At 74.5% G+C, this 54,242-nt stretch carries 58 protein-coding genes, 1 pseudogene and 1 riboswitch (2 of these 60 running past the window's edge); of the genes and pseudogenes, 27 read left to right on the top strand and 32 right to left on the bottom strand.

Going from position 1 to position 54,242, the window contains the following annotated elements; translation table 11 throughout:
- Positions 1–1,009: the 3' portion of a tRNA uracil 4-sulfurtransferase ThiI gene (thiI, locus tag Sdia_RS03055; RefSeq protein ID WP_100456316.1), read on the top strand. 260 nt of this gene lie to the left of the window's left edge; the window shows 1,009 of its 1,269 coding nt (coding positions 261–1,269); its start codon lies beyond the left edge, outside the window; the stop codon is at positions 1,007–1,009.
- Positions 1,010–1,498: 489 nt separating this feature from the next.
- On the opposite strand, the gene Sdia_RS03050 is transcribed toward thiI, so the two are convergent.
- Positions 1,499–2,629 (bottom strand): hypothetical protein, encoded by a 1,131-nt coding sequence (locus Sdia_RS03050; protein WP_229830961.1) that lies wholly within the window; start codon positions 2,627–2,629, stop codon positions 1,499–1,501.
- Between the two features lie 248 nt (positions 2,630–2,877).
- On the opposite strand from Sdia_RS03050, the gene Sdia_RS03045 reads away from it, so the two are divergent.
- Both Sdia_RS03045 and Sdia_RS03040 read left to right on the top strand, forming a co-directional pair.
- Positions 2,878–3,966, top strand: a complete 1,089-nt coding sequence (locus Sdia_RS03045) for an ABC transporter permease (protein WP_100456315.1) — start codon at positions 2,878–2,880, stop codon at positions 3,964–3,966.
- The gene (locus Sdia_RS03040; protein WP_100456314.1) at positions 3,963–4,658 is read left to right on the top strand and encodes an ABC transporter ATP-binding protein; all 696 of its coding nucleotides are present in this window, start codon (positions 3,963–3,965) and stop codon (positions 4,656–4,658) included. The genes Sdia_RS03045 and Sdia_RS03040 overlap by 4 nt, the downstream gene beginning before the upstream one ends.
- Here Sdia_RS03040 and Sdia_RS03035 read toward each other — a convergent pair.
- From Sdia_RS03035 to Sdia_RS03015, 5 genes and pseudogenes are all read right to left on the bottom strand, one after another.
- Positions 4,648–5,190: a cysteine hydrolase family protein gene (locus tag Sdia_RS03035; RefSeq protein WP_100456313.1), complete on the bottom strand. Its 543-nt coding sequence runs from the start codon at positions 5,188–5,190 to the stop codon at positions 4,648–4,650. The two genes, Sdia_RS03040 and Sdia_RS03035, sit on opposite strands and share 11 nt — an antisense overlap.
- A gap of 113 nt (positions 5,191–5,303) precedes the next feature.
- Positions 5,304–5,719, bottom strand: a pseudogene (locus Sdia_RS03030) (CBS domain-containing protein).
- 491 nt (positions 5,720–6,210) lie between these two features.
- On the bottom strand, positions 6,211–7,068 hold the full coding sequence (locus Sdia_RS03025; RefSeq protein WP_189400679.1) for a DUF4097 family beta strand repeat-containing protein: 858 nt from the start codon (positions 7,066–7,068) through the stop codon (positions 6,211–6,213).
- A 100-nt stretch (positions 7,069–7,168) separates the two neighbouring features.
- Complete coding sequence (locus Sdia_RS03020) at positions 7,169–7,696, bottom strand: toxin-antitoxin system HicB family antitoxin (protein ID WP_100456311.1); 528 nt, start codon at positions 7,694–7,696, stop codon at positions 7,169–7,171.
- Between the two features lie 223 nt (positions 7,697–7,919).
- A complete protein-coding gene (locus Sdia_RS03015; RefSeq protein WP_229830958.1) occupies positions 7,920–9,020 on the bottom strand; it encodes a hypothetical protein in 1,101 nt (366 codons plus the stop codon).
- A 211-nt stretch (positions 9,021–9,231) separates the two neighbouring features.
- Between Sdia_RS03015 and Sdia_RS03010 the strand changes: the two genes are divergently transcribed.
- Both Sdia_RS03010 and Sdia_RS03005 read left to right on the top strand, forming a co-directional pair.
- The gene (locus tag Sdia_RS03010) at positions 9,232–9,396 is read left to right on the top strand and encodes a hypothetical protein (RefSeq protein WP_164494964.1); all 165 of its coding nucleotides are present in this window, start codon (positions 9,232–9,234) and stop codon (positions 9,394–9,396) included.
- Position 9,397: 1 nt separating this feature from the next.
- Positions 9,398–9,673, top strand: a complete 276-nt coding sequence (locus tag Sdia_RS03005; protein ID WP_100456309.1) for a DUF4190 domain-containing protein — start codon at positions 9,398–9,400, stop codon at positions 9,671–9,673.
- Between the two features lie 107 nt (positions 9,674–9,780).
- Here the strand turns inward: Sdia_RS03005 and Sdia_RS03000 are convergent, their stop codons facing one another.
- Both Sdia_RS03000 and Sdia_RS02995 read right to left on the bottom strand, forming a co-directional pair.
- Positions 9,781–10,695 carry a CPBP family intramembrane glutamic endopeptidase gene (locus Sdia_RS03000; RefSeq protein ID WP_229830955.1) on the bottom strand — a complete coding sequence of 305 codons (915 nt, stop codon included), beginning with the start codon at positions 10,693–10,695 and terminating at the stop codon, positions 9,781–9,783.
- Positions 10,696–10,796: 101 nt separating this feature from the next.
- A complete protein-coding gene (locus Sdia_RS02995; protein WP_100456308.1) occupies positions 10,797–11,744 on the bottom strand; it encodes an alpha/beta hydrolase family protein in 948 nt (315 codons plus the stop codon).
- 75 nt (positions 11,745–11,819) lie between these two features.
- On the opposite strand from Sdia_RS02995, the gene Sdia_RS02990 reads away from it, so the two are divergent.
- Positions 11,820–12,380: a helix-turn-helix domain-containing protein gene (locus Sdia_RS02990; protein WP_100456307.1), complete on the top strand. Its 561-nt coding sequence runs from the start codon at positions 11,820–11,822 to the stop codon at positions 12,378–12,380.
- A 32-nt stretch (positions 12,381–12,412) separates the two neighbouring features.
- Here the strand turns inward: Sdia_RS02990 and Sdia_RS02985 are convergent, their stop codons facing one another.
- The 5 genes from Sdia_RS02985 to Sdia_RS02965 all read right to left on the bottom strand — a co-directional run bounded on the left by Sdia_RS02985 (position 12,413) and on the right by Sdia_RS02965 (position 16,462).
- Positions 12,413–12,697: an MGMT family protein gene (locus tag Sdia_RS02985; RefSeq protein WP_100456306.1), complete on the bottom strand. Its 285-nt coding sequence runs from the start codon at positions 12,695–12,697 to the stop codon at positions 12,413–12,415.
- Positions 12,694–13,239, bottom strand: coding sequence for a DUF488 domain-containing protein (locus Sdia_RS02980; protein WP_115067750.1), 546 nt, complete (start codon positions 13,237–13,239; stop codon positions 12,694–12,696). The genes Sdia_RS02985 and Sdia_RS02980 overlap by 4 nt, the downstream gene beginning before the upstream one ends.
- A gap of 28 nt (positions 13,240–13,267) precedes the next feature.
- Positions 13,268–13,480 carry a hypervirulence associated TUDOR domain-containing protein gene (locus Sdia_RS02975; RefSeq protein WP_185393281.1) on the bottom strand — a complete coding sequence of 71 codons (213 nt, stop codon included), beginning with the start codon at positions 13,478–13,480 and terminating at the stop codon, positions 13,268–13,270.
- Between the two features lie 216 nt (positions 13,481–13,696).
- Positions 13,697–14,911: a serine hydrolase domain-containing protein gene (locus tag Sdia_RS02970; RefSeq protein WP_185393282.1), complete on the bottom strand. Its 1,215-nt coding sequence runs from the start codon at positions 14,909–14,911 to the stop codon at positions 13,697–13,699.
- A gap of 153 nt (positions 14,912–15,064) precedes the next feature.
- Positions 15,065–16,462, bottom strand: a complete 1,398-nt coding sequence (locus Sdia_RS02965; protein ID WP_100456303.1) for an NAD(P)/FAD-dependent oxidoreductase — start codon at positions 16,460–16,462, stop codon at positions 15,065–15,067.
- Positions 16,463–16,669: 207 nt separating this feature from the next.
- On the opposite strand from Sdia_RS02965, the gene Sdia_RS02960 reads away from it, so the two are divergent.
- Positions 16,670–17,677, top strand: coding sequence for an aminoglycoside phosphotransferase family protein (locus tag Sdia_RS02960; protein ID WP_100456302.1), 1,008 nt, complete (start codon positions 16,670–16,672; stop codon positions 17,675–17,677).
- 333 nt (positions 17,678–18,010) lie between these two features.
- On the opposite strand, the gene Sdia_RS02955 is transcribed toward Sdia_RS02960, so the two are convergent.
- Both Sdia_RS02955 and Sdia_RS02950 read right to left on the bottom strand, forming a co-directional pair.
- The gene (locus tag Sdia_RS02955) at positions 18,011–18,397 is read right to left on the bottom strand and encodes a hypothetical protein (protein ID WP_100456301.1); all 387 of its coding nucleotides are present in this window, start codon (positions 18,395–18,397) and stop codon (positions 18,011–18,013) included.
- A gap of 82 nt (positions 18,398–18,479) precedes the next feature.
- Positions 18,480–18,989, bottom strand: coding sequence for a hypothetical protein (locus Sdia_RS02950; protein WP_100456300.1), 510 nt, complete (start codon positions 18,987–18,989; stop codon positions 18,480–18,482).
- 349 nt (positions 18,990–19,338) lie between these two features.
- Here Sdia_RS02950 and Sdia_RS02945 point away from each other — a divergent pair, with 349 nt between their 5' ends.
- On the top strand, positions 19,339–20,694 hold the full coding sequence (locus Sdia_RS02945; RefSeq protein ID WP_124287708.1) for a M1 family metallopeptidase: 1,356 nt from the start codon (positions 19,339–19,341) through the stop codon (positions 20,692–20,694).
- Between the two features lie 18 nt (positions 20,695–20,712).
- Here Sdia_RS02945 and Sdia_RS02940 read toward each other — a convergent pair whose 3' ends face one another.
- A complete protein-coding gene (locus Sdia_RS02940) occupies positions 20,713–21,420 on the bottom strand; it encodes a TetR/AcrR family transcriptional regulator (RefSeq protein WP_185393283.1) in 708 nt (235 codons plus the stop codon).
- A gap of 210 nt (positions 21,421–21,630) precedes the next feature.
- Between Sdia_RS02940 and Sdia_RS02935 the strand changes: the two genes are divergently transcribed.
- Positions 21,631–22,596, top strand: coding sequence for an NAD-dependent epimerase/dehydratase family protein (locus Sdia_RS02935; RefSeq protein WP_229830953.1), 966 nt, complete (start codon positions 21,631–21,633; stop codon positions 22,594–22,596).
- Between the two features lie 197 nt (positions 22,597–22,793).
- On the opposite strand, the gene Sdia_RS02930 is transcribed toward Sdia_RS02935, so the two are convergent.
- From Sdia_RS02930 to Sdia_RS02920, 3 genes are all read right to left on the bottom strand, one after another.
- Positions 22,794–23,102, bottom strand: coding sequence for an alcohol dehydrogenase catalytic domain-containing protein (locus tag Sdia_RS02930; protein WP_229830950.1), 309 nt, complete (start codon positions 23,100–23,102; stop codon positions 22,794–22,796).
- A complete protein-coding gene (locus tag Sdia_RS02925) occupies positions 23,102–23,671 on the bottom strand; it encodes a GNAT family N-acetyltransferase (protein ID WP_115067753.1) in 570 nt (189 codons plus the stop codon). Before Sdia_RS02925 ends, Sdia_RS02930 begins: the two co-directional genes overlap by 1 nt.
- A 201-nt stretch (positions 23,672–23,872) precedes the next feature.
- Positions 23,873–24,448, bottom strand: a complete 576-nt coding sequence (locus Sdia_RS02920; protein WP_030697175.1) for a TerD family protein — start codon at positions 24,446–24,448, stop codon at positions 23,873–23,875.
- A gap of 188 nt (positions 24,449–24,636) precedes the next feature.
- Here Sdia_RS02920 and arfB point away from each other — a divergent pair, with 188 nt between their 5' ends.
- Positions 24,637–25,104, top strand: a complete 468-nt coding sequence (gene arfB / locus Sdia_RS02915) for an alternative ribosome rescue aminoacyl-tRNA hydrolase ArfB (protein ID WP_189500128.1) — start codon at positions 24,637–24,639, stop codon at positions 25,102–25,104.
- 64 nt (positions 25,105–25,168) lie between these two features.
- Here arfB and Sdia_RS02910 read toward each other — a convergent pair whose 3' ends face one another.
- Positions 25,169–25,753: a flavin reductase family protein gene (locus Sdia_RS02910; protein ID WP_100456528.1), complete on the bottom strand. Its 585-nt coding sequence runs from the start codon at positions 25,751–25,753 to the stop codon at positions 25,169–25,171.
- A gap of 478 nt (positions 25,754–26,231) precedes the next feature.
- Between Sdia_RS02910 and cdgB the strand changes: the two genes are divergently transcribed.
- Together cdgB and Sdia_RS02900 are read left to right on the top strand one after the other, a co-directional pair.
- Positions 26,232–27,968, top strand: coding sequence for a diguanylate cyclase CdgB (cdgB, locus tag Sdia_RS02905; RefSeq protein WP_100456296.1), 1,737 nt, complete (start codon positions 26,232–26,234; stop codon positions 27,966–27,968).
- Positions 27,969–28,178: 210 nt separating this feature from the next.
- Positions 28,179–29,147: a carbohydrate-binding protein gene (locus Sdia_RS02900; protein WP_100456295.1), complete on the top strand. Its 969-nt coding sequence runs from the start codon at positions 28,179–28,181 to the stop codon at positions 29,145–29,147.
- A gap of 83 nt (positions 29,148–29,230) precedes the next feature.
- On the opposite strand, the gene Sdia_RS02895 is transcribed toward Sdia_RS02900, so the two are convergent.
- Positions 29,231–30,148 (bottom strand): LysR family transcriptional regulator, encoded by a 918-nt coding sequence (locus tag Sdia_RS02895; RefSeq protein ID WP_100456294.1) that lies wholly within the window; start codon positions 30,146–30,148, stop codon positions 29,231–29,233.
- A gap of 194 nt (positions 30,149–30,342) precedes the next feature.
- Between Sdia_RS02895 and Sdia_RS02890 the strand changes: the two genes are divergently transcribed.
- A complete protein-coding gene (locus Sdia_RS02890) occupies positions 30,343–30,894 on the top strand; it encodes a sugar O-acetyltransferase (protein ID WP_115067754.1) in 552 nt (183 codons plus the stop codon).
- A 17-nt stretch (positions 30,895–30,911) separates the two neighbouring features.
- Here the strand turns inward: Sdia_RS02890 and Sdia_RS02885 are convergent, their stop codons facing one another.
- The 5 genes from Sdia_RS02885 to Sdia_RS02865 all read right to left on the bottom strand — a co-directional run bounded on the left by Sdia_RS02885 (position 30,912) and on the right by Sdia_RS02865 (position 36,896).
- Positions 30,912–31,757, bottom strand: coding sequence for a class II fructose-bisphosphate aldolase (locus tag Sdia_RS02885; protein WP_100456292.1), 846 nt, complete (start codon positions 31,755–31,757; stop codon positions 30,912–30,914).
- Positions 31,758–31,826: 69 nt separating this feature from the next.
- Positions 31,827–32,756, bottom strand: coding sequence for a 1-phosphofructokinase family hexose kinase (locus Sdia_RS02880; protein ID WP_115067755.1), 930 nt, complete (start codon positions 32,754–32,756; stop codon positions 31,827–31,829).
- A 599-nt stretch (positions 32,757–33,355) separates the two neighbouring features.
- The gene (gene nagA / locus Sdia_RS02875) at positions 33,356–34,546 is read right to left on the bottom strand and encodes an N-acetylglucosamine-6-phosphate deacetylase (protein ID WP_100456290.1); all 1,191 of its coding nucleotides are present in this window, start codon (positions 34,544–34,546) and stop codon (positions 33,356–33,358) included.
- Positions 34,546–35,478, bottom strand: a complete 933-nt coding sequence (locus tag Sdia_RS02870) for an ROK family protein (RefSeq protein WP_100456289.1) — start codon at positions 35,476–35,478, stop codon at positions 34,546–34,548. The genes nagA and Sdia_RS02870 overlap by 1 nt, the downstream gene beginning before the upstream one ends.
- A 494-nt stretch (positions 35,479–35,972) precedes the next feature.
- Positions 35,973–36,896 (bottom strand): SIS domain-containing protein, encoded by a 924-nt coding sequence (locus Sdia_RS02865; protein ID WP_100456288.1) that lies wholly within the window; start codon positions 36,894–36,896, stop codon positions 35,973–35,975.
- A 436-nt stretch (positions 36,897–37,332) separates the two neighbouring features.
- On the opposite strand from Sdia_RS02865, the gene Sdia_RS02860 reads away from it, so the two are divergent.
- From Sdia_RS02860 to Sdia_RS02830, 7 genes are all read left to right on the top strand, one after another.
- On the top strand, positions 37,333–38,667 hold the full coding sequence (locus Sdia_RS02860) for an extracellular solute-binding protein (protein ID WP_100456287.1): 1,335 nt from the start codon (positions 37,333–37,335) through the stop codon (positions 38,665–38,667).
- A 187-nt stretch (positions 38,668–38,854) separates the two neighbouring features.
- The gene (locus Sdia_RS02855; RefSeq protein ID WP_100456286.1) at positions 38,855–39,163 is read left to right on the top strand and encodes a gas vesicle protein GvpO; all 309 of its coding nucleotides are present in this window, start codon (positions 38,855–38,857) and stop codon (positions 39,161–39,163) included.
- 66 nt (positions 39,164–39,229) lie between these two features.
- Positions 39,230–39,682, top strand: a complete 453-nt coding sequence (locus Sdia_RS02850; protein ID WP_100456285.1) for a gas vesicle structural protein GvpA — start codon at positions 39,230–39,232, stop codon at positions 39,680–39,682.
- A 1-nt stretch (position 39,683) separates the two neighbouring features.
- On the top strand, positions 39,684–40,397 hold the full coding sequence (locus tag Sdia_RS02845) for a GvpL/GvpF family gas vesicle protein (RefSeq protein WP_100456284.1): 714 nt from the start codon (positions 39,684–39,686) through the stop codon (positions 40,395–40,397).
- Between the two features lie 78 nt (positions 40,398–40,475).
- Positions 40,476–40,730 carry a gas vesicle protein GvpG gene (locus Sdia_RS02840; RefSeq protein ID WP_100456283.1) on the top strand — a complete coding sequence of 85 codons (255 nt, stop codon included), beginning with the start codon at positions 40,476–40,478 and terminating at the stop codon, positions 40,728–40,730.
- 24 nt (positions 40,731–40,754) lie between these two features.
- Positions 40,755–41,345, top strand: coding sequence for a hypothetical protein (locus Sdia_RS02835; RefSeq protein ID WP_100456282.1), 591 nt, complete (start codon positions 40,755–40,757; stop codon positions 41,343–41,345).
- A complete protein-coding gene (locus tag Sdia_RS02830; RefSeq protein WP_189500127.1) occupies positions 41,338–42,543 on the top strand; it encodes an SRPBCC family protein in 1,206 nt (401 codons plus the stop codon). Before Sdia_RS02835 ends, Sdia_RS02830 begins: the two co-directional genes overlap by 8 nt.
- A 111-nt stretch (positions 42,544–42,654) precedes the next feature.
- On the opposite strand, the gene Sdia_RS02825 is transcribed toward Sdia_RS02830, so the two are convergent.
- From Sdia_RS02825 to Sdia_RS30535, 4 genes are read right to left on the bottom strand one after another with little or no spacing between them, the layout of a single operon-like run.
- A complete protein-coding gene (locus tag Sdia_RS02825; RefSeq protein ID WP_100456280.1) occupies positions 42,655–43,512 on the bottom strand; it encodes a GvpL/GvpF family gas vesicle protein in 858 nt (285 codons plus the stop codon).
- Positions 43,509–43,823, bottom strand: a complete 315-nt coding sequence (locus tag Sdia_RS02820) for a gas vesicle protein K (RefSeq protein WP_100456279.1) — start codon at positions 43,821–43,823, stop codon at positions 43,509–43,511. The genes Sdia_RS02825 and Sdia_RS02820 overlap by 4 nt, the downstream gene beginning before the upstream one ends.
- Positions 43,824–43,841: 18 nt before the next feature.
- Positions 43,842–44,813 carry a gas vesicle protein gene (locus tag Sdia_RS02815; RefSeq protein WP_189500126.1) on the bottom strand — a complete coding sequence of 324 codons (972 nt, stop codon included), beginning with the start codon at positions 44,811–44,813 and terminating at the stop codon, positions 43,842–43,844.
- A 10-nt stretch (positions 44,814–44,823) separates the two neighbouring features.
- On the bottom strand, positions 44,824–45,354 hold the full coding sequence (locus Sdia_RS30535; RefSeq protein ID WP_100456526.1) for a gas vesicle protein: 531 nt from the start codon (positions 45,352–45,354) through the stop codon (positions 44,824–44,826).
- 274 nt (positions 45,355–45,628) lie between these two features.
- Between Sdia_RS30535 and Sdia_RS02805 the strand changes: the two genes are divergently transcribed.
- From Sdia_RS02805 to otsB, 3 genes are all read left to right on the top strand, one after another.
- Positions 45,629–46,069 carry a hypothetical protein gene (locus Sdia_RS02805; protein ID WP_189500125.1) on the top strand — a complete coding sequence of 147 codons (441 nt, stop codon included), beginning with the start codon at positions 45,629–45,631 and terminating at the stop codon, positions 46,067–46,069.
- 359 nt (positions 46,070–46,428) lie between these two features.
- Positions 46,429–46,710: a DUF3263 domain-containing protein gene (locus Sdia_RS02800; RefSeq protein WP_100456276.1), complete on the top strand. Its 282-nt coding sequence runs from the start codon at positions 46,429–46,431 to the stop codon at positions 46,708–46,710.
- 55 nt (positions 46,711–46,765) lie between these two features.
- The gene (gene otsB, locus Sdia_RS02795; RefSeq protein ID WP_189500124.1) at positions 46,766–47,623 is read left to right on the top strand and encodes a trehalose-phosphatase; all 858 of its coding nucleotides are present in this window, start codon (positions 46,766–46,768) and stop codon (positions 47,621–47,623) included.
- Positions 47,624–47,636: 13 nt separating this feature from the next.
- On the opposite strand, the gene Sdia_RS02790 is transcribed toward otsB, so the two are convergent.
- Together Sdia_RS02790 and Sdia_RS02785 are read right to left on the bottom strand one after the other, a co-directional pair.
- Positions 47,637–49,088 (bottom strand): alpha,alpha-trehalose-phosphate synthase (UDP-forming), encoded by a 1,452-nt coding sequence (locus Sdia_RS02790; RefSeq protein WP_100456274.1) that lies wholly within the window; start codon positions 49,086–49,088, stop codon positions 47,637–47,639.
- Positions 49,089–49,263: 175 nt separating this feature from the next.
- A complete protein-coding gene (locus tag Sdia_RS02785) occupies positions 49,264–50,283 on the bottom strand; it encodes a glucosyl-3-phosphoglycerate synthase (RefSeq protein ID WP_100456273.1) in 1,020 nt (339 codons plus the stop codon).
- 310 nt (positions 50,284–50,593) lie between these two features.
- Positions 50,594–50,752, top strand: a riboswitch (SAM riboswitch).
- 17 nt (positions 50,753–50,769) lie between these two features.
- Between Sdia_RS02785 and thrC the strand changes: the two genes are divergently transcribed.
- The 4 genes from thrC to groL form a co-directional block, all read left to right on the top strand.
- Positions 50,770–52,080, top strand: coding sequence for a threonine synthase (thrC, locus tag Sdia_RS02780; RefSeq protein ID WP_100456272.1), 1,311 nt, complete (start codon positions 50,770–50,772; stop codon positions 52,078–52,080).
- Positions 52,081–52,133: 53 nt separating this feature from the next.
- Positions 52,134–52,412 (top strand): MoaD/ThiS family protein, encoded by a 279-nt coding sequence (locus Sdia_RS02775; RefSeq protein ID WP_100456271.1) that lies wholly within the window; start codon positions 52,134–52,136, stop codon positions 52,410–52,412.
- Between the two features lie 442 nt (positions 52,413–52,854).
- The gene (locus Sdia_RS02770) at positions 52,855–53,058 is read left to right on the top strand and encodes a cold-shock protein (RefSeq protein ID WP_003949956.1); all 204 of its coding nucleotides are present in this window, start codon (positions 52,855–52,857) and stop codon (positions 53,056–53,058) included.
- A 504-nt stretch (positions 53,059–53,562) separates the two neighbouring features.
- Positions 53,563–54,242: the 5' portion of a chaperonin GroEL gene (groL, locus tag Sdia_RS02765; RefSeq protein ID WP_100456270.1), read on the top strand. Its footprint extends 943 nt past the window's final position; only the first 680 of its 1,623 coding nucleotides appear in the window; the start codon lies at positions 53,563–53,565; the stop codon falls past the right edge of the window.

The raw sequence follows: 54,242 nt of genomic DNA, 5'->3' as shown, positions 1-54,242 counted from the left end.
GGGTTTCGTCGCCGTGCAGCCCGCGCTGCGGGTGGAGACCAGCGAGGAGGCGATCGTCGCGGCGGCCGTCGGCGCCCTGGACGGGGCCGCGCCCGGCACCACCTTCGCGGTCCGCGCCCGCCGCCGCCACAAGCCCTTCCCGCTCACCTCCACCCAACTCGAACGCCTCGTCGGCGCCCGCATCCAGGAGGCCCACGGCCTCCCCGTGGACCTGACCCGCCCCGACATACGCGTCGAGGTGGAGATAGACCGCAAGGAGTCCTACGTCTCCGGCCTGCGCCACTTTGGCCAGGGCGGCCTCCCCGTCGGCACCAGCGGCCGCGCCCTGGTCCTGCTCTCCGGCGGCTACGACTCTCCGGTCGCCGCCCATCGCGCCATGCGGCGCGGACTGCGCTGCGACTTCGTCCACTTCACCGGCGCGCCGTACACCAACGCCGCCTCGGCCTTCAAGGCGTACGCGCTGGCCCGCGAACTCAACCGCTACCAGCCGCCCGGCAAGCTGCACATCGTGGCGCTGGGCCACGCGCAGAAGCAACTGGCGGTGGCCGGGGCCGGGCGCTTCCAGGTGGTCGGACAGCGGCGGTTGATGGTCAGGGCCGCCTCGGTCCTCGCCCGGCGGCTGCGCGCCCAGGCCGTGGTCACCGGGGACGCGCTCGGCCAGGTCGCCAGCCAGACGCTCAGCAACATGGCGCTGGTGGACGAGGCCGCGACGCTGCCGGTACTGCGGCCGCTGATCGGCTGGGAGAAGCAGGAGATCATCGACGAGGCCCGGCGGATCGGGACGGCGGAGATCTCGGTCCTCCCGGACGAGGACTGCTGCCAGCTCCTGGCGCCCCGCCAGGTCTCGCTGAGGACCAAGCTGGAGGATGTCGCGGGCTTCGAGAAGCGCCTCGACGCGGACGAGCTCATCGAGGAGATGCTGGCCTCGGCCCAGGTCACGCGCCCGGGCGCCGACGAGGCCGCCCCCGCCGTGACACCCGCCCCGGGCCCGGTCCGCACCACCGGCTGACCGGCTGCGGGCCGACGGGCGCGGCCGTGCCCGGACACCTTTTCGCCGAGCAGTGCCGGACAGGCCCTGGGGGAGATCCGCAGAGTCGCGCACGAGGCCCACGGCGCCCGGCACGCACTCCCGCCCCATCGGGCGAAAGCCCGAGTACGTCCAGGACGAGAGCGGCGGAGCCGTACCTGCGCCCGTTGATCGTGGTGGGGAACAGCGTGGACCGGGTCTTGCCGCGCAGCACGGTCGCCTGCTGCCCGGAGAGGCCGGCGCCCTGGCCCAGATGCTCGGCGTGCTGGCCTCCGGCGGAGAGGGGGACGTGACGGGGTCAGGGCGTCGGACGGGTCCGGGGCGGACCGTACGGCCACGGAGGCCCCGGCCTCGCAGCCGCCGACGGGCGCCGTGTGCGCGGCGGCGCCGCCCATGGCCGGCAGGCTCAGTGCCGGCGACGGGGCGGCGGCGACCTCGGTGGAACGTGTGCGGGGGGTGGGGCGGCCGGAGTCAGACCCCGGCCGTCCCGGCCGCCAGCAGCGCGCCCCACACCAGCGGCGCCTCCCGGCGGGAGGTGCCGATCAGCACCTGCTCGCCGCCGTCGCGGCAGACCAGCACCACTCCGTCGTACCGGTACCGCTCCAGCCAGCCGCGCGGGTCCGAGGACTCGATGCCGCGCACCCGCTCGACGGTCAGCGTGGGCGGGAGCGGACTGAGCGCGACCTTGCCGTGCGGGTCGGGTGTGGCGGTCGGCGGGCCGTCGCCGACGACGAGTACGCCGTAGCCGTCGCGGCTGTACGGGACGGGCCCGTGCACCTGGGCGCCGAGGCAGCGCCTGCCGTCCGGGGTGACGGGCGCCAGGCCGCTGGTGTCGGCCGCCTTGCGGCTGCGACGCCGGAAGAACCAGGTGGTCAGCGCGGAGACGAGCACGACCGGCGGGGCGGCCGCCGCCAGGAAGCGCAGCGCCTCACCCACGTCCGCGGCCCCCAGGGCGCCGAAGAGGCTCAGCGCGCCGAGCAGGGTACCGCTGAGCAGCACCGTCATCGGCAGGAACACCACCGTCTCGCGCGGCGGAGCGGCGGCGTGCCGCCGGTACCAGAGCGCGAACCAGGTGAAGGCGGCACCGGGCAGGAGCAGGACCAGCGCCACGGCCAGCGGCATCCGCCAGCCGCGTGCGGGGGAGTCGTGCGTCTCCTGCGCCACGTCGCCGAGGCGGACGGAGGCGAGTTCGCCGCGCCAGTGGACGAGCGTGACCGTGTCGCCGGCCCGCACGGTGTCGTGGACGGGGGAGGAGCCGTCCATCCGGACGCGTTCCTCGGTGGCGGAAGGACCGGCCGTGTAGCGGAGCCAGTGCCGCACACCCCGGCCGATCGCCTGGTCGTCGGTGCCCTGGACGGTCGCCCGGGTCAGCTTCACGCAGTCGTCCGTCACCGACCGCACCCCACAGGGCTCCGCCGCGCGGTAGGCGTCCCGCTCGACGACGGCTCCCCGGACGACGAACAGCAGCCCGACCGCGACCAGCATGGCGGCGAGGCCCGTGTACAGGCCGACGAGGTACCCACGCCCCGGCGTGTCCTCCGGTGACCCGCCCGAGCCGGCCGGTGGCTGCTCGTCCCTCGTCGCGCCGGTCTCCCCTGCCATGGCCCCCCCCGGGTTCCCCGCCGCCTCGGCCGCGGTCGTTCGCGTCTGTGTTCGGTCCGGCCATTCTGTCGCGTCCGCGCCCCTGCCGGGCGGCCCGGGGCCGGTCAACCGAAAGGTTGAGTGGGCGTTCCCCCCTCCGACTCCCCAACTGCCATCCCTCGCGCGATGCCCGCGACCCCCTCCGGCGGCGACGGTGGGACCAACGGCAATCCGAGCGGGCCGCGAGGCCCGAGAAGGAGTGAGGTGGGATGTACGTCGCATGGCGGGACCTGCGATTCGCCAAGGGGCGATTCGCGCTGATGGGGGCCGTGATCGTACTGATCACGCTTCTGGTCGGACTGCTGTCGGGACTGACGGCGGGGCTCGGGCAGCAGAACATCTCGGCGGTGACCCGCCTGCCCGCCGACCGGATCGCCTTCGCCGCGCCGGCCGACGGCGAAGACCTGTCGTACGCCTCCTCCGTCGTCCGCGAGGAGCAGTGGCAGCGACTCGGCAGCGCCGAGGGCGTGCGTTCCGCCGAGCCGGTCGGGATCGCCTCGGTGCGGGCGGCGGCGGGCGACCGCCACGCCTCGGTGGCCGCCTTCGGTGTCCGGCCCGACTCCGGAATCGGCGCCGGGGACGTCGGCGAAGGCGAGATCGCGCTGACCGAGCCGGCCGCCGAGGAGCTGGGGGTCGACGCGGTGGGCGACGAAGTGGCCGTCGCGGGCCGCCAGTTCACCGTAAGGTCGATCGGCGGCGACGACGCCTACAGCCATCTGCCGGTGGTGTGGACGCATCTCGCCGACTGGCAGCACCTCGCGCCCGGCGCCGCCGAGGCCGGGCGCGGCACCACGACCGCCACCGTCGTCGCCGTGGACGCGGACGCCGCCGCGCTCCCCGCCGCCGACCGGGCGGCCGACACGAGGACCGTCACCACCGACGACTCGCTCGCCGCGATCGGCTCGTACACCTCCGAGAACGGCTCGCTGCAACTCATGCGGGGCTTCCTCTTCGCCATCTCCGCGTTGGTCATCGGGGCCTTCTTCACCGTCTGGACCATTCAGCGCGCCGGTGACATCGCCGTCCTCAAGGCACTCGGCGCTCCCACCCGCGGCCTGCTCACCGACGCCCTCGGCCAGGCCCTCGTCCTGCTCACCGCCGGCACCCTGCTCGGCACCGCCCTCGCCGCCGGGATCGGCGCGCTGGTCTCCGGCTCCGCCGTGCCCTTCTCCCTGGCGCCCGGGACGGTGCTCGTACCGGCCGCGGTGCTGATCGCCCTCGGCGCGCTGGGCGCCGCCCTCTCCGTCCGCCGCATCACCTCCGTCGACCCGCTGACCGCCCTGGGGAGCGCACGATGAGCCTCGAACTGACCGACGTCACCCTCACCTACCCCGACGGCGACAGCCGTCTCACCGCCCTCGACCGGGTCAGCCTGCACGTTCCGGAGGGCAGCCTCGCGGCGGTCGTCGGGCCGTCCGGGTCGGGCAAGTCGAGCCTGCTCGCGGTGGCCGCGACGCTGATCACGCCGGACAGCGGCACCGTCCGCGTCGCCGGGCAGGAGACCGCCGGGCTCGGCCGGGGGGAGCTGAGCGCGCTGCGCCGCTCGCGCATCGGCATCGTCTTCCAGCAGCCCAACCTGCTGCCCGCCCTGACCGCCGCCGAACAGCTCCAGGTGATGGCGCGTATCGACGGGCGGCCCAAGGCCGCCGCGCGCGAGCGGGCCCGCGAACTCCTCGACGCGGTCGGCCTCGCCGAGCAGGCCGACCGCCGCCCGCACCAGCTCTCCGGCGGACAGCGGCAGCGCGTCAACATCGCCCGCGCCCTGATGAACGGCCCGCGCGTGCTCCTCGTCGACGAGCCGACCAGCGCCCTCGACCACGAACGCGGCGCCGCCGTCCTGGACCTGCTCACCGACCTCACCCACCGCACCGCCACGGCCACCGTCCTGGTCACCCACGACCCGCGCCACCTGTCCGGCGCGGACCAGGTGGTGCGGGTCGTCGACGGGCGGCTGACCGCACAGGGGGCGCCCGTCCCGGTCAGGCCCTGAGGTCGATCCGGTCCGCGGGGAGGACGTCGGCGCCCATGTTCCGCTCCATCATCCGCAGCGCCGCGTCCGCGAGATCGGGGTGGATGTGGGCGACGGCGTCCTCGGCGACGGTGACCTGGAAGCGCCGGATGTGGGCGTCGAGCGCGGAGTAGAGGATGCACTGTTCGGTGACCTGCCCGCACAGGACGAGGTGGTGCAGGCCCTCCTGCTGGAGGAGGTACTCCAGCGGGGTCTGGTAGAAGACCGAGTGGCGGGCCTTCACCACGAACATCGAGGTGTCGTCCGGCCGGATCGGCTCGACCAGGTCGGCGTGGGGGCCGCGGAGGGCGGCGGCCAGGAGCTCGTCGTGGTGCGAGCGCCAGCGTCCGAAGTTGTCGTTGACGTAGATGACCGGTGTCCGCTCCGCCCGGGCCCGTTCGATCAGCGCGCGCATCGTGGGCACGACGGGGCGTACCGAGGCCGTCAGCGTCTCGGCGTCCTGGTGCTCGTAGGTGTTGATCATGTCGATCACGAGCAGTGCGGTACTGGACATGGCCGGTCCTCTGCGGGCTGGTGCGGTGGTCGGGGGCGGGGCTCCGACGCCGGTGGCGCGGGCCCGGGAGGGGGAGCGCGTACGGGGCGGCGGGGCCCGCCCGGCGCTCGGTCTCAGTCGCTGGAGAGGGCGGTCAGGAGGTCGCCCACCTGGGGGTCGGGCAGGGCTCGGGCGACGTCGCCTGGGAGACCATGCCGACCAGCCGGTGCCCGTCGATGACCGGCAGGCGCCGGGTCCTGTAGGTGGTCATGGGGGCGAGGATCTCCTCGGCCCCGTCGTCGGCGCCGATGGTCACCGCCTCGCCCTGTGCCAGTTCACCCGCCTTCGTCTCTGCCGGGTCCTTGCCCGCGCCGAGCACCTTCACCACGATGTCGCGGTCGGTGACCACGCCCTTGAGCCTGTCGTCGGTCCCGCGGACGGGCAGGGCACCGACCTCCGGCGTGGTCATCCTCCGGGCCGCCTCCAGGGCGGTCTCCTGCTCGCCGACGCACTGGGCGCCGCCGGTCATGATCTCGCGTGCGGTGGTCATGGTGAGCCGTTCCTCTCTGTCCCGGGGGTCTCGTGCCGGTCCGTGCTCCGTGTCGGCGGTCCGGGCCGGTTTGTCGGCCGGACCACGGGACCGCGCCCGGGCGGCCACCTGGCCTGGGCCGTGAGGCCGCCACGGGCGGTGCCGTCCGCTGAGGCGGCCGCGTGCCCGAAGGGGAGGCGGGCAGGCGCCGCCGGTCGGGACTGCCGCTCCGTACGGCCTTCCCGCCCCCCTGGCCGCGAAACGCTCATACCATCATCAAGTGCGACAAAGCGTCCGATGGCGGCTCTACGAGGCTCTACGGGGCTCTACGCGGCTCTACGGGGCCCTGCGGCTGCGGCGCCGTGCGGCTACGGGCGGGTCTGCGGGTCTGCGGCTCCCCCCGCGAGCTTCCGCGGCGGCGGAGGGTGCGGCCGTCGGCCCCGTCGGCCCCGTCGGCCCCGTCGGCCCCGTCGGCCCCGCCGCGCTCCCGCGCGCCGGGGCCGACTCGCGCGTCAGGCGCGGGCCCGCCGGAGCTGGATGGTGCCGAAGCGGGTGCGCGCCCGCAGTTCGACGGTGTCCTCGGCCTCGTCGGGTCCTTCGGAGGACTCCAGGGCGTTGACGACCTGCCCGGCGTGGGAGTGGGCGTCGACCCAGACGGCCGTGCCCTCGCGGACACCGACCTCGACCGAGCCGTGCGAGGTCTCCAGCCGCGCGCTGCCCCGCACCACCTCGTCGATCCGCACCGAACCGTGGGCGGTGACGGCGGTGACCGACCCCTCGGCGCGCTCCACCTGGATGTCGCCGTTGGCGCCGCGCACCCGCAGGTCGCCGAGGGCGGCGCCGACGGTGGTGGTGCCGTGCGAGTTGCCCAGGACGGCCGGTCCGCTGACCGTGCCGACCCGCACGCTGCCCGTGCTGGTGGTGATCTCCGCGGTCCCCTCGACCCGCTCCACGGTGACGCTGCCGGAGGAGGCGCGCACGTGCAGCGGCCCGGTGGAGTCGAGGCGTACGTCGCCCGCCGAGGTCTGGACGCGGACCTCGCCGAGCCGGCCCTCGCCGTACACCTGCGCCCACGCCCCGGTCAGCTCGGCCCGCGACCCGGCGGGCAGTTCCACGGTGACGTCGACCGACCCGGTGCGCCCGAACAGCGCGCGCTGCTTGGGTGTCCGTACGGTCAGCAGGCCGCTCAGGTGACTGACCTCCGTCTGCTCGGCGGCACGCACGTCCTGGTCCTTCCCGGGGTCGCGCGGCTGGACGTCCACGACGGTGTCGACGCGGTCGGCGGCGACGAGGCGGATGGACCCGGCTTCCACGTGCACGGTGGCCGAGATGGGCCCGGGGGTGGCGAAGGTGGTGTCAAAAGAAGGCATGGCTGTCCCGTCCTCTGGGTACTTCGCGCCGTCTCCGCAGGTGGGAGGCGGTGCGGTGTGGGTGGGGTGAGGTGGTTCGGGCTGGCCTGACCGGGGACGGTCAGCGCACCCAGCCGGTGAAGCTCTGGCCGCCCGTGCGGGTGGCGCGGGTCCGTGGCGACGGCCGCGCCGGGGCGGTGCCGTCCTCGACCGCGGCCGAGACGGCCCGTACCAGCCAGGCGTTGACCGACAGCCCCTCGGCGGCGGCCGCCTCCTCGGCGCGGACCTTGAGACGGGCGGGGAGGCGGAGGTTGACGCGGGCGGTGCCGCCGTCCTCGCCCTCGGGCGTGGCCGGCGCCCTGAGGGGAGCGGCCGGCCCGCTCCGTTCCTCGCCCGCCTCGTCACGCGGCGGCGGCGTGACGACGAAATCCGGGTCGAGCCCCCGCAGCCGCACGTCCACCGAGCCGGGGGCCAGCTCCCGGGTGATCTCGTCCATGGCGGCGGAGAGCACGTTGAGCATCGCGAGCCGGGTGGCCGACTCCAGGGGGGCGGTCAGCCGCTCGGCCAGCTCGCGGGCGTCCTCCCCGCCCGCCTCGGCGGCCACCGCGAGGTCGCGACGGAGGGTTTCGACATAGGGCGTCAGGTCCATGGCGCCATAATGGCATCATTATGGCGCCATGCGCAACCCAGGAGGGTGCCACTCCTGGGTGTGGTGGAGTGTGCGAGCTTGACCTGTGTGTTCGCCCCTTCGGGTTCGGCTCGGGCGGGGCAGGTGAGGGCGGCGGTGCGCCTCCGGGTGATGTCGGGTGGCGCCTCAATGGTGCCACTCGGCGCCATCCCGCTCCCGGGGTGGCGCCGGGTGGGCGTGCCCGTCAGGAGCGCGTGGCCCCTTCGCACGCCTCGTCGGCTCCGCCGTCGCGCAGGGCCGCGCTCCGGTCGTACGGGTCGATCTCGGTGCCGGCCGTGGTGTCCGGGCGTTCCGTGCCGAAGGGCGGGGCGAAGTAGCCGGTCGAGGCGCCGCAGCCGCCGTTGGTCACGTGCAGCCGGTACGAGAGCAGCGAGAAGGTGCCCGGCTCGGTGAGCACCTTGTCGGGGTCGTCCCAGCTCATCACGGTCTCCCGCCGGACGATGGTGCGGACGACCTCGTCGGCGCCCTCCGTCGCGCGCACCACGGGGTAGACGAAGGTGACGTCGGAGGTCACCTCCACCGCGCCGAGCTTCCCCTCCTTGTAGGTGATCCGGCCCCGGGTGCGGACCTCGTCCCCCACCAGGCGGGTCCGGGAGCCGTCGAAGCGGCTGAAGAGGAGGAGGGGGTCGTTCTTCTCGCCCGGGTCGCGGAACGCGGCCTTCAGGTAGGTCTGCACGTCCTGCTGGCGCGGGTTGACCAGCTGTACGGCTTCGCCGGGGTGCTCGCCCCGCAGCACCCCGGCGTCCAGGTTCGAGGCGGTGAGGAAGGCCAGGCTCCGGTCGAGGGCGCGCTCCACCCCGGCCGCGTCCATCCATCCGGTGGACTCGGCCTTCGGCACCGTGATCCCCTCGGCGCCGCTCGCCCACCGCGCCGCGGGCGACCCGCGGAACGGTGCGTCGAGGGTGGCCCCCGACGCCGGTTCAGGCGGGGGCGCCTGGGTGGGGCGTCCGGTCTCCGGCGGCGCCGCCGGGGCGTTCGTGTCCCCGCCGCCGAGCGGCCCGGCGAACCACCCGACGGCGACCACGACGGCCAGGACGAGGGCGGCGATCAGCGGGCCGACGAGACGCCGGCGTTCCCGCCGCACCGGTGCGATGGGCCGGGCCGCCGGGGAGTAGGTGCGCCAGCCCGGCGGTTCGGGCTGGTCGCGCAGCCGGTGCGCGACGCTCCGAGCGCGCGCCGAGGGCTCTTTCGGCGCGTCGGCGGTGCCCTCCACCGACTCCCGCAGGAACTTCTCCCACGCGTCGTCCGGCAACGAAGAGCCGTCCGGTTCCGCTCCAGTGCCCACCCGAGCCACCCCCCATGGTCATGTCAGCTTCAGGATGATCGCACAGCGCGCGGCGGCCTCCCGGCCCGGCCTCTGCCCTGAGCCGAGCCCCGGCCGCCTCGCCTCCGTCCCGCGTGCGGTGGCTACTTGCGGGTAAGCGGCGGGGCATGGACGCGTTGATCAACCGATCGCAAGAACCGCCCATGTCCCCCGCGCGAAGGAGGTGCTCCGCATGATCTTCCTGGTCGCCGCCCTGCTCGTGCTGGGCGTCCTGGTCGGCTCGGCCGCCTACCTGCCGTGGCCGGCCACCCTCGTGCTCGGCACGCTCATCCTCCTGTGGCTCCTGGTCTTCGCGGTTCGCGAGCGCGGGCGCCGCCGTACGGAGAAGGGAGCCTGACGTGCGACTGACCGCGCCGCCCGCCCGCGAGACCGGCCGCCGCGACGCCGAGGGCATGGCCGTCGCCTCGTTCGTCACCGGCCTGGCCGGCCTCCTGGTCCTCAACCTGATCCTCGGTCCGACCGCGATCGTCCTGGCCGCCCTCGCCCTCCGCCGCGGCACCCCCCGCCGCTTCCGCGCCCACCTCGGCCTGGTCCTGGGCGTCGCCGACCTGCTGGTCCTGGGCGTCCTGACGCTGGTGCACGGCACGACCCCCTGGGTGGTCTGGAGCGGTTAGGCGCCCGCCCGCGCCCCACGCCCGGGTGCCCCGCGACCTCACGCGCGGGTGCCCCCGGTGCCGTACGGCACCGGGGGCACCCGGGGGCGGACCCTCCGCCCGCGGGCTCACAGCGCCCCGGCCGCCGCGCTCCCGCCGTCCCTGGCCGGGGCCCCGGCCGGCCCGCCCGCCGGAACCCGCGTACCGGAGCCCGCGGCCCGGGGGCCGGTGGCGAGGAGGGCGGCGATGAGGACGAGCTGGCAGCCGGTGATCAGGGCCTGGGTCGCCGGGGTCTGCACGCTCAGCAGGACCATCGTGGTGTTGACCGCGAAGTGCACGGCGATCGAGGCGAGGACACCGGCCCGCTCGTAGGCGCAGGTGACCAGCATGGCCATCGGGATGTTGCCGGCCGCGAAGAGCACGCCGCCGGGGGTGGTGAGGCCCAGACCGTTCTGGACGGTGCCCTCCACGAAGAACAGCGGCAGGTGCCACACGGCCCACACGACACCGAGCACCAGCGCGATCTGGAACCGGCCCATCGTGGCGCGCATCCGCGGGTACGCGGTGCCGCGCCAGCCCGGCTCCTCGGAGAGCGGGCCGGAGACGGCCATGCTGACCAGGAACGCCGCCGGGCCGCCCATGCCCGCCATCACGCCGCGGGCGTCCGACCAGCTCAGCGTGGTGTCCCCGGCCGCCTGCCCGATCACCGCGGCCAGCAGGACGGTGCCCGCGGCCGCCACCATCAGCAGCGGCGCCCACAGCAGGGCGGCCGGGCGGAACCGGACCGCGTGCTCGGGCACCGGCTCGCCCCGCCGGGTGCGCCTGACGCGGATCGCCAGGGCGCCGACGAGCGGCCCGAACGCGCCCAGCAGGAACGGCAGGTAGGTGGGGCTGTCGGGGGTGGCCGGTCCGCCGAGGCCGATCGCCGTGCCCCAGCAGGCCCAGCTCACGCCGAAGGCGATGGCCATGAAGAGGATCAGGTCTCCGCGTCGGCGGCCGGGGGCGGTGGCGGGCGTGGGCACGGGAAGGTCTGTAGTGGACATGCCAAATAATCCTTCGTGGTGGGGCGGGGAAGGTCCCGCGTCGGTCTGCGAGGAGGAGGGGGGGTGCGGAGCGCGACCGGGGAGGCCGGGAGGGGAGGGGTTCAGGAGGAGGCGAGGTGCCCTTCGGCGGGCTGCTCGCGGGTGTCCGTGGCCAGGTGCCGGGCGAGCCAGCCGGCGACGAGGTCGAGCAGGCCGGCGTCGACCGGTTCGCGCAGCAGGCGGCGGCAGGAGTTCAGGCTGGGCCGCCCGGGGTCGCGCCGCAGGACGTGGGTGAGGTCGGGGGAGCGGTGAATCTGAGCGCCGCCGGGGACCAGTCGGGCGATCTCCGCCAGGTCCCCCGGGTCGACCTGGAGGTCCTTGTCGCCGGTGACGGCGAGGACCGCGGCGCCGACGGCGGCGAGGTCGTCCCGGGTGTCGTGGACCAGCATCTCCCGCAGCCAGCGGGCGTTGACCTTGTTCCCTGCCACCCGCGCCACGTCCGTGCGGGTCCGCTTCACCCGGCCGAGGAGCCGGCTGCCCACAGCCGCCAGCGGCCGGCGCAGCGCCCGGACGGGAGCGGGCATGCCGGCCACCACCGAGCGCCCCTGCCACCGGAAGGCCTCCTCGCCCAGATTGGCGAAGCCCGCCAGCAGCACCACGGCGCGCACGTCCGTACGGGCTCCGAGGGCCATGGCGTGCAGGGCGCCCTCGCTGTGGCCGATCACGCCGGTGGCCTCCGCGCGGACGTCCGGCCGGTCCGCCAGGGCGCGTACCGCCGCCGCGGCGTCCTGGCGGTTGCCGGTGAAGCCCGCGGTCCGCCAGTCACCCGGGGTCGCGCCGGTGCCGCGCCGGTCGTACCTGAGGGTGGCGATCCCGCGTGCCGCGAGCGCCCCGGCCACCGGTCGCGCCAGCTCCATCCTGAGCTGCGGGCTGTTGCCCTCGCGGTCCAGCGGGCCCGAGCCGTGCAGCAGCACGACGGCCGGGTGCGGTCCGGGGCCGGCGGGCAGCGTCAGCGTGCCCGCCAGCGGGGTCCCGTCGTCCGCGGTGACCGTCATGTCGATGTCGCGCAAGGCGCTGCCTCTTCCGTCCGGCGGGGTGTTCGTTCTCAACTCCGAGAACGTTATCAGATGTGAGATCATGGGGGCATGGCCACCGCGAACCTCCTCCTCCACCCCGTCCGTATGCGCATCCTCCAGACCCTGGTCGGCGCCGGCGAACTGACCACCGCGCAGCTGCGGGAACGGCTCCCGGACGTCTCCTCCGCGAGCATGTACCGGCACGTCGGGACACTCGCCAAGGCCGGGATCATCGAGGTCGTCCAGGAGAGACCCGTGCGCGGCACGGTCGAGCGCAGCTACCGGGTCCGGCAGGACGAGGCGCTCGTGGACGAGGACGCCCGCGCCCGCATGACCAAGGACGACCACCGGCAGGCGTTCACCGTCTTCACCGGGGCGATGATGGCCGACCTCGACCGCTACCTCTCCCGCGAGGACGCCGACCCCCCGCGCGAGGGCGTCCTCTACCGGCAGGGCGCCGTCTGGGCGACCCCGGAGGAGTTCGCCGACCTGGTCCGGGAGCTGGAGGAACTGGTGGCCCGCCGTACCGCCCACGCCCCCGGCGACGGCCGCACCCGCCACATCATCAGCCTCGCCCTGCTCCCCGACAAGATGGCCGGAGAGGAATCTCCGGCCCCCGAAGCCCCCTGAGCCCCGTCCCCGCCCGGCGCGGCGCGCGGCGGTCAGAGGGGCCAGTGGTGCCGCGCCCGCGCCAGATCGACCCGGGCGCCGCGCATCGGCGTGCCCTCCTCGGCGAGCAGCGCCGGGGCCCGGCCCTCGTGGCACGAGGCGGGCGTCCCGTCCGCGTACACCACCCGCCACCACGGCACGTCCTCGCCGAGCAGGCTCATGGCCCGTCCCACCTGCCGGGGCCCGAGCCCGAGGTGGGCGCCCACCTCTCCGTACGAGGCCACGGCGCCCGCCGGGATCGTCGCGACGGCCTCCCGGACGGCGTCCACGAAGCTCATGCCGCCTCCGCCTCGGGCGGCGGGTAGGTCAGACGGCCGTCGCGTACCCGCGCGTTCTCGTTGAGGGCGGCGGGACGTACGGAGGTCTCCGACAGGAGGTGCTCGACCTCGGCCCCGGCGACCAGCAGCGCGTCGGCGATGAGCCGCCGGTGGCAGCGCCACGGCACCGCCTCGCTGCACATGATCGCGACCCGTTCGCGCTCCGCCAGCCCCAGCAGCTCCCGCATCCCCTCCGCGAACTCCGCCCCGGCCATGTGGTCGGCGTAGTCGCGGAACGCCTTGACCCGCCACGCGCCGTTCTCGCTGGGCTCGCCCTTCGGGGTGTACCGCCTGCCCCCGAGCTGCGGGATCCAGCGGTAGCCGATGTCCGGCGGCAACTCCTCGGCGACCGCCTCGCGATTCCACTGCGGGTGTTTCCGCGAGGCCGGGAAGGCCCGCACGTCCACCAGGCACGTCACGTCGTGGGCCCGCAGCATCCGCACCACCTCGTCGAACTCCCGCGTCGAGTGACCGAGGGTGTGGACCCGGTAGGGACGCGCCATGACGCCCTCCTCCCGCCTCCCGCCCTGGTCAGAACAGCTTGGTCAGGGCGCCGCCCTTGTGCAGGGCGATATGGTCGGTCTTGTCGCTCTTGATCTCGTACTGTGGATCGTCCGGCGAACAGTGGTGGGTGTACCCCTTGAACTCCACGTCGCGCGTGTGCTTCTCGACGATCACGCCCTGGACGTGCCCGGCCTCGGAGTTCCACCGCACGTGGTCCCCCACGGAGAACTGCTGCGCCATCCCGATCCCTCCACTCCCACGGTCGTCCACCCGGCACGCGTACCCGTACGCCTACCCCTCCAGCCTCCCTCGCCGGGGCGGGCGGCGCGAACGCGCGTGGCCGCCTGCGCCGGGGGACGCGCGGGCACCGGTGCCCTGGCGCGACGGACGACGACCGCGTCGCCGCCCGGACGACTCCCGGGTGGCGACGCGGTGCAGTGGTCCGCGTGGTGGGGACTACGCGCAGACGGCCGTCTCCGCGAGGTCCTGGACGTGCTGGTGGGCCTCCAGGACGGCTTCCGGCTCGGCGGCGACGGCGGCGGAGAGGGCGGTGACCGCGACGGTGGCCGCGCGGCCTTCCTCCGTGACGCCGCCGAAGGTCTCGTAGCCGTGGATGGCGCCGCCGTGGCCCCAGAGGTCGGTGCCGCAGGACAGGGGGGTGCGGAAGAGTCCCAGGCCGTACTCGGCGCCAGGGGTGGGGGCGCCCTCGGTGGCGGGGACGGTGGTCTTCATCTCCTTCAGTTCGGCGGCCTCCACGACCTCGCCGTCGAGCAGGGCGGAGAAGAAGTGGTTGAGGTCGCGCGGGGTGGTGACGAGCTGGCCGGCCGCCCATGCCTGGGACGGGTCGAGGCGGGTGATGTCCTCCAGCGGGGCACCGGGGGAGGAGGCGCCGTACCCCTTGGGGTGGGTGCCGCGGATGTCGCGCTCGCCGGTCCTCGGCCAGTAGGTGTCCTCGAGACCGAGGGGGCGGATGATCCGGTCGGTGAGCTCCTCGCCGAAGGGGCGGCCCGTGACCTTCTCGACGAGCAGGCCTGCCAGGAGGTAGTTGGTGTTGCTGTAACTCCACCGGGCGCCCGGCTCGAACAGCGCCTTCTCGCCGAGGGCGAGGTCGAGGCCCTCGCGCGGGTTGTAGTAGGTGTCGCGGATCTCGAACGGGTCCGGGTCCAGGTGCTGGGTGTAGTCGGGCAGGCCGCTGGTGTGCTGGAGGAGGTGGCGCACGGTGATCCGGTTCCCGTCGATGCCGTCGCCCCGGACCAGGCCCGGCAGGTACGTCTCGATCGGTGCGTCCAGGTCCACCCTGTCCTCGCCGACGAGCTGGAGCACGAGCGCCGCGGTGAAGGACTTGGTGTTGCTGCCGGCCCGGACCTGGCCGTTCACCGGTACGGCCGCGTCGGTCGCCAGGTCGCCGGTGCCGGCCGTGTAGTCGCGGACGCGTCCGTCCCCGTCCTCGACGGCGGCCAGTACGGCGGGGAAGCCGTCCTCGCGCACCAGGGCCCGCGCGCCCTTGCTCACGGCGTCCCGCTCGCCGGGGTGGTCCGGGGCGCCGTAGGCCAGGGAGCCGCTCACGGCGAGGCCGCCGCCCAGGACCGCCAGTGCGGCGACGAACGCCCTCACGCGGCCACGCTGCTTCTTCGGCTTGAGCGGGGCGGAGGTGTGAAGACCGAGGGACACGGTGTTTCCTTCCAACAGGGCTGTTCTCGCGACCCCTTGAGCATGTCGCGGACGGGCCCTCCGCTCGATGGCGGCAGCTTGCCGAACGGAGGTGCGGACAACCCCACCCCCGCCCTGTGCCGGCCCCTACCCCCGCGGCCCCGCTCCCCGTCCCTACCCCCGCCCCGAGACCCGGTCCGCCGCGCGGGCGAGCCACGGTGTGGTGGCGTCGGGGCGGGCGAGTTCACGGCGGTCGGCCGCGCGGTAGGCCGCGTGGAGGGAGCGGACGCCGAGCCAGCGCAGCGGTTCCGGTTCCCACTTGCGGACGCGGTGGCCCGCCCAGGGGAGGGCGGTGAGCTCCGTGGCGGTGCCCTGGCCCGCGTCCTGCTGGACCAGGTCGCGCAGGGTGCGGGCGGCGAGGTTGGCGGTGGCGACGCCCGAGCCGGCGTAGCCGCCGGCCCAGCCGAGGCCGGTGGAGCGGTCCAGGGTGACGGTGGCGCACCAGTCGCGGGGCACTCCGAGCACGCCCGACCAGGCGTGGGCCACCTCGGTCCCCTCCAGGACGGGGAAGAGGCGGACCAGCAGCGCGCGCAGGGCCTCGACGGTGGTGGCCGGGGTGCGCCCGGCCGTGTCGGTCCGCGAGCCGTAGCGGTACGGGACGCCCCGGCCGCCCAGCGCGATGCGGTCGTCCGGGGTGCGCTGGGCGTACAGGTAGGCGTGGGCCAGGTCGCCGAGTGCCTCGCGGCCCTGCCAGCCGATCTCCTCCCAGACCTCCGGCGGCAGCACCGGTGTGGCGATGAGTGAGGAGTTCATCGGCAGCCAGGTCCGCCGCTCGCCCTTGAGGGAGGCGGTGAACCCCTCGGTGCAGCGCAGGACGTAGGGGGCGCGGACCGTGCCGTAGGGGGTGACCGCGTGCTTGGGGCGGATCTCGGTCACCGGCGTCGCCTCGTGGACGACCACGCCGAGCGCCTCCACGGCCGCCGCCAGGCCCCGCAGGAGTTTGACCGGGTGGAGGCGGGCGCCGTGCGGCGTCCAGGTCGAGCCGACGGCGCCCGCGACGCGTATCCGGCGGGCGGTCTCGGCCGCGCCGTACAGCTCGCGGTCGCTCTGCCCGTATCCCAGCTCCGCCTCATGGAATGCCTTCAGGCGCATCAACTGGGCGGGCGTGTACGCCACTTCCAGGACGCCGCCCTGGTGGATGCCGGCGTCCACGCCCTCCTCGGCGGCGACCTTCACCACCTCGTCCACGGTGGCGTTCATCGCCCGCTGGAGGCGGATCGCCGCCTCCTTGCCGTGCAGCTTCGCGTACCGCTCGCGTCCGGCGACGCCGTTGTACAGCCAGCCGCCGTTGCGCCCGGAGGCACCGAAGCCGCAGAACCGCTGTTCCAGCACGATGATCCGCAGGTACGGCGCCGCCTTCTTCAGGTAGTACGCCGTCCACAGCCCGGTGTAGCCCCCGCCGACCACGCACACGTCGGCGCTCGCGTCGCCGGGCAGCGGCTCGCGGGGCTCGCCGGAGCCCTGGTCGGCGTGCCAGAAGGAGATCCCGCCGTTGACGGTGACTGCGCTCATGTCTCGTGCCCCGGGTGTGTTCGGCGCCGCCCGGCCCGCCGGGTACGGGCGGGTGCGAGAGTGCGGCGCGGGAGGTCGGTCGGCTCGGACAGGACGGTACTGCGCGCGGCGGCCCGGCGGGAGAGGGGCCCGTGGCCGCCCGGTCCCGGCGGGTCGAGGACCCGAATTCCCGCGCCCCGGACGCCTTCCGGCTCGTACGATCACCGCGTGACCCAGCCCGGCGCCTTCCCGCACCCCGACGGCCACCACCCCCACCACGCCGGTGACCTCCACGAACCCGGGGCCGGCGCCCCCTGGCCCGGCCTCGCGGTCCCGCCCGGACTCGCCGCCAGCCAGGCTCGGTTCAACGGCGCGCGGGGCCGGGACTTCGTCGCCGCGCTGCCCGGACGTGCCGCCCGCTTCCGCGAGGCCTGGGGACTGCGCCCGGACGGCCCGGCGATGCACGGCACGGCCTCCCTCGTCCTCCCCGTCCGGCTGCCCGCCCACGGCGACGCACCCGCCGTGCTGAAGCTCCAACTCCTCGACGAGGAGAGCGCCGGTGAGGGGGCCGCCCTGCGCGCCTGGAACGGTGACGCCGCCGCCCGCCTGCTGGCGGAGGACCCGGCCACCGGCACCCTGCTCATCGAACGCCTCGACGCCGGCCGCCCGTTGGCGGCGCTGGCCGACACCGACCAGGCCGTCACCGTGCTCGGCGCCCTCCTCGCCCGGCTCTCCGCCCACGCCGCCCCGCCCGGGACGCGGCGCCTGGCCGACATCGCCGCCCGTCTCGTGGCCGACGCGCCCCGTACCGCGGCCGCGCTCGGCGACCCCTTCGAGCGGGCGCTGCTGACCGACGTCGCCGCCGCCGTCCGCGAGGTCCTGCCCGACGCGGGCGACCGCCTGCTGCACTGGGACCTGCACTACGGCAACGTCCTCGCCCCGTACCCCGGCACCGAGGCCGCCGCACGCGGCGCCTGGCTGGCCATCGACCCCAAACCCCTCGCCGGCGACCCGGGCTTCGACCTCGCTCCCGCCCTCCACAACCGCTTCGACCCCGGCGCCGTCCGCCGACGCTTCGACGCCCTGACCGCGCTGGCCGGGCTCGACCGGGCCCGCGCCGCCCGCTGGACCCTGGCCCGCGTCCTCCAGGAGACCCGGTGGAACGTCCTCGACGGCGCCCACCGCCTCCAGCCCGACCAGGCCCACATCGCGCGCGTCCTGCTCGGCCGGGCCTGACGGGCCGCGACTCGCGGTCGCCCGTGACCCGCACCCCGCCCGGCCGGCGTGGCCGCCGGGAACGCGATGACCCGCGGCCCGCCGCGTACGAGAAGAGGCTCGGCGCGGCACGCCTCACGAGGAGCAGGCGCACCGTGCCCTTCGGGCCGCGCCCGGCCGCCTCCGCCCGCCTCGCCGGGAACGGCACCACCGGCGGACCCGCCGGCTTCGCCCGAACTTCGTGAGCAGGCGAAGGCCGGTCCACCCGCCTGCTCGGGCGGACCGGCCTCTCCCCAGGCGCGGCATCGACTCTCCGCGCTGTCCGCGAGTCTGGGACCTCAAGTCGGCTTGAGGTCAAGCTCCGGGGTGCCGGGGCCCGGTGCGGGACCGGGCGACCGCGTCGGCCCGGTCGACGGCGTCGGCGTCGGCGTCGGCGGCGGCCACGGTGGCCCGGTGACGGCGCAGGGCGCGGAAGGACCACAGCGCGTGGGCCGGCCACAGCACCGCGCCGACGGCGTTGGCGACCAGCAGGAAGAGGTCGGCGCCCCAGGAACCGGTGACGAGGGCGGTGATGACCACGGCCCAGGTCAGCACGGCCAGCGCCAGCGAGAACCAGCGGCCCCAGCGCAGCACGCGGACCGTGGACGGGGAGAGCGGGTACGTGGTGGTGCCCCGGCGCGGCGGACGGGCCCGGTGGGGGGTCATCCGGGGCGTGCCGGGTGCGGCGTGCGAGTGGTTCACGGTGCCTTTCCCTCCGTCGGCCGCGGACGTGTCCTGCCGGGACGCGTACCCCCGGGCAGCCGGGTCAGACCCGCGCGGGCCCTCAGCGGGGCGCCGGCAGCCGGGGGAAGCGGGCCTGGAGGTCCCAGACCACCGGGTTGTCCGCCAGCGAGTCGTGCAGGTCGCAGAGGTCGGCGACCACGTCGTGCAGGAAGTCACGCGCCTCGCGGCGCAGCTCGGCATGGGAGAAGGTCAGCGGCGGCTCGTCGGCCCTCATCCAGTCGGCCTCGATGTCGACCCAGCCGAACCGCCGGGTGAACAGCATCCGGTCGCTCGACTCGGTGAAGTCCAGCTCCGCGTACTGCGGTCGCGAGGCGCGGCTGCCCCGGGGGTCCTGGTCGAGCTGCTCGACGATGTCGCACAGCGCCCACGCGAAGTCGAGCACCGGCACCCATCCCCAGGCTGTGGACAACTCCCGGTCGGCCCCGGTGTCCGCCAGATACACGTCCCCGCAGAACAGATCGTGCCGCAGGGCATGCCGGTCGACCCGGGCGTAGTCCAGGTCGGACGGGTCGGGGAAACGGGCGGAGAGGGCGTAGCCGATGTCGAGCACGCGTCCATTGTCCGGCACCCGGGTGGCAGCGGGCGCCGCTCGCCGGCGGGGGCGTCGTCCAGTTCCGGCAGGCGGGGCGCCGGCCTCGAAGTCGCCCAGCCCGTGACGCCGCCCGGCCGGGAGCCGGAGGGGCGGTCACCACGTCCTCCGCTCCCGCCCCGCGACGCGCACCGCCTGGACCGCGTCCGAGGCCCCCACACGCCGGGCCCGGACCCCCGTCCGCGCCCGGCCGCCCGCCTAGGATCACCCCGTGCCTCCCCCACGCCGCCCCCGCTCCGCCCGTGCCGCCCTCGCCGCCGCCGGCGCCCTCGCCCTACTGGTGACGGTCGCCGGGTGCGGGGGCGGGGGAGTGCGCGGGACGCCGGGGGCGGCCGGGGTGCTCGACCCGCTCTTCCCCCGGCTGGGCAACGGCGGCTACGACGTGCGCCACTACGACCTCGCGCTCGACTGGGCCCCGGCCCGGTCCGGTCAGCGGGCCGAGCAGCCCTTGCGGGGGAGGGCGCGGATCACCTCGCGGGCCACGCAGAACCTCAGCGCCTTCAACCTCGACCTGAAGGGGCTGGAGGTCACCTCGGTCACCGTGGACGGGCGGCCCGCGCGGTACGACCACGCCGGGACGGAGCTGACCGTGCGGCCCGAGAAGGAACTCGACAAGGGGAAGACCTTCCGGACGACCGTGGAGTACGCGGGCCGGCCCGGGCCGCTGGAGGACGCCGACGGCAGCAAGGAGGGCTGGCTCACCGGGGACGGCGGCACGGTCGCGCTGGGCGAGCCGTCCGGGTCGATGACCTGGTTCCCGGGCAACCACCACCCCCTCGACAAGGCCACGTACACCCTGCGCGCCACCGTCCCGAAGGGGCAGCGGGCCGTCTCCAACGGTGAACCGGAGACCACCGAGCCGCGGCCCGGCCGCGACGGCCGCACCACCTGGACGTGGAACTCCCGCCACCCCATGGCGAGTTACCTGGCCACCCTGGCGATCGGCCCCTACCGTCTCACCGAGTCCCGTACTCCCTCGGGCCTGCCGGTCGTCGACGCGGTCGCCCCCGGCGAGGACGCCGGGGAGCTGGAGCGGCTGCCGGAGGTGCTGGACTGGTCGGTGAAGCGGTTCGGGACGTACCCGTTCGACTCGGCCGGCGCCGTCGTCCTCGCCCCGGACACCGCCGGATACGCGCTGGAGACCCAGACCCGGCCCGTCTACCCGGGCTCCCCCGACGTGGGCCTGATCGTCCACGAGACGGCCCACCAGTGGTTCGGCGACTCCGTCACGCCCCGGACCTGGCAGGACGTCTGGCTCAGCGAGGGGTTCGCCACCTACGCGGAGTGGCTCTGGGACGAGGACCACGACGGGCCCACCGCCCAGGACGCCTTCGACCGCCTCCACGCCACCTCCGGCGACGCCGGCCTCTGGGCCTTCCCCCCGGCCGATCCGCCCGACCAGGACTCCCTCTTCGCCGACCCCGTCTACCAGCGCGGCGCCATGACGCTCCACCAGGTCCGCCGCGTCCTCGGTGACACCCGCTTCGCCGCCCTCCTCAAGGGCTGGCCGCGCGAGTACGCCCACCGCAACGCCCGCACCGCCGACTTCACCGCCTACGCCGAGTCCCTCGCCCCCGACGGTGACACCCGCGAGGCGCTCACCCGCACCTGGGCGGTGTGGCTGCGCGCGGACGGCAAGCCGGACAGCGCCGCGCCGGGACGGTGACCGGACCCGGCGCCCCGGTCACGGCAGGTGGAAGGCGTCGGCCAGCAGGCCGATCTGGAGCGGTAGCAGGGTGGCGGGCCGCTGGCCCATGCCGGTGAACTGCCCGGCGGCCTCCAGCCCCACGACGCCGTGCAACTGCGGCCAGGCCATGACCGCACCGGTGAGCGCGACGGCCGCGGCGGGGTCGTCGGCGGTGCGGCCCGTCCACTCCGCCACCCACGCGGCCACCCCGGCGTCCTCCCGCAGCCACGCCGCCGACTCGGCCGTCAGCGGGGCCAGGGCGGGCCGGGCCCGGCCTCCGGCGAAGACGGCGAGAAACGGGCCGAGGACGGCGCGGGCCCGCGCCAGGGTGTCGGCCGGGGCCTCGAAACCGGGTACGGGGGTGCCCTGGATCAGCAGGTACAGATGCGGCTGGGCGAGGGCCCAGTCGCGGTAGGCGGCGGCCAGCGCCTGGAGCGCGGCCCGTCCGCCGCCGGTGGTCCCGACGCCCGCGACGGCCTCGGCGACCGCCTGATAGGCGTCCGTGACCAGCTCCGCGAGCAGTTCGTCGCGGCCGGCGAAGTACCGGTAGAGGGCGGGCCCGGACAGGCCGATCTCCTTGGCGATGCGCAGCAGCGCCACGTTCTCCACGCCGCCCTCGGCGAGCCGCCGTACGGCGCTCGCCTTGATCTCGCCGCGCGTCTGCTCGCGGTACCGCTCCCGGGGGGTGCGGGGCCGGTCTGCCATGCCTGTCCTCCTTCTGCGACCCGCCGCGGGCCGCGGCCGGCGCACGTGTCGTCGCGAGGACTTTACGTCTCGCGCCGGCGAGGTGTCGCCCACCAACGTGATGGCGCGTAGCCTCAGTTACACGGTATAACTGAAGTGATGGCGCGTAGTGCGCCGAGCGGTGGTGGCCCGTGCGCCGCCGCGTCGTCCGTCCACGAGAGGTGTCCAGTGGTGTCCCAGAGCACGCGCAACGACGTACGCGACCTGCATGTCGTCCTCGGTGCCGGCCCGGCCGGCTCGACCCTCGCCGGGGAGCTGGCCCGCCGGGGCCACGAGGTCCGCCTGGTCGACCGGTCCGGCGACGGCCCGGCGCCGGAGGGCGTGACCCGCGCCCGGGGCGATGTCGGCACCCTCGAAGGGGCCCGGGAGGCCGTCCGGGGCGCCGCCGTCGTCCACCACTGCGTGAACGTGGCCTACCACCTCCAGACCGAGGTGATGCCCGGCGTCCAGGAGGCCGTCCTCGGCGCCGTGGAGGCCGAGGGCGCCAGGCTGGTCGTCCTCGACACGCTCTACCCGTACGGCGAGACCCACGGCGAGGTGATGACCGAGGAGACTCCGTGGCGGGCCACCAGTGCCAAGGGCAGGATGCGCGCCGCGCTGGACGAGAGGTACCTGGCCACCCACCGGGCGGGCCGGGCGCGTGTGGTGCTGGGCCGCTCGGCCGACTTCACCGGACCCGGCGTCCTCAACTCCACGCTCGGCGGCGCCGTCTTCCCCGGCGCGCTGACCGGCGGCGAGGTGCTGGGGCTGGGCGACATCGACCTGCCGCACAGCTACACCGACATCCGCGCCGTCGCCGCGGGCCTCGCCACCCTCGGCGAGCACCCCGAGGGCGACGGCCGTGTCTGGCACCTGCCGACCGCGCCCGCCCGCACCACGCGGGAGGTCCTCCGGATGATCGAGGAGCGGGTCCGGCGGCCGCTGAGGCTCCACGTCATGACACGCCCGCGCGCCTTCGGCCCGTTCGACGAGGTCTTCATGGACGCGTACGCCGAGCTGTTCTACCAGCACACCGAGGCGCAGGTGATGGACTCCACCGCCATCCAGGACGCCTTCGGGCTGCGGCCCGTCGACCTCGGCACCACTCTCGACGACACCCTGGCCTGGTACCGCGACCTCCTCGCCGCCCGGCGCTGAGACCGGCGGCGGCCCGGCCTCGGTCCTCGTGGCCGGTCCAGGGGAAGGCCGCCCCGCCGCCGCGGGTGCCGTCGGTGATCCACCAGCGGCCGCCGCCGCTCAGGGCCAGCTCCGGGCGGCCGTCGCCGTCGAAGCCTCCGGCGACCGGGGCCGTGTGGTAGCCGCTGCCCGGCAGTGGCACGCGCCCGTGCGGGCTGTCAGGCGGCCGTCAGGCCCCGCGCGCAGTGCGGGCAGGTGCCGCAGTACAGGTGGGTGGGGAGGACGACGCGGTCACCGGGGCGGACCGAGGTGACCGCGCCGCCGGTCGCCTCGACCACACCCAGCGGCTCGTGGCCCAGCACCATGCCCGGTCCGGCGCCGGTCCGCCCGTCGTACATGTGCAGGTCGGTGCCGCACAGGGCGCTGGAGGTGATCCGCACCAGCGCGTCGGTCTCCTCCTCGACCACGGCGTCCTCGACCTCGCGGACGGCGACGCGGCGCTCGGCCTCGTGGACGACGGCGCGCATCACACCTCACCGCGCGTGACGGCGCCCTCGGGCCTCGTCCCCGTCTCCGCCAGGTCCTTGCGCAGCACCGCGCACCGGCGGCCGCGCCGCAGGTCGGGGCGGTGGTCGACCGGGGTGTAGCCGAGCGCCTCCCAGAAGGCGAGGGCGGGCGCGTCGGTGTCCAGCACGGCCAGCCGCAGCCCGGTGCGGCCCGCCTCCCGGAAACGGGCGGCCAGGTGGCCGGCGAGGGCGCGGCCGTGCCCCTCGCGACGCCGCGCCCCGTGCACCAGGAGCAGGCCGATCCACGCGTCGGGGTCGCCGGGGTCGGCCGGGTGGTGGTCGAGGGTGACGGCGACCGCGACCAGTTCGCCCCGGACCCGTGCCAGGTGGACGACGCTGCCGGGCACGGAGAGTTCGTCGGCGAGGGCGGCCGCGACCTGCGGGACGCGGATGTTCCCGGCGTCCGGGAAGTCGCCGGTCAGTTCGTGGAACTCCTGCGCGGAGGCGTAGACCTCGGTGATCTCGGTGAGCAGGGCACCGGGCAGCGCCGCGTCGTCCGGCGTCACGATGTCGACGTACATGGGGCCCACGCGCGCTCACTCCCTCGTCCGCACCGCCCCGGTCCGGCCGGAGCCGGGGCTTCGATTCTGCGGCGGGGTGCGGCGGCGGGCACTTGGAGTGGGCCGTACGGAGAGGTGTCCGGCGGGGGCTCGGGCCGGGGGCGGACACGCGGCCGCCCGGCCCTCCGGGGTGGGACGGGGGGCCGGGCGGCGCGGGACGGGGGGCGTCGGTCAGACGTTGACGCCGAAGTCCTGGGCGATGCCGACCAGGCCCGAGGCGTACCCCTGGCCGACGGCGCGGAACTTCCACTCCGCGCCGTTGCGGTAGAGCTCGCCGAAGACCATGGCGGTCTCGGTGGCGGCGTCCTCACTCAGGTCGTAGCGGGCGATCTCGGTGCCGCCGGCCTGGTTGACGATGCGGATGTAGGCGTTGCGCACCTGGCCGAAGTTCTGCGAGCGGGACTCCGCGTCGTAGATCGAGACCGGGAAGACGATCTTGTCGACGTCGGCGGGGAGGCCGGCGAGGTTGACGTTGATCGCCTCGTCGTCGCCGTCGCCCTCGCCGGTGCGGTTGTCGCCGGTGTGGACGATGGTCTGGTCCGGCGTCTGCTTGTTGTTGAAGAAGACGAAGTGGCCGTCGGAGTAGACCTTGCCCTGGGCGTTGACCGCGATGGCGGAGGCGTCGAGGTCGAAGTCCGTACCGGTGGTGGTGCGGACGTCCCAGCCGAGGCCGACGGTGACGGCGGTCAGGCCGGGAGCCTCCTTGGTGAGGGAGACGTTGCCGCCCTTGGACAGGCTTACAGCCATGGGATGTCCCTTTCGTCGTGTGTCGCGGGCTTCGTACGCGGGACGAAGCTGCCGTCACCCTTTGCAACGCCACAACCACCCCGCAGGGTTCCATCTCTCTTTACTTTCTTTGCCCGGAGGCGTGAAGTCGGCCACCGGGCGCGAAAACGATGTGACGCGCGCCCCCGGGACGCGCGACCATGGGTGACATGTCCGCCGACCGAAAGCCCGGCGCCCCGAAGCCCGCCCCCGCCGGCGGTCGCGTCATCCGGGGCTCGGTCGTCCTGCCCGACTCCGAGCTGACCTGGCGCTTCTCCCGTTCCTCGGGCCCGGGCGGGCAGCACGTCAACACCAGCGACAGCCAGGTGGAGCTGCGCTTCGACCTGGCCGCCACCCAGGCGCTGCCCGAGGTCTGGAAGGAGCGGGCCCTGGAGCGGCTCGCGTCCCGGCTGACCGGCGGCGTCCTCGTCGTACGGGCCTCCGGCCACCGCTCGCAGTGGCGCAACCGGGAGACCGCGCTGGACCGGATGGTCGCGTTGCTCGGCGAGGCCACCGCGCCGCCGCCCAAGCAGCGCCGCCCCACCCGCGTCCCGCGCGGGATCAACGAGCGCAGGCTGCGCGAGAAGAAACAGCGCTCCGAGGTGAAGCGGAACCGGGGGCGGGGCGGCGACTGGTGAGCCGCCGGAGCACCGGGGGCCGCCGATACACCCACGCGGCCCGCGAGGCACGCGTGCGGGGCGTTTATCGGCCGAGGTGACGGTAGCGGCCCCGGTAGTAGACGAGGGGCCCGCCCTCGGCGGAGGGCAGCGCGGCCGACAGGACGCGGCCGATCAGCAGGGTGTGGTCGCCCGCCCGGACGCGCTGCTCGGTGCGGCATTCCACGGCGCCGAGGCCGCCCTCGACCAGTGGGGCACCGGTGTACGCGCCCCGGGTGTGCGGCAGCGAGGCGAAGAGCAGGCTGTCGCTGAGGCGGCCGCTCATGGCGAACCGGCCCGCGATGTCGCGCTGGTCCTCGCCGAGGAGGGAGACCGCCCACAAGGGCTGGTCGGTGAGGACGTCGTCCATCCGGGAGCCGGTCCGCACGCTCACCATCACCAGCGGCGGGTCGAGCGAGACGGAGACGAAGGCGGTGGCGGTCATCCCGGCGTCCTCGCCGCGCGGGCCGTCCTCGGGGTCGTGCGCGGTCACCAGCACCACACCGGCGGCCAGCCGGGACATGGCGGCGCGGAACTCTTCGTTGCTCACCCCTTCAGCATGCCCCGGCCCGGACGGGGCGGCGGGGGCGGCGGGCGCGGGGGAGCCGGAGGCGGCGCTGGTCGTGAACACCCTCGTCACGTTAGTCCTCGCTCCCGGAGGGTCACATCGGCCGCGGGAACCAGCGGGGACCTAGGTCCCCGGTCCGACCTCCGCCGTGGGTCCCGCCGTCGTCCGCGCGGGGTCGCCGCACTCCCGGAATCATCTGTTCCGGGGGTGCGCGGGAGGCGGTGTTGGCTGAAATCAGGCTGTTGTCGACCGGCGGATGCCGCGAAGTGGCAGGGTGTGAGCGGAAGGTCGCCTTCCGGGACCGGGTGGGATGCGTGTTCCGCCCGGGTTCGGGCAGGTCCTGGGCAACTCCGGGTGAATATGCCGCAAGGCGTCGAAGTCACCCGTAGATCTTGTGACTTGAGTCACAGAACGAACATTTTGTTGACCCTGTGTACCGAGTGAACAGCTCGCTGTGATTCAGTGGCCGGGAACGGATGACGTGACACTGAGGGACGCTGCCCATCCTGGAGTTGCTGTCGAGGTCTCGGGGAGAGAGCGCATGGAGACCGAGTCGGAGCCCTACGTCCGCCTTGCGACCCTGCGGCAGCTCCACCAGGTCGTCGCGGACCTGAACACCGCCCGCAGCCTGGCGGACACCCTCCAGACCGTCGCCGACGGCGCGGTCACCGGACTCGGGTACGAGATCTGCGCGGTCAACCTCGTCCAGGCCGACGGGGACCTCGTGGTCGCCGCCGTCGCGGGAAACTCCTCCGCCGAGGCCCTCCTCGCCGGCCAGGTCGGCCCCCGGCACGCCTGGGAGCACCGCCTGTCCATCGCCGAACACTGGGGCGACCTGCGCTTCATCTCGCACACCGAGGCGTGGGCGCTGGACGAGGACGGCGTCCCCGGCTGGTACACCCCGGCCCCCGCCCCCCGCTTCGAGGACGAGTGGCACCCCGGCGACCGCCTCTTCGCCCCGCTCCACGCGACCGGCGGCGACGAACTCCTCGGCGTCATCTCCGTCGACCGGCCCCGCAACGGCCGCCTCCCCGGCCCCTGGGGTCAGGAGGCGTTCCAGATGTACGCCTTCCAGGCCGCGATAGCGATATCCAACGCCCGGCTCCGCGCCAACATGCAGCGCGCCCTGGTCCGCCTGGAGCGCGAACAGCAGGCACTGCGTGCCAGCGAGGAGAGCTTCCGGCAGGCGTTCGAGTTCGCCCCCAGCGGCATGGCCATCGCCGAGATGGGCGGCGACCAGCACGGCCGCATCCTGCGCGCCAACGACGCCCTGTGCCGGCTGCTCGGCCGTCGCGCCAACACCCTGCGCCGCTACACCTTCTCCGACCTCGCCCATCCCGAGGACATCGGCACCCTGCTGCGCACCAGCGCCGAGGGCGGCCGCACCGAGGTCCGCCTCTCCACCAACGAGGGCGCCTACCTCTGGGTGAGCCTGCGCAACTCCGTCGTCGCCGACGCCACCGACGGGCCCCGGCTGCTCCTCACCCACGTCGAGGACATCACCGAGCGCAAGCGCCACGAGATGCAACTCGCCCACCGCGCCAGCCACGACGCCCTCACCGGCCTGCCCAACAGCGCCGAGCTGCGCGCCCGGCTCTCCGCCCGCCTCTGCACCCGGCCGCACGCCGGCCGCCCCAGCGCCGTCGACACCCTCGACGCCGCCTACGGCGGACCCGCGCCCGGCATGTTCCCGGGCGCGGCAGACAAGGGCGACGCGTACGACCAGGACGCCCACGACTTCGGCCTCGACCTCGGCCTCGGTCCCGGCGGCGCCCGCCAGAGCGCGGGCCCGACCGGCGCGGGCTTCGGCGTCGCCCCGTACGAGCACCATGTGCACACCGTCGCCCCCGACGAGGACGGCGACCAGGAGAGCGAGAGCGCCAAGGGTCTGGCCGTGCTCTTCTGCGACCTCGACGGCTTCAAGTCGATCAACGACCGGTTCGGCCACCACACCGGCGACGCCGTCCTCATCGAGGTCGCCCGCCGCCTCACCAACGGCGTCCGGGACGGCGACACCGTGGCCCGGCTCGGCGGCGACGAGTTCGTCGTCCTCGCCGACGGCCTCTGCCAGGCCGACGCCCAGGACCTCGCCGTCCGCCTGCGCAACGCGATCATCCCGCCCATCCGCGTCGACGGCCGCGCCGTCCGCGTCGGCGCCAGCTTCGGCATCGGCTGGGCCCACTGCGGCATGTCCGTGGAGGAAGTCCTGCAATCCGCCGACCAGCGCATGTACATCGAGAAACGTTCCCGCTCCAAGCAGCAGCGGCGGGCGGGGTAGGGCTCCGGACGCCGCCCGCCGGCCGGGCCGAGGGCGGCCCGGCGCGCTCGACACCGCCCTGTGGCGCCCCGGCGAGCGGCGGGCGCACAAAAGAAGGCGGGTTGAAACCTCGGGGAGGGGCACATCACCCCTTCCCGTCAGATCGAGCGGGTAGGCTCGCCGAGTCGATGACCCTGCGATTCCGGTACGTGTTTGAGGAGTGACCACGGGATGACACCCGGCCCTGGCAACAACGGCGCCTCTGGCGACAACGGCACGCCCGAGGGCGACGACCCTTTCGGCTACCTGTACGCCGACGGGCAGGCCGCCGGTGCCACCCCGCCCGGCGGGGGCGGCGGCTACGGCTACCCCGGCCCCCGCTCCTCGTACAACCAGGTGCGTGCCGTCGGTGAGCGGCGCTACGGCGGCCAGCAGGCCCAGGGCGGGTACGGCTACCCGCCCCAGCAGCAGCCCTACGGGCAGGCGCCGCAGGGCGTGCCGCCGCAGCAGCACGGTGCGCCGCCGCCGGTGGCGCCCGGAGGCGGCCACGGGCGCGGCTCGGGTCCGGGCGGCCCGAACACGCGGATGCTGTTGATAGGTGCCATAGCGGTGGTCGTCGCGGTGGTCGTGGTGATCGCCGTCATGATGTCCTCCGGCGGCGACGACAAGGGCGACGAGGCCGGCCAGGACACCGCGCCGACCGCCGACGCCGGAGGCGGCGAGGGCGAGAAGGACCAGCCGGAGGAGCCGCGGGAGGACGAGGAGGAGAAGCCCGTCGACCTCCCGAAGACCGACGCCAAGGCCCTCAAGCTGGAGGGCGGCACCGTCACCGCCTCCGACATCCAGGGCGCCGAGGCCGGTACGTACGTCGCCGGCTTCAACAAGGTCGGCGCCAAGCTGACCTGGACGGTCAACGGCATCCCCGAGGACGCCGGCTACAGCCTCCGCGTCTCCTACGGCGTCCCCGGCAAGGCGGCCGACGCCACCATCTTCGTCAACGGCAAGGCCCAGGAGCGCCCGCTCAACATGGACAACTTCGCCAAGGTCGAAGAGGGCGAGTGGACCGACAAGTGGGTCAACACCTGGGCCGTGGTCAACCTCACCAAGGGCACCAACACCATCACCCTCTCCTGCGAGGAGGGCAACGAGTGCGACGCCAACATCGACCAGTTGTGGCTGAAGGAGGGCACGCAGGGCTGAGCCCCGCGTGACTCCGCCACCGAGGCGTACGGCCGGGGCGCCCCCTCACGAGGGGGCGCCCCGGCCGTTTCTCCGGCGGGTCCTCACGGCGTCCAGACGCCGCCTCGGGGCCGGCCGGGGTAGGCGGCCGTGAGGTGGCGGTGGAGGGCGGCCAAGGAGGGATGGGGGTTGTCGGCGCGCCGGATCAGGGCGTGCGGGTAGACCGGCGTCGGGTCGACGAGGGGGATGCGGCGCAGGTCGTGGCCGGCGGGCCAGACGAGCGGGGTCTGTTCGCTGACGAAGGTGGCCAGGGTGGTGGAGGCGGCGATGGTGTCGAGCAGCGGCTCGATGCCGAAGTCCGGGCCGACCGTGTCGACGACCAGACCGAAGGCGTCCGCCAGCGCCTCGTAGTAGGCGGTCCACTCGGTGCCGGGCGCGTTCCCGGGCATCCAGATCCGGTGGCCCGCGAGCTGGGCCGGGGTGATCGAGGGGGCGTCGGCGTACGGGTGGCCCGGCCCGGTGAACAGGTGGAGCGGTTCGTCGAAGACCGGGGTGGCCGTGACCCCGGCGGGCAGCCGGTGGCCCGGCACGGTCATGGCGCGGAACGTCGCGTCGACGGAGCCGTCCCGGACCGCCGCCACGGCCGTGCCGGAGTCGAAGAGCGTGACGACGTCCAACTCCGTGTCGGGATGGGCCCGGTGGAAGCCCCGCAGCAGGCCCGCCAGCGAGAGCTGCCGCCCGATCACGTCGACGCGCAGCGCCCTGCTGCCCGGCCGCACCGAGGCGGCGGCCCGCTCGGCGGCCCGGAGCAGCGCGCGGGCGTGCGGCAGGAACGCCTGTCCGTCGAGGGAGAGCCGCGCTCCGCGCGCGTCCCGGTCGAAGAGGCGGACGCCCAGCTCCCGTTCCAGGGCGGCCACGCGCTTGGACACCGCCTGGGGCGTGATCGCGAGGTCGACCGCGGCTTCCTGGAACTGCCCGGCCTCCGCGACGGCGACGAAGGTGCGTACGGCGGTGAGATCCATGCCGACCAGCGTACGTCGGACAACCGTTGGTTGATCGTGGGTGCGGGGTGCGTTGTTTGATCCTTGGCGCGGGCGGCCGTTGGATGGATGGGTCGTTCCGGCGAGGCAACTGATGGTGGATCATCCGCCTCCTCGGGCGGCCTTCGCTGCCCGACCGTCCGGCCCCCGGCCCCGCCCCTTCCGTGAGGAACCCTGTGTCTGCTCCTGACCGTCTCCACGTCCGTACGCCCGAGTTCGCGCGGGTGGCCGAGCGGATCGCGCACGTGACCGCGCTGACCTCGCGGCTCAACGTGCTCCCCTTCGACGACGAGGCCGGGCGGGCGGCGCTGCTGGCCGAGATCGTCGGCGGGCCACTGCCCGCCTCCGTCACCGTCCACCCTCCCTTCCACACGGACTTCGGGCTGCGCATCGACTTCGCGGAGCACGTCTTCGTCAACCAGGAGTGCACCTTCTACGACCAGGGCGGCATCCGGCTGGGCGAGGGCGTGCTGATCGGCCCGAAGACCAACCTCATCTCCTCCGACCACCCGCTCCCCGTCGCCGACCGGCGGGCGTACATCACGCGGGCGCCCATCACGATCGAGGCGGGCGCGTGGCTCGGTGCGGCGGTCACCGTCCTGCCCGGCGTCACGATCGGCCGCGGCGCCGTGGTCGGTGCCGGGAGCGTGGTCACCAAGGACGTTCCGGCGAACACCCTGGTGACCGGGACGGCCGCCTTCGTCCGCAAGCGCTGGGACGACGACTGAGGACGGGCGGCCCCGTCTCAGGCCCCGGCCAGCACCGTCAGGAAGTGGTGGGCGCGGCCGCGTACGGCGGCCCGGGCCAGGGAGAGGTACGGGCGGGGGTCCGGGTGGTCGGTGAGGTGGGTGGTGAGGGCGGCGGTGAACGCCTGGTTGAGGGCCGTCCCGATGTTGATCTTCGTCATGCCGGAGCGGACCGCGTGGGCCAGTTCCTCGTCGGGCACCCCGCTGGAGCCGTGCAGCACCAGGGGGACCGGTACGGCGCGGCGGAGGGCGGTGACCAGGGTGTGGTCGAGGGCGGCGGTCCGCTCCGCCATGGCGTGCGAGGAGCCGACGGCCACCGCCAGGGCGTCCACCCCGGTCTCCTTCACGTACACGGCCGCCTCGGCCGGGTCGGTGCGGACTCCGGGGGCGTGCGCGTCGAGCGGTGGCTCGCCGGGCTTGCCGCCGATCCGGCCCAGCTCCGCCTCGACCCACAGGCCGTGCGCGTGGCCGAACCGTACGGCCTCGGCGGTGCGGCGCAGGTTCTCCTCGGCGGACAGCCGCGAGGCGTCGTACATGACCGAGCCGAACCCCTCGGCGGGGGCCGCCTCGACCAGCTCCCAGGACTCGACGTGGTCGAGGTGGAGGGCGAGCGGGGCGGTGGAGCAGCGGGCGACGGCGGCGGTGGCGGCGGCGACGGGCCCCAGCCGGTGGCCGTGGTAGGCGACGGCGTTCTGCGAGATCTGGAGGACGGCCGGCAGCCCGGCCTCCTCGGCGGCGGCGGCGACGGCCTCGGCGTGTTCGAGGGTGATCACGTTGAACGCGGCGACGGCTCTCCCGGCGGCCGCCGCTTCGGCGACGAGTTCCCCGGTCGGTACGAGTGGCACGGCTCTCCCCCTGCGGGTGTCGGCGGACGTCGGCCGGTCGGCCGCGTCCGGTCGGGCTGGCGTCCGGGGTCAGGCGGCCCCGTGCGGCGCGGTGGCGGTGATACGGACGGCGAGGTCGCGGTAGACGGCCTCGTCGTACTCCCCGGCGGCCGAGGCGTGCACGGTCGCGGCGGAGAGGGCGGCGGCCCGCACCAGGCGGTCCGGCCAGTCGGCGCCCTCGACGAGGCCGGCGAGCAGCCCGGCCACGGCGGAGTCGCCCGCGCCCGTCGGGTTGCCCCGGACCGGGGCCGGGGGTGCGGCCCGCCAGGCGCCCGCCGCCGTCTCCGCGAGCAGGCCCTCGGCGCCCAGCGAGGCGACGACGGCGCGGGCGCCCCGGCGGCGGGCGGCGCGGGCGGCGTGGCGGGGGTCGCGGGTGCCGGTGAGGTCGGCGAGTTCGGTGGCGTTCGGCTTGACCAGGTCGGGGCGGGCGGCGATGCCCCGGCGCAGCGGCTCGCCGCTGGTGTCGAGGAGCACGGGGACGTTCGCGGCGCGGGCCTCGCGGATCAGGTGGGCGTAGGCCCCGACGGGCACGCCGGGCGGGAGACTGCCGCAGAGGGCGACCGCTTCGGCGCCGGGCAGCAGCGTCGCGTACGCCCTCTTCAGCGCCTCCCACTCGGCGGCGGTCACGATCGGGCCGGGCTCGTTGAACTGGGTGGTGTCGCCACCGGCGGTGTCGACGACGGCCACGGTGCGGCGGGTGGTGCCGCCGATCGGGACCAGGGCGTCGCGGACCCGGCTCTCACCGGAGAGGGCCTCGCGCAGCCAGGCGCCGGTGGGGCCGCCGGCGAAGCCGGTGACGGTGGTGTCGTGGCCGAGCCGGGCCAGGACGCGGGCGACGTTCAGGCCCTTGCCGCCGGGGCGTTCCCGGGTCTCGGTGACCCGGTGGGTGGTGTGCTCGCGCAGGGCCGGGACGTGGTAGGTCAGGTCGACGGCGGTGTTCAGTGTGACGGTGAGGATCACGGTTCCAGCCCTGTGCTGCCCTGGCCCGCCTGAGGGGTGACGGCGGGGCTGCCTGCGGTTTCGTGGCCTGATCATGCCAAACCTAGGCGATTCCGCGAGGGTGCGGAAGGGGTGGACCGGCCTTGACCCGGGCGGCTGGTGACGTGGCGTCAGCGGAGACCGGGCCTCTTCGGCCGCCCTGGCCGGTACGCCCCGCCGGCGCTCGGGGAGAACCGGGGGCGGATCGTGCTGACCGGCGGTGCCGCCGGGGGTGGCGCACACCTCCGGCGACGTCCACAGGGCCACCCGGTGGACCGTCACCGGGCCCGCCGAGAACACCCGCCGCACGGGCCCGGTGGGCGGGGCGGCGGACGGGGGCGGCGCCACGCTGCTTCGGCCCGGTGGGCGGGGCGGCGGACGGGGGCGGCGCCACGCTGCTCGGGCCCGGCCGGGCCGAGAGCGAGGTCTGGGACGCGGGACGGGGGCCCGAGGGGGCCGGCCTCACCGCCGGGCAGACCGCCGGCCTGCCGGGGCCGGCATCAGCACGGTGGTCGTCGGGCCGAGCGGTCAGTCCGAGCGGTCAGTCCGGCCGGTCAGTCCGTCCGGCCGGGCGGACGAGGTCAGGCCGCCGAAGGGCCGGCCGTCGCCGGGACCTGCGGGGTGACGACCCACTCGCCGTGCCGCAGGACACCCTTCACCGCGAACCCCTCGTCCAGGACGACCAGGTCGGCGTCCTTGCCGGGCTCCAGCGAGCCGATGCGGTGGTCCAGGCCCAGGAGGCGGGCCGGGTTGGCGGAGAGGGCGCGCACGATCTGGCCGACGGGCAGCTCGTCGACGAGGGCGGCCCGGCGGAAGGCGCGGTCCAGGGTGAGGGTGGACCCGGCGATCGAGCCGCCCTCCACCAGCCGGGCCACCCCGTCGACCACGTCGACCTCCAGCGGGCCCAGCAGGTAGCGGCCGTCGCCGAAGCCGGCCGCGTCCATCGCGTCCGTGATGAACGCGACCCGGTCCGCGCCGGCCTGCCGGAACGCCAGCTCCAGCACGGCAGGGTGCAGGTGCGTCCCGTCGTTGATCAGCTCGACGGTGACCCGCTCGTCCTCCAGCAGCGCCGTGATCGGGCCGGGTGCGCGGTGGCCCAGCGGCGGCATCGCGTTGAAGAGGTGGGTGGCGACCGTGGCACCCGCGTCGATCGCGGCCACCGTCTGCTCGTACGTGGCGTCGGTGTGGCCGACGGCCGCGATGACACCCCGGTCGGCGAGCAGACGTACGGAGTCCAGGCCGCCGGGCAGTTCCGTGGCGAGGGTGACCATGCGGGCGGCGCCCCGGGCCGCGTCGAGCAGGGCCGCCACGTCGGCGGGGCGCGGATCGCGCAGCAGGGCCTCGCTGTGGGCGCCCTTGCGGCAGGGCGAGATGAACGGGCCCTCGAAGTGGATGCCGGCCAGGTCGCCCTGCTCGGTCAGCTCCGAGAGCAGCCCGGCGCGGGCGGCGAGGAAGTCCATCTCGCCGGTGACCGTGGAGGCGACCAGGGTCGTCGTGCCGTGCGCGCGGTGCGTGGCGATGCCGGTCAGCACGTCCTCGACGGTGCCGGAGGTGAAGGAGGCGCCGCCGCCACCGTGGTTGTGCAGGTCCACGAAGCCGGGCACGACCCAGTGGCCCGTCAGGTCCCAGTGCTCGGCGGCGGGCTCCTGACCGGCCGAGGGAGCGCTCCCGCCGATGTGCGCGCCGTCGATCACGACCTCGCCGTCGGGAACCGTGCCGGAGGGCAGCACCACCCGGGCGCCGGTCAGTACCTTGCGTGCGGGAGCGGCCATCAGCCGGACACCTCCGTGGCGAGTAGATCCCAGGCGAGGAGTCCCGCGCCCAGGCATCCGGCGGTGTCCCCGAGGGCCGCCGGGACGATCGTGGGGAGTTTCTGGAAGGTGACGCGTTCCTCCACCGCCGCCCGCAGTGGCGCGAACAGCGTTTCTCCCGCCTCGGCCAGCCCGCCACCGATGATCAGGGTGCGGGGGTCCAGCAGAGTGACGGCCATGACCAGCCCGTCGGCGAGCGCGTCCACCGCCTCCTGCCAGACGGCGACCGCCCGCGGGTCGCCGGCCTCGACCGCCTTCGCGCAGTCGGCCGCGTCCGCCTCCGGGTCGCCGCTCGCCGCCGCCCAGGCCAGCGAGACCGCGGAGGCGGAGGCGAGCCGCTCCAGGCAGCCCCGCTGGCCGCAGCCGCAGGGCACGCCGCCCGGGCGCACCACGACGTGGCCGATCTCGCCCGCGCAGCCGTGCGCGCCCGGCTCGATGACGCCGTTGATGCCGATGGCACCGGCGATGCCCGTGCCGAGCGGCATGAACAGGAAACGGTCGGCGCCGTGGCCCGCCCCGATGCGGCCCTCGGCGAGGCCGCCGGTGCGTACGTCGTGGCCGAGGGCGACCGGGGTGCCGCCGAGGCGCTCGGCGAGCATGTCCCGCAGGGGGACGTCGGACCAGCCGAGGTTGGCCGCGTAGACCGCGACGCCCTTCTCGGTGTCCACGATCCCGGGCACGGCGACGCCCGCCGCCGCGGCCTGTTCCCCGAACCGGTGAAGGCCCTGGGCGCGCAGGTCGGCGGCGAAGTCGAGGATCGAGGCCACGACGGCGTCGGGGCCCCGCTCACGGCCGGTCTCCCGGCGCGCCTCGTACAGCAGGTCGCCGTCCGGGCCGACCAGCGCGGCCTTCATTCCCGTGCCGCCCACGTCGAGCGCGATCACATGTCTCACCCGGACAGTCTGACCGGTGGGGAGGGAGAGGTCTAGTCCAGTGGGAAAATCGCCTGCGGCGCGCTCACCGGGGCGGGTGCTGCCGACCGCGCCCGCCGGGCCGTCCGGCGGGGCCGCCGGGGGGCCTCAGGCGCCGGCCGGGCCGTCCTCGTGGCCGGGGGCGCGTCTCCGGTGCGGCCGCGGGGCGGCGCCCGGCGCCGGCCGGGCTCGGGACGGGGCCTGTCGCGGGCGCCGGCCGGAGTTGTCGTCGTGGCCGGGACCGCTCTCCGGTGCGGCTGCGGGGTGGTCTCCGGTGCCGGCCGGGCTCGGGGCCTGTCGCAAGCGCCGGCCGGGCTCGGGCGGGGGCGCGAGCCCGGCCGGGTCGTGCGTACGTGCGGGACGTGGCCGTCGTGGGGCCGACGGTGTTGCCCAGGACTCGGTCGTACCGCCGGTGTCGGGTCCCGACGGCGGTGACGGCCACGTCCGCGGCGGTGTGAGGTGACGGCTGACGGGGGTCAGACCTCCGGGGTTCCCGCCCCCAGCACCACACTGCGTGTCAGGTTCCTGGGCCTGTCCGGGTCCTGGCCGCGGCTCTCGGCGAGGGCGACGGCGAGGCGCTGGGCGCGGACGAGGTCGGCGAGCGGGTCGGCCGACGGGTGGTGTTCGAAGTGGCCGCCGACCGCGCGGACCTCTTCGGCGAGGCCGTCGGGGGCCTCGCCGAAGAGCCAGGTGACGCGGCCGGGGGCGGCGATCGCGACGGGACCGTGGCGGTACTCCATCGCCGGGTACGCCTCCGTCCAGGCGCCCGCCGCCTCCCGCATCTTCAGGGCCGCCTCCTGGGCGAGGCCGTAGGCCCAGCCCCGGCCGAGGAAGGTCCACTGCTCGGCGGTGAGCAGCGACCGGGAGAGCGGCTCGGTGACCGCGTGTTCGGCTTCGTCGGCCGCGCGGGCCACGGAGCCGAGGCCGGGGAGGTCGCCGAGGGTGGCGCGGAGGAAGGCGAGGGCGCTGGTGGCGAACCGGGTCTGGACCACCGACTCCTCGTCGGCCCAGTCCAGTACGGCCACCTCGTCGGCGGTGGTCATCACCGGCGTCGCCGGGTCGGCGGTCAGCGCCACCGTGGTGGTCCCCGCGGCGCGTACCCGGGCGAGCAGTTCGAGCACCTCCGTGGTCGTCCCCGACCGGGTGAGCGCCACCACCCGGTCGTAGGCCCCGGCGGTCCGGGCGTGCGGGAACTCCGAGGCGGCGAAGGCGTCCGTGGTGCCCTGCCCGCCGCCCTCACGCAGCGCGGCGTACGCCTGCGCCATGAACCACGAGGTGCCGCAGCCGACGACGGCGACCCGCTCGCCGGGCCGGGGCGCGCCGGTGAAGCCGGTCGCCTCGGCTGCGGCGCGGCGCCAGCAGGCGGGCTGGGTGGTGATCTCTGCTGCGGTACGGGACATGCGCGGCTACCCCTCACGGTGGTCCGCCCGGGCGGCTCCGGTGCGGCCGCCCCTGGCGGGGCTGTGCGGTCGTGCGTTCTGTCTGCGTGGTGCCTGTGGCGGCGTGCCGCCGGTGGTGCGGTGGTGCGGTGGTGGCTTTCGAGGTCAGACGGTACGTCGGTACGGCCGCCCCGGTTCCCGCCGGGCTGTGCGGACCCGCCGGAGGCCGCGTGCGGTCCGTGTGACGCGCGGTGGACGCGGTGTGCAAGGTCGATGTGACCCGCGCACGGAAGTGCATAGCAGTCCCGGACAAGCCGGGGCAACGGCGACCGGAGGTGGTCCGGAGCCCGCCGCCGGGCGGTGTACATCTTCCCGGTACGTCCGGGAGCGGCCCGGGCGGGGCGGGCCCGGCCGGTGCGGCGGGCCCGGCGGACCGACGGCAGGGGCGGAGCACGACGTGCGGCGACACCACCACGAGGGACGGGGCGAGGGACGAGGCGACCGGCGTGGCCGGACAGCGGCGCGGACGGCCACCGCGCTCGCGGCCGTCCTCGCGCTCGCGGCGACCGGCTGCGGTCCGGGGAGCGCGGAGGGGGCGGCGGACGAGGAGGTCACGCTGCGCCTGGTCGCCCCCGAGTACGGCGACTCGGCCGCCACCAGCAGCAAGGGGTACTGGAAGCGGGTCGTCGCCAGTTTCGAGAAGGGCCACCCCGGCACGTCCGTCGACGTGGAGGTGCACCCCTGGCGCACCGTCGACACGGTCCTGGCCCGCCAGGTCGCGGCGGGCGACGCCCCCGACCTGGCGGTCAGCGGTACGTACGCCGGCTACGCCGCCGCCGGCAAGCTGTACCGCGCCGACGACCTGCTCTCCATAGGCACCCAGGCCGACTTCCTGCCCTCGCTCGCGCGTGCCGGGGAGATCCAGCGGGTGCAGTACGGCATGCCGTTCGCCGCCTCCACCCGGCTGCTCTTCTACAACCGTGACCTCTTCGAGGAGGCGGGCCTGACCCCGCCGAAGACCTGGGAGGGGGTGCGGACCGCCGCCGAGGCCCTGAAGAAGCGTGACGTGCCCTACCCGTACGCGCTGCCGCTCGGCCCCGAGGAGGCGCAGGCCGAGACCCTCAACTGGCTGCTCTCCGGCGGCTCCGGGTACACCGACGAACTCGGCTCGTACACCTTCGACTCGCCGGAGAACGTCGAGACGGTGAGCTGGCTGAAGAAGGAACTGGTCGGCAAGGGGCTGACCGGGCCCACCGCCCCGGGCGAGCTGAACCGCAGCGAGGCCTACGCCGCCTTCGCCAAGGGCCGGGTCGGCATGGTCAACGGGCACCCCTCGCTGACGCGCGCCGCCGCACGCTCGGGCGTCCGCCACGGCGTCGTCCCCGTCCCCGGGCGGACCGAGGGCGCGGGCGCCACGCTCGGTGTCACCGACTGGATGATCGGCTTCCGGCAGGCCGGGCACCCCGAGGAGGCCGGCGCCTTCCTCGACCACGTGTACCGCGAGAAGAACGTCCTCGCCCTCACCCACGCCCACGACCTGCTGCCCGTCACCCACACCGCCTCCGACACCCTCACCGCCGCCCCCGGCGGCACCGCCCTGCGCCGCTTCCTCGCCGAACTCCCCGACGCCCGCCTCTATCCGTCCGAGAAGACCTCCTGGCCGGGGCTGAGCACCCGCGTCAGGAACGGCCTCGCCGACGCCGTCGCCCCCGGCGGCTCCCCGAAGGCCGTCCTCGCCCGCCTCCAGCGCCACGCCGCCGTCTCCGAGAACCCCCAGGCGGGCAACGGGTGAGCCGCCCGCCCGGGGACGGGCACCGACGCCGCAGGGGCGGCCGCGCACGCGGCCGCCCCTGCGGCGTTCCGGGCGTCCTCATCCGCGAACGCATACGTGCGGGCGGCCCGGGAACGCGGTGAAAAGACCCGCTCGAATAGGTGAACGGGTGGAGCGGAGGAATCCATGAGACAAGGCAGGGAACCGCATGGCGAAGGATGAGGAGAACGGCGGGAAAGAGGGCGGCGGGGCCGCCCCGAAGCGCGTCGGGATATCCGAGGCGATGCGCCAGGCCGCCGGCCAACTGGCCGAACTCATCGGCTGCCGGCCCTCTTCCGTCTCCTCGATGAAGGCCACGGAGGACGGCTGGACGGCGGACGTGGAAGTGGTCGAGATCGAGAAGGTCCCGGACACGACCAGCGTGATGGCTTCTTATCACGTCTCCCTCGGAAAGCAGGGGGAACTCCTCGGATACGAACGGACGCACCGTTACACGCGGGGTCAAGTAGACCGCTGAGCCTTCCGCGCGGACCTCCCGCCGGAAAGAGCTCGAACGCACCACTCATCGGAAGGGAGCCCGACCATGAGTCTCGTACAGCAGAGCAGTTCCGCCAACAACAGCGGGGGCGGTTCCGGAAATCTCTACGACGTCCTCGAGCTGATTCTCGACAAGGGCCTCGTCATCGACGCCTTCGTCCGCGTCTCGCTCGTGGGCATCGAGATCCTGAAGGTCGACGTGCGGGTGGTGGTCGCCAGCGTCGACACCTACCTGCGGTTCGCCGAGGCGTGCAACCGGCTCGACCTGGAGTCCGGACGCAAGGCGCCGACCCAGCTCACCGACATCGTCGGGGACACCGTGGAGAGCGGTGCCAAAGGGAAGTCGAAAGGAGCGCTGACCGGCGCGGTGGAGGCGTTCACGGAGTCCTTCCAGGGCGGCCGTGACGACGACGAGGAGAAGGAGACGGAGAAGCGCCCGGCGCGCAAGTCCAGTTCCTCCGGTTCCTCCCGCCGCACCAGCCAGCGCAGGGAGGAGTGACATGGCCACCTACATCTACGCCATCACCGCGGCCGACCACCCGCTGCGGCTCGACGGACTCACCGGGGTCGGCGAGACCCCGTCCGGCCTGCGGGTCGTCCAGTCGGAGCGGCACGCCGCCGTCGTCAGCGACGCCCCGGCAGGACTCCGCGCGAAGCGCCGCGACCTCGTCGCCCACCAGAGCGTCCTGGAGCGGCTGATGGCCGACGGCGCGGCGCTGCCGATGCGGTTCGGCCTGGTCGGTCCGGACGACGACGAGGTGCGGGCCGCGCTCGTGCAGGAGCAGGAGACCTACGCCCAGCGGCTGGCGGAACTCGACGGCCGGCTGGAGTACAACCTGAAGGTCGCCCGGGACGAGGACAGCCTCCTGCGGGAGATCCTCACCGGGTCGGACGAGGCGCGGCGGCTGCGGGACCGGACCCGCGACAACCCCGACGCGCACGGGGAGAAGGTCGCCCTCGGCGAGCTGGTCTCCCGCGAGATCGAGGCGAGGAACGCCGCCGCCGCCGAGCGGATCGGCGGACTCCTCGCCCCCGCCGCTGAGCGGGCCTCCGACGCCGGGCCGACGAAGGCGCATTTCCTGAACGTCTCCTATCTCGTCCCCCGCGACGAGGCGGCCGCCTTCTCCCAGGCGGTGCACGAGACGGCGGAGAAGTACGGCGACGACTACACGTTCAGCCTGAACGGGCCGCTGCCGCCCTACAGCTTCGTGTGACGCCCTGCGCGTGACGCGGATTCACGACGCGGATTCCCCGAGAACGCGTCATCCGTTCGACCGCCGGAGGCGTTCGGTATGGGCCTCATCATGAATGTCCTCACCTTTCCCCTCGCGCCGGTGAGGGGCGCCGCTTGGGTGCTCGACCAAGTGGTGCTCGCCGCCGAGCGCGAACACTACGACCCGGGTCCTGTGCGCCAGAGACTGGCCGCGCTGGAAAAGGAACTGCTGGACGGCGAGATCGACGAGGAAGAGTTCGACCGCCGCGAGGACGATTTGCTGGACTGGCTCGAAGAGTGCGAGGCGTACCAGCAGAACCAGCAGGGCCCCTGAATCCCGGAGAGCGAGGTCTCAGCAATGGCAGACAACGTCAAGATAGGCGCGGCCCTGGTGGGCGGATACCTCCTGGGCCGTACGAAGAAAGCGAAACTCGCGATCGGCTTCGGAATGTTCCTGGCGGGCAAGAAGCTCGACCTCGACCCGAAGAAGATCGGCGGCATGCTGGTCGATTCGCCGCTCCTCGGCGGCCTGAGCGACCAGGTCCGCAAGGACCTCGTCGGGGCCACGAGGACCGCGGCCACCAACGCCCTCACCCAGCGGGCGACCAGCCTCGCCGACTCCCTGCACGAGCGCACCCTGCGCCTCGACGACCCTGACGCCGCCCGCGAGGAGGGCGAGCGCGACGCCGACGGTGCCGAGGGTGACGACGCGCGGGGCGAGGCCGAGGACGGGACGACCGGACGGGAGGACCGGGACGAGGAGCCCGGGGAGAAGCCCGCGCGCTCCCGCAAGTCCGCCTCCGGCCGGGGCGCCTCCCGGGGCTCCGGCGGCCCGAAGAAGGCGGCCTCGACGGCCGGCAGGACCGCCTCCCAGGCGACGCGAGCCAAGGCACCCGCCAAGAAGGCCGCCGCCAAGTCCCGCTCGACGCGTGGAGGCAGCCGTGGCTGAATCCACCTTCACCAAGCTCAAGGACGAGGTCGCGAGGAACCCGGCCACCGAACGGCTCCGCGACGAGGTGCAGAACTACCTGAGCGCCCGGGCGCGGCACGCCGTGACCAGCCTGGGCCACAAGCTCGGGGAGGGCGCCGGCAAGCTGGCGGACGGCTCCGCCCCCACCGGCGCGGTGAAGTCCCTGGCCAAGGGCGGCAAGGCGCTCGGCGAGGGCAGGTCCCCCGCCCAGGCGGCGCTGAGCGCCGGGGGCTCCCACGTCATGGACACCATCAAGGACAAGGTCAAGGGTGTGTTCGGCAAGGGGCGCAAGGGCGGCGGCGGCAAGTCGAAGAGCGTCACGATCTCCGAGGACATCGACGTCGGCGTGCCGGTGCGTGAGGCCTACGACCAGTGGACCCAGTTCCAGGAGTTCAGCACCTTCGCCAAGGGCGTCGTCAGCGTCGAGAAGTCCGACGACACCAGCAGCAACTGGAAGGTGAAGGTCGCCAAGTCCACCCGTAGCTGGAAGGCGAACGTCACCGAGCAGGTGCCGGACGAGCGGATCACCTGGACCACCGAGGGCGCCAAGGGCACCGTCAAGGGCGTCGTCACCTTCCACCGGATCACCGACAACCTGACCCGGGTGCTGCTGGTCCTCGAGTACTTCCCCAAGGGCCTGTTCGAGAAGACGGGCAACATCTGGCGCGCCCAGGGCCGCCGCGCCCGCCTCGACCTGAAGCTGTACCGGAAGTTCATCATGATGCGGGGTGAGGCGACCGACAGCTGGCGGGGCGAGATCCGCGACGGCGAGGTCGTGGTCGACCACGACGAGGCCGTGAGCGAGGAGGAGGCGCGCGCCGAGGAGAACGGCCAAGCCTCCGGCGCGGAATCCCCCGAGGACGAGGGCGACGAACCCGAGGACGGCCACGAGGGCGACGAGGCCGAGGACGACGACACGTCGGCGGAGACGGACGAGGAGTTCGACGACGAGCACGACGACGGGTTCGGCGACGAGGACGCTCCCGAGGCCGACGAGGAGGAACCCGAGGACGGGTACCCCGAGGACGGGTACCCCGAGGACGAGGACGAGGCTCCCGTCGAGGACGGGGACGAGGACGAGGACGCCCCCCTCGATGAGGAAGAGGAGGACCAGGAGCCCGCGGACGAGGACGAGCCGGACCAGGCCCCTCGGCGCCGCTCCTCGGCACGCGGCTGAGGCAGCGCTCGGGCCGCCCCCGGGAAGCAGCGCTTCCCGGGGGCGGCCCGTCGTCGTGCCCGGAGTCCTCGACCCCGGGCACGACGCCGTCCGTTCCGCCCCGACCGCTTCCTAGGGGACCTCCGGCGCGGTCTCCTCACCCGGCGCGGCGGGCAGTTCCGTGAAGGAGTACGGGGGCCAGGGGCCGAGGAAGCGGATGCGGGCGGCGGGCTGCTCCTCCTGGAGCTCGGCGAGCAACGCGCCCACGGTGTCGATCTCCTCCCGGCGGACCAGCAGAGCACCCGCGAAGACGCTGACCTCGCCCGCCTCCTGGCCCCGGCCGGCCCGGACGCTGAGGTCCTCGGCGACCGCGGCGAGCCGGCGGCGGACGCCGGAGTGCAACGCGTCGGCGAGCCGGTCCCCGGCCTCCTTGCGCAGCCGCTCCAGGCGCTTGGCGAGCATCCGGCGCAGCCCCGGCGAACGGCCCTCCATCTCCACGAGGAGCGCCTTCGCCTCCTCGTCGTCCTCGGTGACCGCCTCCCGGTCGAGACTGATCTCGACCCGCACCTCGGCGCGTCCGGCGAGCGCGCCGAGCAGGTCGCGGAGCACGTCGGCCCGGTCCGTCAGCCACTGCCGGACCCGCTCCTCGGCGCTCGCCTCCCGGTCGGCGGCGACCAGCACGTTGAAGGTCATGGGCAGCGCGGTCCCGACCTGCTCCCAGACGGCGACCAGCGCCGCGTCCTGCTCGCGCACCCACTGGCGTACCTGTTCGTCCGGCCCCTGGTAGGGCGCGGGGGTGGTGCGGTGGACCAGCGCGGCCAGGCCGCTGCCGGGGGCGGTGACCAACTGGAGCGGGCGGTCGTCGAGCCCGGTCGTGCCGGGCGGCAGTACGGCGTCCTCGGGGAGGAGCGCGTACACGTACAGTGCGTCGCCCACCGGGGCGTCCGCGGGCCGCGGGGTGCCGTTCTCCGGCGTGGTGCCGTACGTCATCGCCCGGCCTCCTCGGCCCAGCGGGCGGGATTGACCAGCTTGTCGACGACGTCGTCCACGACCTCGTCCAGGCCCCGGTGCAGATCGGCGACGGAGGAGACGATGCCGTGCTCCTCCTTGATCTCCTCCATCGCCTCGTCGAGTTCGAGGAGGGCGTCGCCGAGGCGTTCCAGTTCCTCGGTGGTGAGCGAGCCGCCGTCCATCCGGCGTTCGGCCTGGCGTTCCAGCGCTTCCTGGATCACCTCGACCAGGGTCACCACGAGGGACAGCACCCCGTGCTTCAGGCTCTTCTCGTCAACGGTGATGGCCACGGTCTCCTCCTTCGGGTGTCAGTGTGCGGTCGTGGTCGCGGGCGTGGCCCCGGAGGCCGACGGCAGGGCGGGCGCGGGCGAGGCGGCCTGCCCGGTCGCGCGGCGCTCGGTGAGCTCCCGCAGCGACGCCAGCCAGTGCGCCGGATCGGTGGCCGCCAGGGCGACCACCCCGAGGCTGTGGGTCCGCAGCTCCAGCACGGTGCCCTCGCCGCTGGGGCTGCGGCCCGCCACCTGGCCGACGCCGAGCAGGTCGTCGGCGGGCAGCGCGAGCGCGGGGCGGGCGTCGAGCGGCGACTTCCAGACCAGTCCGCCCGGGGTGAGCCTGCCGGTGCCGCCCCGCCACAACGGGCCGTCCCGGCGCGGTTCCTGGTACCAGAGATGGCCCTCGGCGAGCACCTGCTGGGCCGCGCCGGGACGCACCTCCTCGCCGAGGACCCCGGGGCGGCCGCGGTCGAGCAGCTCGCACAGGGCTGCCGGGTCGGCGGCCGACAGCAGGGCCGTGCCGCCGCCCTCCACCTCCAGGCGCACCCGGGTGCGGGGCGCTCCGCCCGCGCTGCGCTCCGTCTCGGGCCGGACCGCGCGGACGGCGGACAGGTCGGCCTCCCAGAGGACCTCGCGCGGGTCCCGGCGCAGCACCACCAGGCGCTGGTCGGTCAGGAAGACGGTCCCGGGGCGCCAGGCGGTGTACACGCCCTCCTCCAGGAGGTGCCCGCCGTGCATCTGCGCCACGTGCCGTTCGCCGTCGCGCAGGTCGAGGTCGCGGCGGGCGGACGAGCCCTCCACCCAGGCCCGGGTGTGCTCGTCCCACTGCCGCATCATGCCGTGTTCGAGCATGGTCTCCATCCCGGCGACCGCCGCCCGCAGGTTCACCCCGATGAGGGGGATGTCGGCGACCGAGATGATCAGGTCGAGATGGAGGACGGCTCCCTTGTCGAGCAGGACCTCGACCAGGTCGTCGAGGGTGACCCGGGGATCGCGGGTGGGCTTCATGGGAGGTTGCTCAGCCACTGCGCCGGGCCCTTCCCCGCTCGCCGGGGGAAGCCGTGGGCCCGGACGGCTCCTCGCCGCCCGGGCTCCCGTCCCCGCCCTCGTCCCGGTCGTCGCCGTCCCGGGCCCCGCCGTCTCTGTCCGTACGGTCGGAGCCCTCGGCCTGGTCCTCCGGCGCGTCCCGGCCTGCGGCGGGCAGGACGGCCGGCCCGTTCCGGAGGGACTGGGCGCTGCGCCAGCCGCACCACGGGCACCACTCCTCCAGCAGCTGCCGGGTCGGGGAGCGCTTGCCGCACTCGGGGCAGGTCTCCTTGTCCACCCGGGTCTCGCGCCACGCCGCGGTCTCGGTGTCGGTGCCCGCGGGGAACTCCAGTCCGTAGCGCGAGGCGGTCTCGAACGAGGCGAGGGCGGCGCGCAGCCGGATGCCGAGAAGTTCGACGCCGGCCACCGAGACCATGATGTCGGCGTTGAGTACGAGGCCCTTGTCGAGCAGGGTCTCCACGACGTGGGCGAGGCTGCCCTCCCCGTCCCTGCGCGGCTCCATGATCCGGCTCTGGGCCATCGGTGCCGAGGAGCCGCGCGCGCTCGCGGTGCCCTGCGCACGAGGCGGCCGGCTCGGTGTGACGGCCCGCTGTCCGGGTATCGGCTCTGGCTGGTTCGCGGTCATCTTCTGCGTATGTCCGTCCCGCGACGCCTCATGCAGGGGCCCCGCGCGGGCCGCACCGAGCCCGGACGGCGTCCTCGTCCCTTGCTTGTGCCTGTGCCTGTGCCTCGCCCGCCCCTTGTTTCGAACGGGCGAGGCGGGTTACGCGGCAGCCATGACTGCTGACAGCGATGAGACCAAGAACACGAACGGCACCGCGACCAAGGGCCGTAACGCCGCGGGCAAGGGCACGCAGGCCGTCAAGAACACCGGTGGCCGCGCCAAGTCCGGCGCCGGGAACGCCGCCGCCAAGGCCGGGGAGACCGCCTCCAACGCCGGTGAGCAGGGGCTGAGCCGGGTGGGCTCGGCGGGCGAGGCCACCAAGCGGGCCGCCGCGGCCGGCTGGGAGAAGGGGCAGCAGAGCGTGGCCGCGGTCGCGACCAAGGTGTCCACCAAGGCCACCGCGGCGTGGACGATCCTCAAGTACCGCAAGGTGATCGCGGCCGGCGTCGCCACCGGGGCGGTCTCCGTCGTCGGCGGCGCGTACGCGCTCGGCCGCCGTTCGGCCGCCGCACACCACGGGCCCCTCACCCGCCTGACCGGAGGCCGGATCTGACCCCCGCCGGGGACCGCCCTCCGGCCCCGGCCCGCACACCCCCGCCCCGAGGCCGCGCGCTGCCCGACGCGGGACCGCGGCCCGGCCCGCGACGGCCGTACGGGCCTGCGCAGCCCCGGCGGCGGTACCCGCCCCCGGCACCGCCCCGGCCGCCCTCACCCGCTCGCCCCCGCCCCACCGCCCCGGCCGGCGGTACGGCCGGCGGACGGGTGAGGGCGCAAGCCCCACAGCCCCGGCGCGCCCCGCCCCCCCGGTTGCCGCACCGCCCGGCCCCGCCCCCTCAGGCCGGCCAGGCCGCCCCGTCGACACCGAGGCACACCCCTCGGGCGCCGCAGGCCCGCCGCACATAGGCTGACCGTATGACCGACCACGAGCCCGCCCCCTCCCAGGCGCAGACGCCCCAGGAGCCGGACTCCGGCGGCCTCAGCGACCAGGACCGTGCCGTCCTCGCCTTCGAGGCACGCGGCTGGCAGCGCCCCGGCACCAAGGAACGCGCCATCCGCGAGCAACTGGGCCTCTCGCCCACCCGCTACTACCAGCTCCTCGGCGCCCTCCTCGACGACCCGGCCGCCCTGCGCCACGACCCGGTCACCGTCAACCGCCTCCGCGAACGCCGGGCCGCCCGCCGCGCCGCCCGCTGACCCGGCCGGGCGTGCCCCATGGGCAGCCGCGCCTGTGCTCGGTAGGGTCGGCCGCATGGCCAGCCCCGCGCGCCCCTCGCCCCTGCCCCTGCCCGACACCGCCGCCGGGCGGGAGGGACTGGAAGCCCTGCTGGCCCGGCCCGGCGAGGCCGTGGTCGGGCTGGACTTCGACGGCACCCTCGCCCCGATCGTCTCCGACCCCGAGCGGGCCGGGGCCCACGCCGACGCCGTGCCCGCCCTCGCCCAACTGGCGCCCCTGGTGCGCTCGGTCGCGGTCATCACCGGGCGACCCGCCGAGCAGGCCGTGCTGCTGGGCGGTTTCGCCGACGAGGCCGGGCTCGGCCACCTCACCGTGCTCGGCCACTACGGCGCCCAGCGCTGGGACGCCGCCACCGGCGAGCTGCACACCCCCGAAGCGCCCCCCGGCCTCGCCGCCGCCCGCGCCGAACTGCCCGCCGTGCTGGCGGACGCCGGGGACCCGCCCGGCAGCTGGACCGAGGACAAGGGCCAGGCGTTCGCCGTCCACACCCGCCGCGCCGACGACCCCGAAGGGGCTTTCGCCGCCCTGCGCGGCCCCCTCGGCGGCCTCGCCGACCGCCACGGCCTCCATCTGGAGCCGGGCCGCCTCGTCCTGGAGATCCGCCCGCGCGGCGTCGACAAGGGTGTCGCCCTCACCGCGTACGTCGAGGAGACCGGCGCCGGGGCCGTGCTCTACGCCGGGGACGACCTCGGCGACCTGGCCGCCTACGACGCCATCGACCGGCTGCGCGAGCGGGGCGTGCCCGGCCTGCTGGTGTGCAGCGGTGACGAGGTCCCCGAACTGGCCTCCCGTGCCGACCTGGTCGTGCGGGGGCCCGGCCAGGTCGCCGCGCTGCTGGCGGGGATCGCCGAGACGGTCCGCCGGTCCTCCTGAGGCGCGGTGCCGGTCAGCCGCCCAGCGCCTCCAGCTGGTCCAGGAACCAGCGCTGGGGCGGCAGGGCCGTCGCGGCGGCCGCCAGGCGCTTGCTGCGCTCGGCGCGCTCCGAGGGCGGCATCATCAGGGCGTCGTGCAGGGCGCGGGCGGTGGCGCTCACGTCGTACGGGTTGACCGGCAGGGCGTCCTCGCCCAGCTCCTCGTAGGCGCCCGCCTCCCGGGAGAGCACCAGCGCCACACCCGCGTCGGAGACCACCGGGACCTCCTTGGCGACCAGGTTCATGCCGTCCCGGATCGGGTTGACCAGTGCCACGTCGGCCAGCCGGTAGGCGGCCAGCGACCGGGCGAAGTCGTCCTCGACGTGCAGCACCACCGGGGTCCAGCCGACCGTGCCGAACTGCTCGTTGATCTCGTCCGCGAGCGCCCGCACCGAGGCGGTGTACTCGCGGTAGACGGCCAGGTCCTGGCGCGAGGGGTAGGCGAAGGCGATGTGCACCACGCGACCGGTCCACTCCGGGTGGTCGAGGAGGAGCTGACGGTAGGCGAGCAGGCCGCGGACGATGTTCTTCGACAGCTCGGTGCGGTCCACCCGGACGATCGTCTTCCGGTCCGGCTGGCCGATCTGCTCCCGCAGTGCCCCCAGCCGGTCGTCCACATCGGTGCGGTGCGCCCGCTCCCGCAGGAACTCCGCGTCCGCGCCCAGCCCGTACACCCCGATCGCCGTCCGGCGCCCGTCGTACGACAGCTCCGCGCCACCGGCGCGTTCGGCGCCGAGGACGGACTGCGCGCAGTCCATGAAGGCACCCGCCCAGCGCTTGGTGAGGAAACCGAGGCGGTCCGCGCCGAGCAGGCCGGACAGGAGCTGGGCGGCGATGTCGTCGGGCAGCAGCCGGAAGTAGTCCGGCGGCGCCCACGGGGTGTGCGTGAAGTGCGAGATGCGCAGGTCGGGGCGGAGCGCGCGGAGCAGCCCCGGCACCAGCGCCAGGTGGTAGTCCTGCACCAGCACCGCCGCGCCCTCGGCCGCCTCGGCGGCCAGCGCCTCGGCGAACGCGCGGTTGTACGCCTCGTACGCCGCCCACTGCTCCCGGAACTCCGGACCGAAGGCCGGCTCCACCGGCGTCTGGTACAGCAGGTGATGGACGAACCACAGCACGGAGTTGGCGATGCCGTTGTACGCGGCGGCGTGCGTCTGCTCCGGGATGTCGAGCATCCGGACGCGCTGGCCGCCGGTGTCCTCCGGGTCCAGCGTGCCCGTCCCCGCCCGGCGGGCCGCCTCGCGGTCCCCCTCGCCCAGCGCGGCGCACACCCACAGCGTGGAGGCGTCCGAGCCGATCGCCGAGAGCCCCGACACGAGCCCGCCCCCGCCGCGCTTGGCGTCCAGCCCGCCGCCGGGCAGCAGCCCGTACGAGACGGGGCCGCGGTTGGAGGCGACCAGAATGCGCGCACTGTCAGCAGAAACAGCCATGCGGGCTACCTAGCCCCTTCCCGGGAGGCGTAAACGCCTGCCTCCCTCTCGCGCTTCGCTCGCCGCCCGACACGCCCCTCCGCTCCCGAGGCCGGTTGGTCGCGGGGCGGCCGGTCGGTGGGTGCGGGACGGCCCGGCCGGGGCGGGTGCCGCCCCGGCCCGGCGGTGTGTGTGCTCAGCCTGTTCTGCGGTGGTACGGGGCCGGAGGGCGGGTGTGGGCGGTGTGTTCGGGGAGGGGGTCCGGCGGGGGGTCCGTCAGACGGCCGCCGCGGTACTCGGTGATCTCGATCATCGGGGGTCGCTCCTCGGTGTCGACCTTCGTGGTGCGGGCGGCGAAGCCCTCCTCGCCGCGCTCGAACTGGGTCAGTTCCGGGCGGACCAGGTGGCCGCGGGCCAGCCGGAGCTGGGCGGTGCGGTAGATGGCGGCGGCCATGCGGCCGAGGGCCAGGCCGTCCTGGTGCCGGTGGACGCGGACGCCCACGTCGACCTGGGCCAGCGCGTCCAGTCCCACCGTGTGCAGGGCGTCCACCAGCAGACCCAGCTCCACGCCGTAGCCGACGGGGAACGGGAGCTGCTCCAGCAGGCCCCGGCGGACCGCGTACTCGCCGCCCAGCGGCTGGACGAAGCCCGCCAGGAGCGGCCAGTGCAGGTTGAGCACCGGGCGGGCCATGAGTTCGGTGACGCGGCCGCCCTGGCCGGCGGCCGAGCCGAGCGGGCGGTCGTACATCGCCTTGACGAAGTCGACGTCCGGGTCGGTCAGCAGCGGACCGACGATGCCGGAGACGAAGTCCGGCGAGAACTCCTTCAGGTCGGCGTCGACGAAGCAGACGATGTCACCGCTGGTGACCAGCAGTGACCGCCACAGCACCTCGCCCTTGCCGGGCAGGGCGGGCATCCTCGGCAGGATCGCGTCGCGGTGCACGACCCGGGCCCCGGCGTCGGCGGCCTCCCGCGAGGTGCGGTCGGTGGAACCGGAGTCGATCACCACCAGTTCGTCGACGAGCGGCACGGCCTCCATCAGCGAGCGGCGGATCTCCGCCACGATCGCCCCGACCGTCGCCTCCTCGTTCAGCGCGGGCAGCACGACGCTGATCGTCGACCCGCTGCCGCGTTTGGCCGCCACCAGTGCGCTCAGCGGCCGGTCGGCGGCGGACCAGGACCGCTTGGTGAGCCAGCGCTCCACCTCTTCGAGCACGTGATCGTCCCCTCATGTCCGGGTCATGTCCGAGGCCATGTCCTAGGTGATGTCCCATGATCCCCCCGCGCCTCCGCGCGGCCTCGGGGGAGGGCGCGCGACCGAAGACGCGACCGACTACGAGGGGGCGGGCGGGCCGGCCGCGCTGCCGGCCCCGGGTCCCATCTCGCGGTTCGGACGACCCACACAACTGTCCAAGCCGTCGGTTACAGTCTTGAACAACGCGCGTGACCATCGCATGTCGAGAGACGTGCGCGGTGCGCACGACAAACGCGTTCGGCCCCGCCAGACAAGGGATCCGACGCCATACCGCTCATCCAGAGGGGCAGAGGGACACGGCCCGTTGAAGCCCCGGCAACCCTCCGGTCGGTACTCCCGACGCGTGTTCCACCCGCGTCCGGCGAGGCTCCCGGCTCGGGAAGGTGCCAATTCCGTCTCGCGGCGAGATGCGTCGCGAGGAAGATGAGGAGAAAGGGCCTCGCCGTCATGGCTGTGCACACCGTCGCCACCACCCCCGCCACCCCCTCGCAGGACGCCCCCGCGGTCGACCTCGGTCCCGCCGTCGCCCTCTCCTGCCGCGAGTGCGGCGAGCGCTTCCCGCTCGGCCCGGTCTTCGCCTGCGTGAGCTGTTTCGGGCCCCTGGAGGTCGCCTACGACCTGCCGACCGGTGACCCGCAGGCCCTGCGCGCCGCCATCGAGGCCGGCCCGGACAACATCTGGCGGTACGCCCCGCTGCTGCCCGTCCCCGCCGACGTCGCCACCAAGCCCAGCCTGAACCCGGGCTTCACCCAACTGGTCAAGGCCGACCACCTCGCCGCCGAGCTGGGCGTCACCGGCGGCCTGTACGTCAAGGACGACTCCGGCAACCCGACGCACTCCTTCAAGGACCGCGTCGTCGCCATCGCCGTCGAGGCCGCCCGCGCCTTCGGCTTCACCACCCTCTCCTGCTCCTCCACGGGCAACCTCGCGGGTGCCGTCGGCGCCGCCGCCGCCCGCGCGGGCTTCCGCTCCTGCGTCTTCATCCCGCACGACCTGGAACAGGGCAAGGTCGTCATGGCCGCGGTCTACGGCGGCGACCTGGTCGGCATCGAGGGCAACTACGACGACGTGAACCGCTTCTGCTCCGAGCTGATCGGCGACCCGCTCGGCGAGGGCTGGGGCTTCGTCAACGTCAACCTGCGCCCGTACTACGGCGAGGGCTCCAAGTCCCTGGCCTACGAGATCGCGGAGCAGCTCGGCTGGCGGCTGCCCGACCAGATCGTGATCCCGGTCGCCTCCGGCTCGCAGCTCACCAAGATCGACAAGGGGTTCAAGGAGCTGATCGCGCTCGGACTGGTCGAGGACCGCCCGTACAAGATCTTCGGTGCCCAGGCAGAGGGCTGCTCGCCGGTCTCCACCGCCTACAAGGCCGGGCACGACGTGGTCCGCCCGCAGAAGCCCGACACCATCGCCAAGTCGCTCGCCATCGGCAACCCGGCCGACGGTCCCTACGTCCTGGACATCGCCCGGCGCACCGGGGGCGCCGTCGAGGACGTGGACGACGCGCAGGTGGTCGACGCCATCAAGCTGCTCGCCCGCACCGAGGGCATCTTCGCGGAGACCGCGGGCGGCGTGACCGTCGGCGTCACCCGCAAGCTCGTCGAGGCCGGGCTGATCGACCCGTCCCTGACCACCGTCGTCCTCAACACCGGCGACGGACTGAAGACCCTGGACGCCGTGGCGCCCACCACCGGGCCGACCGCGACGATCCGGCCCGACCTGGACGCGTTCCGCGCCGCAGGGCTCGCCACCTCCTGACGCCGCCCGCGTCCCCACCCGTCCCGTCGCCCCAGCTTCCGGAAGGCACTCCCATGAGCGTCAACGTCCGCATCCCCACCATCCTGCGCACCTACACCGACGGCCGGTCCGAGGTCGCCGCCGAGGGCGCGACCCTCGCCGAGGTCATCGCCGACCTGGAGAAGAACCACGCCGGCATCGCCGCCCGCGTCCTCGACGACCAGGGCAAGCTCCGCCGCTTCGTCAACGTCTACGTCAACGACGACGACGTCCGCTTCGAGCAGGGGCTCCAGACCGCCACGCCCGACGGCGCCGGCATCTCGATCATCCCCGCCGTCGCCGGCGGCTGCTGAGCCGCCGCGCCACACCGGCGCACCCGCACCACCGAATTGCCCTCTCCGCTCCATTCCCCCCGGGGAAAGCGGAGGGGGCAATTCTGCATGGTTGAACGCGATAGAGTTGGGGAACAGCCTCCCGCGTTTGTGCCGGGAGCATATGAGCCGCCGTTCTTTCCCCGGCGAACAGCGGACGAAGTGGCCCAGGCATTCGCCCCCTTGCGTGCCTTTTGCCGGGCCCGACTTGCCCGCAACTCCGGTGCATCCTCCCGGTTCCGTCCTTCTCCGGCCCTCGGATTTCTCGTCCGACTGACCTGTTGCAGACGGCAGTTGGGCAGATACATTCAGCGGCGGTCGACGCGTTCCGGCGCACACCCCCGACCGCGGGTTGGGGGGTGAGGTCTGACCCGGGTCCGCGAAGTGCGGGCCTGTGCAAGGGCCAGTAATAGGGGAGTTAGGCATGGCTCAGGGCACCGTCAAGTGGTTCAACGCGGAGAAGGGCTACGGCTTCATCGCGGTCGACGGTGGTGCGGATGTATTCGTCCACTACAGCGCGATCCAGATGGACGGCTACCGCACCCTTGAAGAGGGTCAGAGGGTCGAATTCGAGATCTCGCAGGGGCAGAAGGGGCCGCAGGCGGACATGGTCCGCGTGGCCGCCTGAGGCGCCGACCGCACCACACTCACCAGAGGGCCCGCTCCCGTGACAGGGGGCGGGCCCTCTGCCATGGCCGGGCCCTGCGCGCCGCCCGGGCTCTGCGGCCTCAGGCGCCGGCGGGCCGAGGTGGTGCGGTCCGGGCGCGACGCGGCGCCGGGGAGCGGACGGGTCGTCAGGGACCGGCCCGGCCGGCGTCCGAGGCTTCCCGGTGCCAGGAGGGGGCCCTGCTTCCCGTGGCCCGGCGCGGACGGGGCGCCCCCCGGTCGACGGGAGCGTGGCCGGAGGCCCCTGGCGCCTTGCACTCTCCTACCCCGAGTGCTAATTATTGGCGTTAGCACTCTCCGAGTGAGAGTGACAGAAGGACCGGGTCGGTGAGGTCCGCAGGCCGCGTGGGGCAAGGAACCGCGAGGCAGGCAGGCCGTCCGTCGCGGGCGCCAGCGCGGTCCGGAGTATCCACCCTCCCCCAGACAGAGTCCGGGGGGACCCCCAGTCCTGGGAGGACCACTTCACATGGCCAAGATCATCGCGTTCGACGAGGAGGCGCGGCGCGGTCTCGAGCGCGGGATGAACCAGCTCGCCGACGCCGTCAAGGTCACCCTTGGCCCCAAGGGCCGCAACGTCGTCCTCGAGAAGAAGTGGGGCGCCCCCACGATCACCAACGATGGTGTCTCCATCGCCAAGGAGATCGAGCTCGAAGACCCGTACGAGAAGATCGGCGCCGAGCTGGTCAAGGAGGTCGCGAAGAAGACGGACGACGTCGCCGGTGACGGCACGACGACCGCGACCGTCCTGGCCCAGGCGCTCGTCCGCGAGGGTCTGCGCAACGTCGCCGCGGGTGCCAACCCGATGGCCCTGAAGCGCGGCATCGAGAAGGCCGTCGAGGCCGTCTCCTCCGCGCTGCTGGAGCAGGCGAAGGACGTGGAGACCAAGGAGCAGATCGCCTCCACCGCCTCCATCTCCGCCGCCGACACCCAGATCGGCGAGCTGATCGCCGAGGCCATGGACAAGGTCGGCAAGGAAGGCGTCATCACCGTCGAGGAGTCCCAGACCTTCGGTCTGGAGCTGGAGCTCACCGAGGGTATGCGCTTCGACAAGGGCTACATCTCGGCGTACTTCGCCACCGACATGGAGCGGATGGAGGCGTCGCTCGACGACCCGTACATCCTCATCGTCAACTCCAAGATCGGCAA

The sequence above is a fragment of the Streptomyces diastaticus subsp. diastaticus genome, from assembly GCF_011170125.1.
Lineage (GTDB): Bacteria > Actinomycetota > Actinomycetes > Streptomycetales > Streptomycetaceae > Streptomyces > Streptomyces diastaticus.
Note: the sequence above shows the minus strand (reverse complement) of the source record. Positions and strands in the feature narration are given on the sequence as shown.

Excerpts from the sequence above, each read along its gene's own strand:
- Sdia_RS03050 (WP_229830961.1), bottom strand. The coding sequence starts at position 2,629 with ATGGCAGGGGAGACCGGCGCGACGAGGGACGAGCAGCCACCGGCCGGC.
- Sdia_RS03045 (WP_100456315.1), top strand. The coding sequence starts at position 2,878 with ATGTACGTCGCATGGCGGGACCTGCGATTCGCCAAGGGGCGATTCGCG.
- Sdia_RS03040 (WP_100456314.1), top strand. The coding sequence starts at position 3,963 with ATGAGCCTCGAACTGACCGACGTCACCCTCACCTACCCCGACGGCGAC.
- Sdia_RS03035 (WP_100456313.1), bottom strand. The coding sequence starts at position 5,190 with ATGTCCAGTACCGCACTGCTCGTGATCGACATGATCAACACCTACGAG.
- Sdia_RS03025 (WP_189400679.1), bottom strand. The coding sequence starts at position 7,068 with ATGCCTTCTTTTGACACCACCTTCGCCACCCCCGGGCCCATCTCGGCC.
- Sdia_RS03020 (WP_100456311.1), bottom strand. The coding sequence starts at position 7,696 with ATGGACCTGACGCCCTATGTCGAAACCCTCCGTCGCGACCTCGCGGTG.
- Sdia_RS03010 (WP_164494964.1), top strand. The coding sequence starts at position 9,232 with ATGATCTTCCTGGTCGCCGCCCTGCTCGTGCTGGGCGTCCTGGTCGGC.
- Sdia_RS03000 (WP_229830955.1), bottom strand. The coding sequence starts at position 10,695 with ATGTCCACTACAGACCTTCCCGTGCCCACGCCCGCCACCGCCCCCGGC.
- Sdia_RS02990 (WP_100456307.1), top strand. The coding sequence starts at position 11,820 with ATGGCCACCGCGAACCTCCTCCTCCACCCCGTCCGTATGCGCATCCTC.
- Sdia_RS02985 (WP_100456306.1), bottom strand. The coding sequence starts at position 12,697 with ATGAGCTTCGTGGACGCCGTCCGGGAGGCCGTCGCGACGATCCCGGCG.
- Sdia_RS02980 (WP_115067750.1), bottom strand. The coding sequence starts at position 13,239 with ATGGCGCGTCCCTACCGGGTCCACACCCTCGGTCACTCGACGCGGGAG.
- Sdia_RS02975 (WP_185393281.1), bottom strand. The coding sequence starts at position 13,480 with ATGGCGCAGCAGTTCTCCGTGGGGGACCACGTGCGGTGGAACTCCGAG.
- Sdia_RS02965 (WP_100456303.1), bottom strand. The coding sequence starts at position 16,462 with ATGAGCGCAGTCACCGTCAACGGCGGGATCTCCTTCTGGCACGCCGAC.
- Sdia_RS02940 (WP_185393283.1), bottom strand. The coding sequence starts at position 21,420 with ATGGCAGACCGGCCCCGCACCCCCCGGGAGCGGTACCGCGAGCAGACG.
- Sdia_RS02930 (WP_229830950.1), bottom strand. The coding sequence starts at position 23,102 with ATGCGCGCCGTCGTCCACGAGGCCGAGCGCCGCGTCGCCGTCCGCGAG.
- Sdia_RS02920 (WP_030697175.1), bottom strand. The coding sequence starts at position 24,448 with ATGGCTGTAAGCCTGTCCAAGGGCGGCAACGTCTCCCTCACCAAGGAG.
- arfB (WP_189500128.1), top strand. The coding sequence starts at position 24,637 with ATGTCCGCCGACCGAAAGCCCGGCGCCCCGAAGCCCGCCCCCGCCGGC.
- cdgB (WP_100456296.1), top strand. The coding sequence starts at position 26,232 with ATGGAGACCGAGTCGGAGCCCTACGTCCGCCTTGCGACCCTGCGGCAG.
- Sdia_RS02900 (WP_100456295.1), top strand. The coding sequence starts at position 28,179 with ATGACACCCGGCCCTGGCAACAACGGCGCCTCTGGCGACAACGGCACG.
- Sdia_RS02895 (WP_100456294.1), bottom strand. The coding sequence starts at position 30,148 with ATGGATCTCACCGCCGTACGCACCTTCGTCGCCGTCGCGGAGGCCGGG.
- nagA (WP_100456290.1), bottom strand. The coding sequence starts at position 34,546 with ATGGCCGCTCCCGCACGCAAGGTACTGACCGGCGCCCGGGTGGTGCTG.
- Sdia_RS02865 (WP_100456288.1), bottom strand. The coding sequence starts at position 36,896 with ATGTCCCGTACCGCAGCAGAGATCACCACCCAGCCCGCCTGCTGGCGC.
- Sdia_RS02855 (WP_100456286.1), top strand. The coding sequence starts at position 38,855 with ATGGCGAAGGATGAGGAGAACGGCGGGAAAGAGGGCGGCGGGGCCGCC.
- Sdia_RS02850 (WP_100456285.1), top strand. The coding sequence starts at position 39,230 with ATGAGTCTCGTACAGCAGAGCAGTTCCGCCAACAACAGCGGGGGCGGT.
- Sdia_RS02845 (WP_100456284.1), top strand. The coding sequence starts at position 39,684 with ATGGCCACCTACATCTACGCCATCACCGCGGCCGACCACCCGCTGCGG.
- Sdia_RS02840 (WP_100456283.1), top strand. The coding sequence starts at position 40,476 with ATGGGCCTCATCATGAATGTCCTCACCTTTCCCCTCGCGCCGGTGAGG.
- Sdia_RS02835 (WP_100456282.1), top strand. The coding sequence starts at position 40,755 with ATGGCAGACAACGTCAAGATAGGCGCGGCCCTGGTGGGCGGATACCTC.
- Sdia_RS02825 (WP_100456280.1), bottom strand. The coding sequence starts at position 43,512 with ATGACGTACGGCACCACGCCGGAGAACGGCACCCCGCGGCCCGCGGAC.
- Sdia_RS02815 (WP_189500126.1), bottom strand. The coding sequence starts at position 44,813 with ATGAAGCCCACCCGCGATCCCCGGGTCACCCTCGACGACCTGGTCGAG.
- Sdia_RS30535 (WP_100456526.1), bottom strand. The coding sequence starts at position 45,354 with ATGGAGCCGCGCAGGGACGGGGAGGGCAGCCTCGCCCACGTCGTGGAG.
- Sdia_RS02805 (WP_189500125.1), top strand. The coding sequence starts at position 45,629 with ATGACTGCTGACAGCGATGAGACCAAGAACACGAACGGCACCGCGACC.
- Sdia_RS02800 (WP_100456276.1), top strand. The coding sequence starts at position 46,429 with ATGACCGACCACGAGCCCGCCCCCTCCCAGGCGCAGACGCCCCAGGAG.
- otsB (WP_189500124.1), top strand. The coding sequence starts at position 46,766 with ATGGCCAGCCCCGCGCGCCCCTCGCCCCTGCCCCTGCCCGACACCGCC.
- Sdia_RS02790 (WP_100456274.1), bottom strand. The coding sequence starts at position 49,088 with ATGGCTGTTTCTGCTGACAGTGCGCGCATTCTGGTCGCCTCCAACCGC.
- thrC (WP_100456272.1), top strand. The coding sequence starts at position 50,770 with ATGGCTGTGCACACCGTCGCCACCACCCCCGCCACCCCCTCGCAGGAC.
- Sdia_RS02775 (WP_100456271.1), top strand. The coding sequence starts at position 52,134 with ATGAGCGTCAACGTCCGCATCCCCACCATCCTGCGCACCTACACCGAC.
- Sdia_RS02770 (WP_003949956.1), top strand. The coding sequence starts at position 52,855 with ATGGCTCAGGGCACCGTCAAGTGGTTCAACGCGGAGAAGGGCTACGGC.